Source organism: Rhizobium sp. 862_C5_N1_2 (genome assembly GCF_051811205.1).
Taxonomy (GTDB): Bacteria; Pseudomonadota; Alphaproteobacteria; order Rhizobiales; family Rhizobiaceae; genus Rhizobium; species Rhizobium leguminosarum.
This window is the reverse complement of record NZ_JBPWPT010000001.1, coordinates 3697838-3753005: the sequence shown is the minus strand read 5'-3', so window position 1 is coordinate 3753005 and position 55168 is coordinate 3697838. Positions and strand designations below refer to the sequence as shown.

Here is a 55168-nt window from a genome sequence, read left to right as displayed (position 1 = left end):
AAGCCTTGTGGTTAATCATTCGTTGCCGCCTAGGGGTGCTGTTCACAATTCGGAAAGACTGCGGGGTGGACTTGGAAAGTGAAAAGGTCTAACGCAACTTCATGATCAGAAGAGCGATAAACCTCGTTGAAAACAGCGTGCTCGAGTCGGCAAAACGCACGGTAGAGACCGAAAGACGCGGTCTTGAAGCGCTCGAACAGGCCTTTGACGATGGCTTGGCTGGTCCTTTCACACGGGCCGTCGAGGTCATCGGCGACATCTCCGGACGCGTGATCGTCACCGGCGTCGGCAAGAGCGGGCATATCGGCGCCAAGCTGGCGGCGACATTCGCCTCAACGGGAACGCCCGCCTTTTTCGTGCATGCGGCGGAGGCCAATCACGGCGATCTCGGCATGATTGCGCGCGACGACGTCGTGTTGGCGATTTCCAAAGGTGGCGAGAGCGCCGAGCTCAAGAGTATCATTTCCTTCACGCGGCGCTTCTCCATTCCGCTGATCGCGATCACCTGCAGCGAAGGGTCCTCGCTGGCGACCGCCGCCGATATCGTCCTCCTGATGCCGAACGAGCAGGAGGCCTGCCCGAATGGGCTGGCGCCGACGACTTCGACGCTGATGCAGCTTGCAATCGGCGACGCGCTGGCGGTGGCGCTGTTGGAGGCGCGCGGCTTTACCGCTACGGATTTCCACGTCTTCCATCCCGGCGGCAAGCTGGGTGCGAGCCTGATGCATGTCGCCGATGTCATGCATACCGGCGAGCGGCTGCCGCTCGTTGCCAAGGGCACACCGATGCCGGAGGCGATCACGGTGCTGTCGCGCAAGCATTTCGGCTGCGTCGGGGTGCTTGATGAAGATGGGCGGCTCTGCGGCATCGTCACCGAAGGCGACATGGCGCGCAATCTCACACGCAATCTTTCAGAGCTTGCCGTCGACGATATCATGACGCGGACGCCGAAGACGGTGAAGCCGACGGTGCTGGCGACCGCGGCCCTGGCGCTGCTCAACCAGCATCATATCGGCGCGCTGATCGTCATCGACGACGACAGCCGGCCGGTCGGGCTGGTGCATTTCCACGACCTGCTGCGGATCGGCGTCGCCTGATCAGGCTCGTTTGTTCAGACGGGCTCGACTCTGAGGTCGCGGCCATTGCTCGAGACCACCTTCACCTGCGTTCCGACGGGCAGGTCGGGTCCCATCACCTGCCATAGTGTATCGTCGAGGCGGATTCGGCCGCGGCCCTCGCGGATCGGTTCGTGCAGGGTGGCGGTGCGGCCGACGAGGCTTGCGCCGCGCTGATTGAGGAAGGGCTCGTCGGTCGTGGCATTGCGCAGCGTCAGCCGGCGGCCGGCGAAGGTCGTGGCAACGGCGAGAAGCGCAAAAAGAATCGCCTGCAACTCCCAGACCCAGAAGGCGCTGTCCCAGACGAGTAGCGATAGCGCGCCGACGATCAAGGCGGCAAGGCCGATCCAGACCAGGAAGAAGCCGGGAACAATCATCTCGGCGGCAAGCAGCACGAGCCCTGCGACCCACCAACTCCATGGACCGAGTTCGGTGACGATCTTCGCCAGCATGGCTTATCGCTCCTGCTCGGGATTGAAAGGATTGGGGGTCGACGGATTGATCGGCGGCGTCGAGCGTGCCGGTGCGGGGCGCGGGCGCGGCGGCACGGGTAGTGGCGTCGACGGGCTGCTGCCGGCATCGCCGAAGACTTCGCGGGCAATGGCGCCAATGCCGCCGAGCGAGCTTAAGATGGAAGACGCTTCCATCGGCATCATCACGATCTTGGAATTGGGCGCCGAACCGATCGAGGTGAGCGCTTCGGTGTATTTCTGCGCGACGAAATAGTTGATCGCCTGGATGTCGCCGGCGGCGATCGCCTCGGAGACCATCTTCGTTGCCTTGGCTTCGGCCTCGGCCAACCGTTCGCGCGCTTCGGCGTTGCGGAAGGCGGCCTCGCGCTGGCCTTCGGCCTGGAGAATGGCGGATTGTTTGGCACCTTCGGCCCTGAGGATCTGCGCGTTGCGCGAGCCTTCGGCCTCCAGCACCTGCGCCCGCTTCTCGCGCTCGGCCTTCATCTGGCGGGCCATCGCATCAACGAGGTCGCGCGGCGGCTGGATGTCCTTGATCTCGACGCGGGTGACCTTGATGCCCCAGGGATGCACGGCCTCGTCGACGACACGCAACAGCCTGTCGTTGATCGCATCGCGGTTGGAGAGCAGTTCGTCGAGATCCATCGAACCCATGACCGAGCGGATGTTGGTCATGGTGAGATTGAGGATGGCGTTTTCGAGGTTGGAGACCTGATAGGCGGCCTGGGCGGCGTTCAGCACCTGATAGAAGGAGACGGCATCGGCCGAAACCGAGGCATTATCCTTGGTGATCACCTCCTGGGTCGGCACGTTCAGCACCTGTTCCATCACGTTCAACTTAGCGCCGACGCGCTCGATGAAGGGGGTGATGAGGTTGAGGCCTGGCTCCAGCGTGCGGGTATAACGCCCGAAGCGCTCGATCGTATAGCGGTAGCCCTGCGGCACGGTCTTGATCCCAGCAAAGAGCACCAGAATAACGAAGATGACCAGCACGATCACGACGATGTCGAAGCCGCCGAACAGCATGAAAATTCCTCCTATCGGCGCATCCGCGCCTGCCCAACTCATGTGGTGAGTTAGCACGTTATTTGCGAGGAAGAAATGAGGGCGCAACCGCCCGGGCTCCAAGTGAAAAGGAGGTTTCGTTTCGGCTAAGTCATTGGGCGGTTGCTAAAGCGCGTCGCGACCCTTCAGATTCGCTCTCGCGTTTTAAGTCTTTGTTTCTACGCATGTCGTTATCGCAAAACCGCTGCACAGTTTTGCGCGACATGCTTTAGCTCCTCGTCCGACGCCGCTTTCTGAGTGGGGCTCTCAGACCCAGCCCTGCAATTCGCGACGGACGACCTTTTCCAGCACCTTCATGCCGTCCTCGCCGTCGTTGAGGCAGGGAATATGCGCGAACTTATCGCCGCCGTTCTCATGGAAGGAATGGGCCGCCTGCTCGGCGATTTCCTCCAGCGTCTCCAGACAGTCGGAGACGAAGCCGGGATTGATGACGGCGATGCGCTTGACGCCGTCCTTGGCGAGCTTCTCCACCGTCTTGTCGGTATAGGGCTGCAGCCATTCCTCCGGCCCGAAGCGGGATTGGAAGGTGACCATGAAGTTTTCCTTGGTCAGCCCGAGCCGCTCGCGCAGCAGCCGGCCGGTCTTCTGGCATTGACAGTAGTAGGGGTCGCCCTGTTTGAAATAGGACATGGGAATGCCGTGGAAGGAGGCGAGCAGCATCTCCGGCTTCCAGTCGAGGGTCGAAAGATGCCTCTCGACCGACGTGGCGAGCGCCTCGATATAGGTCTCGTCGTCATGATAGGCGGGAACGGTGCGTAGCGCCGGCTGCCAGCGCATCGAGAGCAGCTTCTGGAAGGCCTTGTCGTTGACGGTGGCGGTCGTCGCCGCCGCATATTGCGGATAGAGCGGGAAGAGCACGATACGGTCGCAACCCTCTTCTTTCAGCGCGTCGATGCGCGAGGCAATCGATGGCGTGCCGTAGCGCATCGCCCAGTCGACCTTGACGTTATCAAGATCCTTCAGGCGCGCGGCCATCAGCTCCGACTGATTGCGGGTGTAGGTGCGCAGATAACTTTCGTTCTTCTCCTTATTCCAGATCAGCTCATAGGCCTTGCCGACCTTCTGCGGGCGGGTGTTGAGGACGATGCCGAACAGGATCGGATACCACTTCCAGGGCGACCATTCGATGACGCGGCGATCGGTGAGGAATTCCCTGAGATAGCGGCGCATCGAGGTATAGTCGGTGCCATCAGGCGTCCCGAGATTGACCAACAGGACACCGACCTTGCCTGACTTGACGGCCGGATGGTCCGCCGGGCGGAGTGAAATATCTGCTGTCATTCTGGCCCCAAAGCTCTTTCTGTCTCTTCGGCTCATACGCAGCCTGGAGATCGTGGTTCACCCTATAGAAACAAAAACCGGCCCGGGAAACCCCGGACCGGCCAGTGACATCGGGACAAATCGTCTTACTTGGCGGGGACCTCGATCTCCTTGCCGACCGTCAGGTGACGCGGGTTCGGCTTGCCGTTGGCATCCGAAAGCTTCCGCCACAACGTGCCGTCGCCATAGAAGGTCACGGCGAGATCCCAGAAGGTGTCGCCCGCGGCGATGACGTGGGTAGAAGGCGTCGTTGCGGCAGGTGCGGAGGCTGCCGGCGCAGGGGCCGGTGCTGCTGGTGCCGGGGCAGCAGGTACAGCGGGTGCGGGAGCCGGCTCTGTGGATGGAGCAGGAGCGGCCGGTGCAGGGGTGGGTTCGGTGGAGGGGGCCGGAGCAGCCGGTGCGGCAGGCGCAGGCTCGGAAGCGGAAGGAGCGGGCGCTGCCTGCGCCAATTCCGTGACGCGGCCATCCGTGTATGGCTTGTAAGGCGAATGCGCGGCGACGTATTCGGCGGTCACATCTGCAAGATCCGGGCCGAAATCATAAGCGTTCTGGCCTTCCTTAAAGATCGAATAACCGTCGCCGCCGGCCCGCATGAAGTTGTTGGTCGCGACCTTGTAGGTCTTGGCCGGATCGATCGGAGCGAAATTGTCGCCGTCCTTCACCTGCACATCGCTGACACGGCTGCCGACGGGCTTCGACTGGTCGAAGGAGAATTTCAGGCCGGCGACCTGGGGGAAACGGCCGGCGCCCTGGTCGATCTGGCTGACGCCGTTTTCGAGCGCCTTGACGACATTTGCGCCCGTCAGCTCAAACGTGGCGAGCGTGTTCTGGAACGGCAGGACGGTGATGACCTCGCCCTGGGTGACCTCGCCGCCATCGATTGAAGCACGCAGGCCGCCGCCGTTCTGAACGGCGATGGTGACGCCCTGATTCTTGGTGCGATCGAGCATGGCGTCGGCCACCAGATTGCCCATCGAGCATTCCTTGACGCGGCAGACCTTGCGGTCGCCTTCGATCGGGCTTTCGGAAGATCCGATCACCTTCTTGCGCAATTCCTCGATCGGCTTTGCCAGTTCGGCAATGCGGGTGATGACGGCCGGATCGGGCGTAAAGGTGGAATCGATCAGGATCGGATCGCCCTTGGCATCCTTGACGACGCCGCTATCGTCGAAATTGACGACGAGGTCGCCGAGATACTTGCTGTAGGAGGCGGCCTGGACGACCGGCACTTTATAGCCGCCGGGATTGTCGACCATCGTCGGATAGGGGCCTTCGGCCTTGGGGTCGGTGTTGGAGAGCAGGCTGTGGGAATGGCCGCCGACGACGACATCGACATCCGGGATCTTGGCGATCAGGGCGAGATCGCGGGGATAACCGACATGGGTCAGCGCGATGATCTTGTTGACGCCCTGGCCCTTCAGATCCTGAACGGCTGAAGTAATGGCCTGGACGTCATCGGCGATCGTCACGTTCGGGCCGGGGGAGGAAAGCTCTGCCGTATCATTGGTGACGGCGCCGACGATGCCGATCTTCTGGCCGCCAACATCGAGCACCAGCGAGGGCTTGATACGGTCGCCGAGCTTGGAGGCGGCTGTCGCCTTGACATTCGCCGTCACGACGGGGAACTGCACCTTGTCGAGGAAGGTCGCAAGCCCGTCCTCGCTGTCGTCGAATTCATGATTGCCGACGGTCATGGCGTCGAACTTCATCAGGTTCAGGAATTCGGCTTCGGCCGCTCCCTTGTAGGTCGTGTAGAAGAGCGAGCCCTGGAAATTGTCGCCGGCATTGAGGAGGAGGACATTCTTGCCCGATAGCGCCTGACGACGCTGGTCGATCGCGGTCTTCAGGCGGGCGGCGCCGCCGAAGCATTCCTTCTTGCCTTCCTCCTCTGCCGAGCAGGTGGAGTCGAACTTGTTGATCGATTCGATGCGTGAATGGAAATCGTTGATATGAAGAATATTGAGTTCGTAATCCGCAAAGGCGGCGCCCGCGCTCAGCGCCAGCATGGACGCGGTCAAAAGACCGAAGCTGAAAGACTTCGTCATCCCTGTTCTCCTGATTGAGGCGAAGGATCCCCCGTGATCCTCGCCGATCCCTTTCATCGTGCGCCGGGGCGGTTTCCCGGCGTGCGGATGTTCCATCAGACGATGCACAACCGCAAGAGAAAGCTGGGCCAGGCTGGGCGCTTTCCAAGGGGGCAGGGCAAAAAAGCCGGGTTGCTTATCCCCGGCATTCGCCGTCGGCGGCGTTTCGATAGAGTTCGTGCACGGCCTCTAAAATATTCGGAACTGCAGCGAGTGCTATGACCAAGCAGAGAAGGGAAACAAGGCGATCAAAGCGCCGGCCGGCCCGATAGGCAAGGAGCGCACCTGCGCCGTAGATCAGGACGGCAGGCACGGCGAAGATCAACACCTGCAGCGGCCCGTCGCAATCGGGAGCGGCGATGCCCTGGGCACGATAGACGTTGGCCGGCAAGACGACCGCAAGTGCCGCAAGCGGCATTGCGAGCAGCAGGATGAGATAAGAGGCGAAGGCCCGCATGATCTGCTTAGCCTATCGCCTCATTTTTCAGCCGCGGCGGGAAAGCGTGAACTGCGCGCCGGAATCGGAGGTGCAATTGAGCTGGCTCGGGTTGACGAGGGCGCAATTGACCTTGGACTGGGTCTTGCGCACCAACGAGGTCATGTTGATCTCCACCAGGGTCGGTGAGGTATTGATATAGGTACCCGAGGCAAGAAGCTGGTTGCTGTCGGTCGTGCGGGTGGTGAAAGTACCGCCCTGGAAGGTGGAAACGATGCCGTTCGGATCGCTCCAGTTGCCTTCGACGCCGGTGGCGGCGGGCGCGGTTGCAACCGGCAGACGGCGCGGCTCTGATGAAACGCAGGCGGCAAGAGCGGCTGCTGCACCGACAAGAACGAGACCAGTTCTGATTTTCATAAGGCTTCTCCCGGCGAATCGGCGCGGCGGACACCCGCCAAGTTCGGGCAAAACATGGCGCGCGCCCGGCATGAAGGCAAGCCTTGGAAGGGCAGCGGGCGGCATTTAGACAGCCGGCGTTACAAAAATGCCCGCCTTGCGGCGGGCATTGTCAAAGCCGTACAGGCGATCTCAGCGAACGAGAATGTTCCTGAACTGCCACGGATCCTTGGTGTCGATATCCTCGGGGAAGAGGCCCGGACGGCCGTCGAGCGGGGTCCAGTCGGTGTAGTGGCCCTCGACCGGGCCGAGATACGGCATCTGCACTTCGAGGCAGCGCTTGTAATCGATCTCGTCGGCTTCGACGATGCCGGCATTCGGGTTTTCCAGCGCCCAGACCATGCCGGCGAGGACGGCTGATGTCACCTGCAGGCCGGTGGCGTTCTGGTAGGGCGCGATGCGGCGGGTTTCTTCCAGCGACAGGCGCGAGCCATACCAGTAGGCATTCTTCTCATGGCCGTAGAGCAGGACGCCGAGTTCGTCGATGCCGTCCTCCAGCTCGTCCTCATCGAGAACGTGGTGGACCGGCTGCGGCGTGCCGCCATTGCCGAACATCTCATGCAGCGAGAGCACGGCGTCGTTGGCCGGATGGTAGGCATAGTGGCAGGTCGGGCGGAAGGTCACTTCGCCGTCCTTGTCGCGGACCGTGAAAAAGTCGGCGATCGAGATCGACTCATTGTGGGTGACGAGGAAGCCGTATTGCGGGCCGGGCGTCGGGCACCAGGTCCGCACGCGGGTGTTGGCGCCCGGCTGTTCCAGGTAGATCGCCGCCTTGTTGCCTTTCTTGTGCTTCTTGGCGTTCTTCGGCATCCATTCTTCATGCGTGCCCCAGCCGAGTTCGGCCGGCTGCAGGCCTTCAGAAATGAAGCCTTCGACCGACCAGGTGTTCCAGAAGACGTTGAGCGGCTTCGGATGCTTGGTACGCTGGGTATCGCGCTCGGCGATGTGGACGCCCTTGACGCCGAGCTTCTTCATTAGCTTTGCCCAGCCTTCGCGATCGTGCTGGTCCGGTTCCTCGAATTTGAGGCCGGTATCGTTGGCAAGGTTGACGAGCGCCTGCTTGACGAACCAGGAGACCATGCCCGGATTGGCGCCGCAGGTGGAGACGGCGGTGGCGCCGCCCGGGTTCTTCGCCTTTTCCTTGCGCATGGTTTCGCGCAGCGCATAGTTGGTGCGGTCGGCATTGCTCATGCCCTTGTCGAAATAGAAGCCGAGCCAGGGTTCGACGACGGTGTCGATATAGGGAACGTCGAGTTTGCGGCAGAGCTTGATGATGTCGAGCGAGGAGGTGTCGACCGAGAGGTTGACGCAGAAACCCTGGCCTTCGCCTTCCGTCAGCAGCGGAATCAGCAGTTCCTTATAGTTGTCCTTGGTGACATATTCCTTGATATGGCGAACGCCGTGCTTCTTCAGGATCTCCATGTCGGAAGGCTCTTCGCGCGGGTCAATGACGACCATCCGGCTCTTGTCGAATTTGAAATGGCGCTCGATCAGGGGCAATGTGCCGCGGCCGATGGAGCCAAAGCCGATCATCACGATCGGACCGGTAATTTCGGCATATACCGGATAATTCTGTTCCGTCATTCTTTTCTCCTGTGGAAGGGGACGAAGGCGTTCAGCCCGAGAATTGTTTTGAAATTGCCGCAGAGAGTGCGAGGTGACCGGCTCTAACCATAAAACGACGTCACAATAAAGAGCATTGAGGGGGAAAGGCCAAATATCGAGCGGCGGTAGAGGCCGGCGAAGCCGTCCTGGGATCGGCAGCCAGCATGGCTTGGCTTAACCGATGACGGTGCCCTGGTGGAAGAGCATGCGCCAGTGCCCATCCTCTTCCAGCCGCCAGATGGAACTGCGCAGCGTTTGCCTTTCGCTTTCGTCGACGTCCGTGTAAATGGCGCGATAGGTGACGAGCGCGATATGCTCGGCAAGTCTTTGAGTTTCGAAATGCTCGCCGCGTGACGTTCCCGTCCGATGCTCGGCCAAAAGAGCGGGCACGATCATATCGAAGGTATAGAGCCGTCCGGAACTGCCGATTTCCCGGAAATCGCGAGAGAGCAGCGCAGTCAGCATCTCCCGCGAAGCGCGAACCGATGGGTCGAAGAGTTTTTCCTCGAGTTCTTTCAGATGGGCGGCGAGATCATCCACGATCGGCTCCTGCAAATTCAGCGCTTCAGGATTTCCAGTCCTTCGACCGCCGTCGTCACGGCTAGCTCGGTGATTTCGTATTCGGCGACGCCGTGGATGGTGAAGGGATCGGTGGCGACATAGGCCTCGACCGCGGCGCGATCGCCGATTGCGAGGATGACACCGCCGGTGCGCGGCACCTTGCGGCCGGAGGCGAGAAACCAGCCCTTGGCATAACCCTCCTTCACCCAGGCCATGTGCGGCTCCATGTGCCTGTCGGCTTCATCGTTGGATTTTACATAGGTGAGCGCGAGAATGAACATGGTCAGCTCCTGACGAGGTTTGCGCGGATCAGGCCGCGCAGCGAGTTGCCGATATAAAGCGTGCCGGCATCGAGATCGGCAAGCGCGAGGCGGCCGACGCGGGCCTGGCGCCGACAGATGAGCTCGGTGCGCAGCACACCGGCGAGCAGGCCGCAGGAGATGGGCGGGGTGCGCAGGATGCCGGTTCCGTCGTCCAGGAAGATCGAGGTGATGGTACCCTCGCAGACTTCGCCGCGCTCGTTCAAAAGGATGACTTCATCGGCCTCATCAGGCCTATATTCGGCCCGCGCGGCCTCGTAGACGGCGCGGCGCGTGGTCTTGACGCGCAGCAGCCTGTCGGCGGAATTCAGACGGGTTTCGGCGAGGCGGGTGATCCAGGTCGTATCGGGCGCCAGCGGGAGGAAGGCGGCGCTCGTCACCTCGATGCGGCCTTGCGCATCGAAGGTCAGGCGGATGCGCAGCGGACCGGCAGCACCCGCAACGGCTTCGTCGAGCTTGGCCGCCGCCTCGATCGGCTGCGGGAAGCCAAGGCGACGGGCGGAGCGGGAAAGCCGGGCGAGATGCAGCCGCAGCCGAATGAAGCCCTCGCCTGGCTGCCAGCGCAGCGTCTCGATCAGCGAAAAATCGATCATCGCGCAATCCATTGGTCGCCGACGGCGAAGCGGGCCTTGAGCAGGCATTCCTCATATTCGGCCTCGGCGGTGGAATCGAAGACGATGCCGCCGCCGACATTGAAGACGGCCCTGCCGCCCTCAAAAATCGTGATGGTGCGGATGGCGACGGAAAAACGCATGGCGCCGGTGGGCGAGATCATGCCGATCGCGCCGCAATAGGCGTCGCGTGGGACATCCTCGAGCGCATGGAGAATTTCCATTGCCCGCATCTTCGGCGCGCCGGTGATCGAACCGCAGGGGAAGAGCGCGGAGAAGATGTCATGGATCGAAAGATCGGGGCGGAGCCTTGCCTGCACATGGCTCACCATCTGGTGGACGGTCGGATAGGTCTCGATGTCGAAGAGCTTCGGGACGTCAAGCGTGCCGACCTCGGTGATGCGGGAGATATCGTTGCGCAGGAGATCGACGATCATGCGGTTTTCCGCTTGCGTCTTGATATCGCGGCGCATGGCCTCGATGATTTCGGCATCCTCGGCGGCGGTCGCGCCGCGTTTCGCCGTGCCCTTCATCGGATGGGTCTCGATCCAGCCCTCTTCATCGGTGCGGAAAAAAAGCTCGGGCGACCGCGAAAGGATGACCGGACCGCCGAGATCGACCAGCGCGCCGTATTTGACCGGCTGGCGTTCGATCAGCGACCAGAAGGCGGCACGGGGATCACCGTTCCAGCGGGCCTCGACCGGCATGGTCAGGTTCGCCTGATAGGCGTCGCCGAGCCGCAGGTGCTTATGGAGGCGGTCGAAGCGCTCCTTATATACAGGGAAATCCCAGGCGGCTTTCGGAGCGGTGAGGAATTCCTCGTTTTCGGGGCGCTGTTTTGGTTGGGCAAGCGGATGTGTATCCGGCTGTGGAGCGTCGAACACACCGAAACAGAGCAGCGGGGTTTCGCGATGTTCACCGGTGAAGGGAGCGAGTTTCTCTTCGAAGAGGTATCCGGCCTCATAGGCCATGTAGCCGGCAAGCCATTTGCCTGCGGTCTTGGCCTGCTCCATCCTGATAAGGCCTGCAAAGAACTCGGCGCGCGTCCTGGCAAGGATGATCTCTGCCGGCTCGGCAAAAAGCATCACCTGTCCGGTCGCGTCGTCGCGGAACAGAATATAGGGTTGGGTTTCGGCCATCGGCGTCTTTTCTTGGAGTGCGATCTCCCTGGTCCGCCAGCCGGCGCCTCTCCCCGCTTGCGGGAAGAGGTTTGGCGTGGGGACAGGGCTGATCAGGCCGCTCGGTCCAACGCTTCCAACTCGTCGATCAGCCCTTCGATCATCGACAGGCCCTGGCTCCAAAACGACGGATCGGTGGCGTCGAGGCCGAAAGGCTTCAGCAGTTCCGAGTGATGTTTGGTGCCGCCGGCCCTCAGCAGTTCGAAATACTTCTCCTGGAAGCCCTTCTCGGCCTTCTGGTAGACGGCATAGAGCGAATTCACGAGGCAATCGCCGAAGGCATAGGCGTAGACATAGAAGGGCGAGTGGATGAAGTGGGGGATATAGGCCCAATAGGTCTCATATCCCTCGGAAATGCTGATCGCCGGCCCAAGGCTTTCCGATTGAACAGAGAGCCAGAGTTCACCGATGTCGTCAGCTGTGAGTTCACCTGATTTGCGGGCGGTGTGGAGCTTGCGCTCGAATTCGTAGAAGGCGATCTGGCGCACGACCGTGTTGATCATGTCCTCGACCTTCTGGGCAAGCATCGCCTTGCGCTCGCGCGTGTCGGTGGTCTTTTGCAGAAGCGCGCGGAAGGTCAGCATCTCGCCGAAGACGGACGCGGTTTCGGCAAGCGTCAGCGGCGTCTGGCACATCAGCGCCCCTTGCGCGCCGGCGAGAACCTGATGCACGCCGTGCCCGAGTTCGTGGGCGAGCGTCATCACGTCGCGCGGCTTGCCCATATAATTGACGAGCACATAAGGATGGGCCGAGGGAACCGTCGGATGGGCGAAGGCGCCGGGCGCCTTGCCGGGACGGACCGGGGCGTCGATCCACTGTTCGTCGAAGAAGCGCCTGGCGATATCAGCCATCTCCGGCGCGAAATTGCCGTAGGCCGACAGCACCGTGTCCTTTGCCTCCGGCCAGGAGATGATGGCGCTGGAGGTTTCCGGAAGGGGCGCGTTGCGGTCCCAGAAATTCATCTGCTCCATGCCGAGCCATTTCGCCTTCATCTTGTAATAGCGATGCGAAAGGCGGGGATAGGCTTCGCGGACGGCCGCGGCCAGCGCATCGACGACCTCGCGCTCGACGCGGTTTGCCAAGTGGCGGCTGTCGGCGATGTCCTCGAAGCCGCGCCAGCGGTCGGCGATCTCCTTGTCCTTGGCGAGCGTGTTGGTGATCAGCGTGAAGGTGCGGATATTCGCCTTGAAGGTTTCGGCGAGCGCCATGGCTGCCTTGCGTCGCGCCTCAGGATCCTTTTCCTGCAGCCTGTTCAGCGCCACTTCGAGCGGCACTTTCTCGCCATCGATGTCGTAGCGAAGTTCCGCCATGGTTTCGTCGAAGAGGCGGTTGAAGGCGGCGGCCGATGTCATCGACTTCTCGAGGAAGAGCTGTTCCAGCCTGTCGTCGAGCTGGTAGGGCTTGTCCTTCCTGAGGTCGAGCAGCCAAGGACGATAGTGCCCGGCGGCGGGATCATTCGCCATGCAGGCGTCGATCACCGCGTCGTCGATGCGGTTCAGTTCCAGCGCGAAAAACAGGAGATGGCCGGAAAATTCGGTGATCTTGGCCTGTACGTCGCCGTAAAGCTTGCCGTTTATCGGGTTGGTGGTGTCGGAGAAATAGGTGAGGCCGGCAAAGGAGCCGAGGCGGCCGATGATGTCGTCCAGCGCCTCATATTCCTTCAGGGCCGCGCCGATGCCCTCAGCGCCGGACTTCGTCGCCGCTTCAGTGAGTTTGCCCTTCCACTTTTCTTCAAAGGCGATTGCGGCCTTGCCGGCCTTTTCCATGTCGGCGACGAAGGCGGTGGAGGTAGCGGAGGGATAAAGATCCTGCAGCTTCCAGACCGGCAGATCGCCGAGCGCCGGGTCGGCGGCCCCAGCCGGTGCTGCTGCCGACAAATGAAGGCCGGCATGCGGGAGCGTGATTTTCATGGGCGCAATTCCTCTCCACTTTCATAACAGGTCTGATTGTCTAGCGCATCGGCCCGAAAATCGGAATCGATTTTCGGAAAGCATGATGCGTTGATTGAAAGTGTTACAGCGCCCTTTGCGCGTCTGAAAGACGCGCGGCGCTGTCAGCGTGCCAAGGCCCGGCATCGCGGGGCTTTCGGTGCATGAAAAGGCTCGCTTCGGCACGAAAACGACCCGTTGCAATTGTTAAAATGCAATTGTTTCTCAAAACTGGATGTTCAAGCCTTCCTGTCAGAGTGCGCTTTATGGTTTCGCATGAAGTGAGGCGACAATGACCGGTTACAATGAGCTCAAGGGAGCAGGGCAAATCCTCGTGGTCGAAGACGACCCCGTGCAGCGCCGCCTGCTCAAGAACGCAATCGAGCGTCACGGCCATGTCGTGCACCAGGCGGAAAACGGCCGCATCGGCCTGGAAATGGTCAAACGCGACAGCGGCCTTTTCAATGTCATCGTGCTCGACCTGATGATGCCGGAGATGACCGGCCTCGAATTCCTCGACGCGCTTCACGAATTCGGCACGCAGATCCCCGTCATCGTGCAGACGGGGCAGGGCGGCATCGAGACTGTGGTGCAGGCGATGCGCGCCGGCGCCTTCGATTTCGTCGTCAAGCCGGTCTCGCCCGAACGCATCGCCACGTCGATATCGAACGCGATGAAGCTCGACCAGCGCGAGGTGAAGGCGCGGGCCGGACGCCGGTCGCGCTCAGGCTCCGTCGGCTTCGACGATATTGTCTCGGCAAGCCCGGCGATGCTCAGGGTTATCGATCTTGCTCAGCGGGCGGCTCAGTCCAACATCCCCGTCGTGCTGGAAGGCGAATCCGGCGTCGGCAAGGAGTTGGTGGCGCGGGCCATCCAGTCCGGCGGCGACCGCTCGAACAAGCCCTTCGTCACCGTCAATTGCGGGGCGATCCCACATAATCTGGTCGAGAGCATTCTCTTCGGTCACGAGAAGGGCGCGTTTACCGGCGCGACCGAGCGCCACATCGGCAAATTCATGGAAGCCGACGGCGGCACCATCTTCCTCGACGAGATCGGCGACCTGCCGCTCGAGGTGCAGGTGAAGCTCTTGCGTGCCGTGCAGCAGGGCGAGATCGAGACCGTCGGTGCCCGCACCGCACACAAGGTCAATGTCCGACTGATCTCGGCGACCAACAAGGATCTGATCGAGGAGGTCAAGAACGGCCATTTCCGCGAGGATCTCTATTATCGCCTCAACGTCTTCCCGATCACCATTCCGGCGCTGCGCAAACGCAAGGAAGACATTCCGCATCTCGTGCGCGTCTTTGCCGACCGCTTCTCCAGCGAGCAGAAGAGTGGCCGCCGCATGACGGTGAATGCTGGCACGCTGGCTTTGCTGACCGCCTATGACTGGCCGGGCAATATCCGACAGCTCGAAAACGCGATCTTCCGCGCGGTCGTTCTGGCCGAAGGGCCGGAGCTGACCGAGGCTGATTTCCCGCAGATCGCTGCCCAGCTTCCGGAATATGACGTGGTGGATCATCTGGCGCTCGTTGCCGACAATACCGGCCTCGATCCCGACAATGGCTATGGCGAGGACTTCAGGGCGTCGATGTCGGGAGAGGTGCACCACCGCCTGTCCGAAGTATCGGAAAACGCGATCGCCAGCGTCAATCCTGCCGGAGACGTGCGTAGGCTGGCCGATGTCGAGGAGGAACTTATCCGATTCGCACTCAAATTCTATCGCGGACAGATGAGTCAAGTAGCGCGCAAGCTTGGTATCGGCCGATCCACACTTTATCGCAAGCTCAAGGATTACGGCATAGACCCTGACAATCCCCAGAAAGATGCGGCTTAAGCGCTTTTCGTTAAGATTAAGGCAACCACGTTTTGTTACTAGTCATAAACCACTTGTTAGTGGTGCGTTCACTATGTAAAGAAAAGGTTGATCATGTGTGGCATTTTTGCCATCGTGTGACCGCATTTGACAGTCATCTGAGACAGTACGGGACATTGTCTGTCTGACGGGGATCGAGTTGCCGAATCTGAATGGGAATTCCAAGCCTTCGCGCTTGAGCTGGCGTTTGTTGTGCGCCGACATTTGCGGAAAGGCAATAAGGACGGTAGCGGCCGCCCTTCTTGCGCTCGCGGTTTCCTCACCGGTATTCGTTGGTACGCCTTCGCAGGCAGCGGGCGACACCCGCAGTCTCAAGCTCTATTTCATTCATACCGGCGAAAAAGCCGTCATCACCTACAAGCGTAATGGCAAGTTCGACCCCAAGGGTCTGGAGCAGCTGAACCGCTTCCTGCGCGACTGGCGCAAGAACCAGCCGACGAAGATGGATCCGCGCCTGTTCGACCTGATCTGGGAAGTCTATCGCCAGAGCGGTTCGAGGGACTACATCAATGTCGTCTGCGGTTTCCGTTCGCCGGGAACCAACGAGATGCTACGCGGCCGCTCACGCAATTCCGGTGTCGCCGAAAAGAGCCAGCATATGCTTGGCAAGGCGATGGACTTCTTCATTCCCGACGTCAAGCTGGCGACGTTGCGCGGCATCGGTATGAAGATGCAGGTCGGGGGCGTTGGCTTCTATCCGAAGTCGGGCTCGCCCTTCGTGCATATGGATGTCGGCGGCGTTCGCGCCTGGCCACGCATGAGCCGCGACGAGCTGGTTCGGCTTTTCCCCAACGGCAACACCATTCATATTCCGGCTGACGGCAAGCCGTTGCCGGGCTACCAGCAGGCGATGGCCGATTATAAGCGCCGCGCCAGCGGCACGCAGATCCAGATCGCCAGCGCTTCCGAATCGGAATCGCCGAAGCACAAGACGCTGTTTGAAGCGCTCTTTGGCGGCGGAGCGGACGAGCAGGAAGACGAGTCGGACGATTCCACGCCTGTTGCAGTTGCCAAGGCGACGCCGCCGAAGGCCGAGCCCGCCCCGGCCGAGCCGCAGCCGACCGAGGTCGCCGATCTGAATGCGCCGGTGCCGCAGGTTCGCCCGGCATTCAGCAACCAGCCGGCAGGCAGCGAAGTGGCGAGTGCGCTCGTCGCGCCGCCTTCGGGTAATGCTGCCCAGCAGGCTCTTGCGGCGGCCCTTCCGGCCGATCAGGCTCAGCCGCAGCAGTTCGCCGATCTTAGCGCCTACAGCATTCCGGTTCCCTCGCTTCTCGGCCCGCGCCGCGCGCCTGGCGACGCCGAGGTCGCGTCGACCGATCCCGTGCTGACGGGCGCGAATGGACTGCCGGTTCCGACGCCGATCGAGCGTCCCTCCGTTGCCGAGAACCTTCTTGCTGCGGCCGATGCCGATCCGGAGGCAGAGGCCGACGAAGCCGATCAGGACGCACTGTCTCCTGCCGTGGCCGACGCGCTCGACCAGCAGCGGAACGAAAGGGAAAGCCAGATCGCATCGAAGGCGCCACCGGTCACGGTGGAGCAGGCGATCAACGCTGCGATGACGCAAAAGACGCCTGCCGCAAAGCCGCCGCTCGAGCTCGCAGCATTGGCACCGATGACCAAATCGGCAAGCTTTGGCGACAGCTTCGACGAGCCGGCTGCCGAAAGCGCCGTGGCGCAGGGGCTTCCCGCCAAGGGTGGTCGCCCGACGCAGAAGGAAGCCGCGGCAGCGGATGCCAGCCGCACGACGGTACGCACCGAGCCGAAGCTGACGGAAAAGATGATCTCGCAGTGGGCGCTCACCAATGCCCGCCTGGAAATGGCCTCGAAGCAGGTCAAGGCGCCGCGGTTCGTCAGCCAGACGATGCGGGCCCAGCCGACCGCCGTCTATGCCGAGGGCTTCAACATCAAGACCGCTTCGGTCGATCCGGCCCGCTTCAGCGGCACGGCTGTAAACTTCATGGAAGTGCGCAAGTTCAACACGAACTGAGCCTGCCGATTACGGAATATCGAAAACAGCCGGAGCGATCCGGCGGTTTTTCTTTTTGCTGTTTCGGTGGAGCGAGATGGCCGTTCTGCCTTGTGCGCAAAAGAAAAGCCGCCGAAGAGCCCGGCGGCTTGTCGATATCGGCGATGTCGACGGATCAGCCTTCCGGCGGCGCCTCGATCATGCCGAGCGCGTGCAGATAGGTGTCGAGGATTGCTTCCTCTTCCATACGCTCCTGCTCGTCCTTCTTGCGCAGCGCCACGACCTTCTTCAGGATCTTGGTATCGAAGCCCATTCCCTTGGCTTCGCCATAGACGTCCTTGATGTCGTCGGCGATGGTCTTCTTTTCTTCTTCCAGCCGTTCAATGCGCTCGATGAAAGCGCGAAGCTGATCGCGGGCGACGCCATGAGCATCAGACATCGTGTTCTCCTGATTTTTCGGTGATCAATTTTGGATGCCAGTGACTGCCGCGAAGCGGCGTCGTGGTCAAGCCTGTTCGCGGCCAGCCAAGCTATTTGTGTGGATTGTTCAGTTCAAAAGCAGCCTTTTGCACGGGCGAGGCCTCGTTCTGGTGAAGATTCTTCCAGTCCTCATAGGGCATGCCATAAACCATCTCGCGCGATTCGTCCCTGGTCACCGGGACACCTTCGGCCTCGGCGGCTTCGCGATACCAGTTCGACAGGCAGTTGCGGCAGAAGCCGGCCAGATTCATCAAATCGATGTTCTGAACGTCGCTGCGTTCGCGAAGATGTGCGACGAGGCGGCGGAAGGCGGCAGCTTCGAATTCGGTCTGTTGTTCCTTGCTGAGCGCGGTCATCTCGCTTCCTTTCGTTTAATAGGGGCCGGTGCGCGACAGGTGAACGTCGTATCCGTGCAAGGCGGGATCGGCATTCATCGCCGCAAAGATCGGCGCCAAGCGTTCGGCCCATGCCGATATGCCGGTCTCGTCTGCGATCAGATCCTGGCGCACCTCGAGCAGCGCATGCGGAATGCCGGTGATCATGCAATGGCGGTACATGGTATCGCCCTTCAGCGCGCCGTCATAGGGTTCGTTGTCGCCGACGGCGAGATCGGGATCGGCGCGCAGCATGTCGAGCAGCGGGCCGACGGCGCGATGGTCGCTGTCCCAGAGGACGGCAGCGTGCCAAGGGCGGGGAATGCCTTTCCAGGCCGGTGTGAAGGAGTGCAGCGACAGCACCAGCGGCGCCCTGCCGGTGGCATTCGCCACTTTGTCGATCGTTGCGGCCACGGCGTCGTGATAGGGGCGATGGAAGGTTTCGATGCGGTAGTCCCATTCCTGCGGCGTGATCGGATGATTGCCTGATATGACGGCGCCGTCTGATATTTTCATGATCAGCGTCGGATCGTCTTCGCCGCGGTTCGGGTCGATCAGCAGGCGTGAAAAACCGCCGAGCACGGCGGGAACGCCGAGTTTTGCCGAAAGCTGCCGCGTCAGGCCCTCGATACCGATGTCATAGGCAATGTGGCGGGCGAAGGCCGCGTCGGGCAGTCCGAGCCTGCCATATCGCGCGGGAAGGCGGTTCATCGCGTGATCTGCGAGGATCACCATGCCTTTGTCATGTTTACCGGATAGGATTTCGAAAGATTGGAAGTCGTCCATCAGGGAATTGCCGTTCGTCATTGCGCCGCCGGGCGCAGTGATCGCATGCGCCTGCGGCAGGTTCAAGCGCGGCAGGTGGGGAGAGGTTGAGCCCGACCCTCGACGGGTGGTTATGAAAGGAAATATAATCGATTAGCATTGCGTTGACTTTCGCTTGACGGCGGCGCAAGAAGACACGGATACGAATAACCGTGGAGCTATTTGGGAGCCGTGTTGATCCAAGCCGCGCCAAGTTTCCTCACGCGGTCCGGACCGCTGGTCCGTCTCGCTCTGTTCGCTCTTGCAGCCGCCATGCCGTTTTTCATCGCAGACGCCGCACGCGCCGATTTTCGCGTCTGCAACGGAACACAGAATCTCGTCGGCGTCGCGATCGGATACCGGGCCAAGGATGGCTGGGTGACGGAGGGCTGGTGGCAGGTGCCGGCAACGACCTGCGCCACGCTGATCGAGGGAGAATTGCAGTCGCGCTATTACTACCTCTACGCAGAGGACGCCGCCCGGGGAGGGCGATGGACGGGTGACGTGCAGATGTGCGTGGCGGAAAACGAATTCAAAATCACGGGTGTGCAGGATTGTTATGCCCGCGGTTACCAGAAGATGGGATTCAAGGAATATGATACGGGCCGCCAGGGTAGCTGGATGGTTCAGCTCTCCGACACCCCAGGGACGCAAGAAAGCCAGAATTGATGAAGCGTAATCGCAAAGTTAAAATCCTCGCCACCCTCGGGCCAGCCTCCTCCGAGGAATCGATGATCGAGAAGCTGCACCAGGCCGGTGCCGATGTCTTCCGCATCAATATGAGCCATGCGAGCCACGACCTGATGCGTACGCTTATCCAGCGCATTCGCTCGGTCGAGGCGCGCTCCGGCCGGCCGATCGGCATTCTCGCCGACCTGCAGGGACCGAAACTGCGTGTCGGCAAGTTCGTCGACAGCAAGGTGGACCTGAAGCCCGGCCAGACCTTCACGCTCGACAACAACGAAGCGCTCGGCGACCAGAACCGCGTCTATCTGCCGCACCCCGAGATCCTCGAGTCGGTCCAGCCCGGCCACCGTCTGCTGATCGATGACGGCAAGCTCGCCCTGCGCGCAGAAAAATGCGACGGCAAGAGCATCGTCACCACTGTTATTTCAGGCACGCGCATCTCCGACCGCAAGGGCGTCAGCCTTCCCGACACGTTGCTCGGCGTCGGCGCATTGACGGATAAGGACCGCGCCGACCTCGATGCGGTGCTCGCCACCGACGATGTCGACTGGGTGGCGCTTTCCTTCGTCCAGCGTCCCGACGACCTTGCCGAAGTGCGCAAGATCGCCCGTGGCCGTGTCGGCCTGATGTCGAAGATCGAAAAGCCGCAGGCTCTCGAGCGCATCGAGGAAATCATCGAGCTTTCCGACGCATTGATGGTCGCCCGCGGCGATCTCGGCGTCGAAATGCCGCTGGAATCGGTTCCCGGCATCCAGAAGCAGCTGATCCGTGCCTGCCGCCGTTCGGGCAAGCCGGTGGTCGTCGCCACGCAGATGCTGGAATCGATGATCTCAGCGCCGGTGCCGACACGCGCCGAAGTTTCCGACGTCGCGACCGCCGTCTTCGAAGGTGCGGATGCCGTCATGCTCTCGGCCGAGTCGGCCTCGGGCGACTATCCCGTCGAAGCTGTCGCGACGATGGCGTCGATTGCCACCGCCATCGAGCGCGAGCCGCATTATCCCGGCATCATCTATGCCCAGCGTGCCCAGCCGGAAGCGACCGGTGCCGATGCAATCTCGCTTGCTGCCCGTCAGATCGCCGAGACGCTGAAGCTGTCGGCGATCGTCTGTTACACTTCGTCGGGTACGACAGGCCTTCGCGCCTCGCGTGAGCGTCCGCAGGTGCCGATCCTGGCGCTGTCGCCGATCATCAAGACGGCACGCCGCCTTGCCGTCGTCTGGGGCCTGCATTGCGTGGTCACCCATGACGCGACCGATCTCGACGACATGGTCAACCGCGCTTGCCGCATCGTCGCGGACGAAGGCTTCGGCAAGCCGGGCGATCGCATCATCATCTCGGCCGGCGTGCCGCTCGGCACGCCCGGTGCCACCAACATGATCCGCATTGCCTATATCGGCTCCGACGGCCAGAGCGGCGTCTGATCCAATCGTATGCCTTGGAGAGCCCGCTGCCTGAAGAGGCGGCGGGCTTTTTCGTTGACGGGTCGGCATTGCCAAGCTTGGCGGCGCATGCAAGTTTCGGTCCCTGGAGCAGGACATGCTCTGGGTTCGGAGGAGCATCATGGATATCGTCACGCTTCTGGCTTTTGCAGCCGTTTCCTTTGTCGGCATCGCGACGCCGGGGCCAACGGTGCTGCTTGCGCTGACCAATGGTTCTCGGCATGGCCTGCGCCGCGCAGTTGCCGGCATGATCGGCGCGGTGCTGTCCGATTTCGTGCTGATCGGCGCCGTCGCGATCGGACTCGGTGCGCTGCTCGCTGCGTCGGAATTCTGGTTCTCGATGCTGAAATGGGCAGGTGCTGCCTATCTCGCCTTTCTCGGCATCATGCTGCTGCGTTCGAAGGGCACGATCGATGCGGCGTTGAAGTCCGGAGCGCCTGCGGGTGCGACTTCGCCCTTCTCGATCGGGCTGAAGAGTTTCATGGTCGCGGCGACCAATCCGAAGGGCTACTTGTTCTTTTCGGCCTTCCTGCCGCAGTTCATCGACCCGAGCCTGCCGCAGGCAACGCAATATGCGCTGCTTGCGCTGGTCTTTGCCGTGCTCGATTTCCTCATCATGTTCGGCTACGCCTTCTTCGGTTCGCAGGCGGTACGGTTCCTCAAGACCTCAGGCGCCATGTGGCTGGAGCGGGCCTGCGGTGGCGCGCTACTGGCGCTTGCCGGCTCGCTGGCATTGTATCGCCGGGCAACCGTCTGAGTTCAGGGTCGAGCCAGGGATAGGTGGCCGACGCGATAGGCCTGCGTGTGCTCGCCGATCTCGGGAATTTCTCGCCACAGTCTGAAGCACACCCGCGTCCAGGTGGTCGGTTCGAAGCCGGAGACGGAGGCGAGCGCGTCGCCTGTCGCAACGTCGGCACCAGCCTGCGCGCTTTCGGCGCGGCGGATATCGGCGAGCGGCGCATAAGGCTCTGTCTGCAGGACATCGCGTGTGGCGAACTTGGCTGAGGCGATATCAGCTGAGATTTCTGCCTGCCAGACGATCCAAGTCCTCACCTGTGGCCAGCCGAAGGCGCTGGTGAGAGCCTCGAAACCTGGGCCGCAGAGGAAGTCGCTTGCTCCTTCCGGCCTCTGCCAGAGATAGAAGGGCGCATAGAGATTGTCGTGGCTGCCGAACTCTCCCTTGCGGGCGCTGAGATAGGCTTTGAAACCGAGATTGGGAAAGCCGTCGAGCAACGGACCCTTGTCGCGGATGCGGCGGTCGATGATCGACATGTCGTAGTCGGCGGGCAGGGTGAAGCTGTACTGCATGGTGATCATGACTGTCCCTCCACCGGTTGCAGCCATTCGACGATGCTGCCGTTTTCCGTCGGCTGGACGCTGATATAGCTGAAGGGGCTGTCGTCGGCTGCGCCATGCCAGTGACGCTCGCCGGGGGCAAACCAGACGGCATCGCCGGCACGCAATGCTTCGATCGGACCGCCGTCGTTCTGCGCCAACCCATGGCCCGAAAGCGCATAGAGCAACTGGCCTCTGGGATGCGTGTGCCAGCGGGTAATGGTGCCGGGATCGAGCGCGGCGCGCATTGCGGTGTTCTCGCCATCGGCGCTGCCTTCGAGCAGCATCTCGACCCAGAAGGGCGCAGTCGCGACGCCCTCCGGCGAGCGGATTGCCTTGCCGGGGCGCCTGATGGTCATGGTCTTCGGGTTCGAAGGGCTCATTGCCGGCCTCCAGCCACACGAAGCCGCCAGTCTGGGTCGGTCATCTGGGCAATGCCGTCGCCGAAGGACCAGTCTTCCGGCACGCTGGTGCTGATGACGATCATCACATCCTCAGGCCGGAGGCCCGGCGATTGCGCCAGGAGATCGGCGAGCCGCCGATAGAGCGCCGCCTTCATCTCGCCGGTGCGAGGCCTGCCGATCGTGATCGAGATATAGACGAAGTCGTCCGAGCGCGGGCCGGCGAGATAGCTGCGGTCGAAGATCAGCTCGTTCTCGTCATGCTGATGAATGGCCTGGAAGTGGTCGTTTTCGGGCACGTCGAAGGTCTCGACCAGAGCGCGCTGGATGTTGTCGGCCAGCGCCATGAGGTAGTCCGGCGACTTGCCTCTGCGAAGGGAAATGCGAACGAAGGGCATCGGGATCTCCATGGTTCAGGCCGTCCGTCGGCCTTGACAGCTGAACCATTGCACGGCACGATGATGCCGAAAATCAGAATTTTATGAACTAATGATCCTGAAAAATGGGATTATGTAATGCGACGGACGATCTTCGATCTCGATGTGCTTCGAACCTTTTCAACCGGCATGGAACTCGGCAATTTCGCCAAGGCGGCCGAGCGGCTCGGGCGTTCGACCTCGGCAGTGAGTGCGCAGCTGAAGAAGCTGGAGGAACAGGCGGGCACGCCGATCTTCCGCAAGGTGGGGCGCGGGCTGGCGCTGACGGATGCCGGCGAGACGATGCTTGGTTATGCCAGGCGGCTGCTGGAACTCAACGACGAGGCGGCTGCGGCCGTCAACAGCGTCGAGCTGGAAGGCTGGGTGCGGCTCGGCCTACAGGAGGATTTCGGTGAGACCCTGCTGCCTGATGTGCTCGGCCGCTTTGCGCGTGCGCATCCGAAGGTCCGGATCGAAGCGCGGGTGGTGCGCAATGCCGAACTGCTCGAGCGCGTCACGTCGGGCAAGCTCGATCTGGCGCTTGCCTGGAGCGATGGCACGCTGACGGCGCATTGCGAGCGGATCGGCGAAGTGCCGATGCGCTGGATCGGGCCTTCGGAGGGCCAGCCGGGCTGGCAAGCCGCAAGCGGCGAGCCGATGCCGCTTGCCTCGCTGGAGGCACCGTGCCTGTTGCGCAGTGCAGCGACCAAGGCGCTTGATGAGGCGGGCATTTCCTGGCGGCTCGCCTTTGTCAGTCCCAGTCTCGGCGGTCTCTGGGCCGCGACCGCGGCAGGCCTCGGTCTCACCATCCGCACGCCGATCGGCCTGCCGGCGAAGGTCCGGCCGCTCGCGCCGGAGACGATCGGCCTGCCGGATTTGCCGAAGCTCGGTCTGGTCCTGCATCGGGCGGAAGCCGAACCGCAACCGGCTGTGGCCCGGCTTGCCGAGCTCGTGCTTCTGTCGGTGCATGGCGCGCTGCGCGAGGTGTTGGCCTGACATCTCCGCATTGACCCCTCGGGCGCAAGCCTATAGCCTCGAACCGCTATGAAGACGTTCACCCTCAATATCGCTTCGGTCTTCTTCTTGAGCCTCTAAGGCTCTGCCTTCGGGCATCAGAAGATGCGGCCGCTGACCAGCCTTCGTGGCTGGTGCGTTGCCGTGGATGTAACCACCCTGCGTCTGGCCAAGGAAAGAGCCGGCAGGTTTGGCGATAGAGAGATATTTCATGACAGCAGATGTTTACCCGCCGGCACTGAGTGCTGCGCAGATCGAGCGATTCATCGAGGACGGTTTCGTCAGGATCGACGACGCTTTTCCCCCCGCATTGGCCGAGGAAGCCCGTGCCATCATGTGGCGTGACATTCCCTTCGCTGCTGATGATCCAAGCACGTGGACGCAGCCCGTCGTGCGACTTGCCGGCTATGGCGGCGGGCCGTTTGAGAAAGCCGTCAACACGCCGGTATTGCATTCGGCCTTCGACCAGCTCGTCGGCACCGGTCGCTGGGAGCCGCGCAATGGACTTGGCAGTTTTCCGGTGCGCTTCCCCCATTCCGATGATCCCGGTGATGCCGGCTGGCATGTCGACCTCAGCTTTCCCGGCGAGGGTTCCGATCCAAACGAGCAGCGGGATTTTTCTGCCTGGCGGGTGAACATCACCTCGCGCGGGCGGGCGTTGCTGATGCTTTTCCTGTTCTCGGATGTCGGAGAGGAGGACGCGCCGACCCGCATCCGCGTCGGTTCGCACAAGGATATCGCACGCCTCCTGGCACCAGCGGGCGAGGCGGGAATGGCGTACCTCTGGCTGGAGCATGTGGGGGAGGACCGGCCGCTGGCGTTAGCGACGGGCCCGGCTGGCACGGTCTATCTGTGCCATCCGTTCGTCATCCATGCAGCGCAGATGCATCGCGGCAGGCAGCCGCGCTTCATGGCGCAGCCCGGCCTTGCGCCTTCTGAACCTCTCCGGCTCGAACGGGAGGACGGCGCCTATTCGCCGGTCGAGATCGCGATCCGCCGGGCGCTTCAGCAACAGTAGCGAGGACAGAAAGCACCCAGCCGTCGCAGGCTGGGTGCTCACATCTGCAGTTCCTGCTGGGCGTTGCGGCGTATTGCCTGCGGCGGCTGGCCAAAGGCGCGCAGGAAAGCGCGGCGCATACGCTCGCGGTCGGCAAAGCCGGTCTCGTCGGCGACGACGTCAATCGGATGGCGGCTCTGCTCCATCATCAGCCGGGCGGCTTCGAGCCTGAGATTTTCCACGGCCTTGGCCGGTGACTGCCCGGTTTCGGCGCGGAAAGCTCGGCTGAATTGACGGGGGCTGAGATGGGCGGCTTCCGCCAGTTCTTCGACCGAAAGCTGCGATTTCAGATTGCCGCGGGCAAAGTCGAGCGCCTTCTGGATGCGGTCGGATTTCGGTTCCAGCTCCAGCAGCGCGGAAAATTGCGACTGGCCGCCGGAACGGCGGTGATAGACGACAAGCATTCGGGCCACGGCGCGGGCGACTTCAATGCCGTGGTCCTTCTCGACCATGGCGAGTGCCAGATCGATCCCGGCCGTCATGCCGGCCGATGTCCAGACCGAACCGTCGATGATGAAGATGCGATCCTCTTCCACCTTGATCTTTGGGTAACGCGCCTTCATTTGGCGGGCGAGATACCAATGCGTCGTCGCGCGCCGGCCGTCGAGAATGCCGGCTTCGGCGAGGAAGAAGGTGCCGGTGCAAATCGAAGCGATGCGGCGAGAGGCGCCAAGAGCCGCGCGAATGAAGCCGCTTTCGCCGGGGCTTGGCAACGCAATGCCGGGTGCGCCGGTGACAATCAGCGTATCGAATCCGGGATCGCCGAAGGGCTCGGTCTCGATCGTCATGCCGAGCGAGGTGCGCAGCGACCCCCCGGCTTCCGAGAGGTAGCGGATGTCGTAGACCTTCTCGCGGAAATGCAGATTGGTGAATTCGAAGGCCGACACGGCCGCCAGGCCCATGATCTGGAAGCCGGGATAGAGCAGGAAAGCGATGGTCTGCATGGCTAAGCTCCTATGTCCTAAAAGGTGGTATATATGACATTCAGGACGCTGACAATCCGGAGTATGACTCTCCTCAAGTGCAGGGCAGACGCCGGCGCAATTGAAGGAGATGGATCATGACACAGGAATACAAGGGTACTGCGCTGGTAACCGGCGCATCCTCGGGCATCGGCGCAGTCTATGCGCACAGGCTGGCAAAGCAGGGTTACGACCTGATCATCGTTGCCCGTAACGGCGAGCGGCTGAAGGCCTTGGCAAGCGGGCTGACTGAGGAGACGGGCAGGGCGGTCGAGACCGTTGTGGCTGACCTCGGCAACACGGCCGACCTCGCCCGTGTCGAAGGCGTGCTGAAGCAAGACCGGAGCATCACGCTTCTGGTCAACAATGCCGGCGTCGGCGGAACGGCGCCGCTGCTCGCCGCCGATGTCGACAAGATGCAGAAGATGATCGAACTCAACGTCACGGCGCTGATGCGGCTGACGTATGCCGCCGTTCCCGGTTTCGTTGCCCGTGGCGGTGGCACGATCATTAACATTGCTTCCATCGTGGCGATTGCGCCAGAGCGCCTGAACGGCGTCTATGGCGCCACGAAAGCGTTCGTGCTCGCCTTCAGCCAGTCGCTGAAGCATGAGCTTGCGGAGAAGAACATCCGTATCCAGGCCGTGCTACCGGGGGCCACGGCGACGGAATTCTGGGGCATTGCCGGCACGCCGATAGAGCATCTGCCGAACGAGATCGTAATGTCGGCCGAAGACATGGTCGATGCATCGCTCGCCGGCCTTAAGCAAGGTGAGTTCGCAACGATTCCGGCGCTTGAGGATGCAGGCTTGCTGTCGGCCTACGAGCAGGCGCGCCAGGCATTGATGCCCAACCTGTCCCGCAGCATGCCGGCCAAGCGTTACAAGCTGGCATGATGGTGTGCTGACGAAAACCATCCGCGGCATATGCTGCGGATGGCCCAAGAGCGTTGACGGCATTTGCGGCCGATTGCGCGCTGTCTAGCCGAACCGTTCGAGCGCCATGGCGAAGATATCGGCATCGACATTTCCACCCGAGGTGACGGCGACGATCGTGTCGCTTTCCAGCGCCTCGCCGTGGAAAAGGGCGGCGGCGAGCGCCACGGCGCCGCCAGGCTCGACGACGATCTTCAACCGCGTGAAGGCGAGCGCCATGGCGCGTAGCGCCTCCTCGTCGGTGACAACGATGCCAGGGCCCGCGAGGCGCTTGAGGATCGGGAAGGTGATGTTGCCCGGCTGCGGGGTAACGATCGCATCGCAGATCGAGCCTGACACCGTCGCGTTGCGTTCGATCTTGCCGGAGGCGAGCGAGCGGGTGGTGTCGTCGAAATCCTTGGGCTCGCAGGGGCGGACACGAAAGCCGGGGGAACTGGCTTCAAGGGCGAGCGCGATGCCGGAGGTCAATCCGCCGCCGCCGCAGGGAACGAGGACTTCGGCGGATGTAACGCCTTCCTCCCCAGCCTGCTCAGAGATTTCGAGGCCGGTCGTGCCCTGGCCGGCGATGACAAGCGGTTCGTCGAAGGGCTTGATCAGTGTCAGGCCGCGCTCGGCCGAAAGCCTCGCGCCGATCTCGTCGCGATCCTCGTTGACGCGGTCGTAGAGCACCACTTCAGCACCGAAGGCACGGGTGTTGGCGATCTTCAGCTTCGGCGCATCGCTCGGCATGATGATGACGGAGGGGATATTGTGCAGCTTGGCAGCAAGCGCAACGCCCTGGGCGTGGTTGCCGGAGGAGAAGGCGATGACGCCCTTCGAGCGTACCGCAGCATCAAGGCCGGAGACGGCCGACCAGCCGCCGCGAAACTTGAATGAGCCGGAATGCTGCAGACATTCGGCTTTCACGAACAGACGCCGGCCGGCGATCTCATCGAGGAAAGGGGAGGAGAGAAGCGGCGTGCGCCTTGCATGACCGCGCAGACGGGCGCGAGCTGCGACAATCATTTCAATGCTGGCCATTCGGGAATCTTTCTGCTTGCGGGTTCGCCCATGCATAGGGCGCGGCAAGCCAATTGTGAACGGCGACTTTGTCACGGTGACATGAATGGTGCCACCGCTGCTTCTCGAACCGCGTTGCGCTTCCGCTGACTGTTTGATCGGGCGATCCCCGAAGCGTCAGTAGCCGCTTGCCGACCCTTCCGCTGCGCGGCTATCCATGGCGCCGTTGTAGCGGGCGCCGCCGCCTTTCGCGATGGCGGCAAGGCTTTTGCCGCCGACGAGGATGCCGGCGGCCTGGCCCCATTGCGGCGCGTCATTGCCGCCATCGAAGCTGTAGCCCATGGCGGCGAGCGTCTTTTCGGTATCGGGCGAAAGCGCATAGGGTTCGAGAAAGACCTTGTCGGGCTGCCATTGGTGGTGGAGACGCGGGGCGTTGACCGCCTGGCTGATATCCATGCCGAAATCGACGACATTGAGGATCGCTTCCAACGTGATGGTGATGATGCGCGAGCCGCCGGGGCTGCCGATCACCATGAAGGGCTTGCCGTCCCGGGTGACGATCGTCGGGCTCATCGAGGAGAGCGGCGTCTTCTTCGGCGCGATGGCATTGGCTTCGCCCTGCACCAGTCCGTAGAGGTTCGGCACGCCGGGCTTGGAGGTGAAATCGTCCATCTCGTTGTTGAGCAGGATGCCCGTGCCGGGTGCCACGACGCCGGCGCCGAAGGAGCCGTTCAGCGTATAGGTGACGGCAACCGCATTGCCCTCGTCGTCGATGATCGAATAATGCGTCGTCTCGGTGCTTTCCTTGCCGCCGAGCGGTTTGAGGTTCGCCGAGGTGCCAGACCTGTAGGGGTCGATCTTGGCGGCAGTCTCCAGGGCATATTTCTTGTCGAGAAGCTTGGCGACCGGGTTCTCGACAAAATCGGGATCGCCGAGTGCTGCGTTGCGGTCGACATAGGCATAGCGCATCGCCTCGACCATGAGGTGCACGGTTTCGGCCGAGTTATAGCCGAGATAGGAGAGCGGATAGCCTTCCAGAACGTTGAGGATCTCGCAGATGATGACGCCGCCGGAGGAAGGTGGCGGCGAGGAGATGATGTCGTAGCCGCGGTAATTGCACTCGATCGGTTTCAATTCGCGCACGGCATATTGCTCGAAATCCTCCTTGGCAAGGATGCCGCCTTTGGCCTGGCTCGCCTTGACGATCGCCTCAGCGGGCGCGGCCTTGTAGAAGGCATCGGAGCCTTTTTCGGAGATGCCTGCCAGGACCGAAGCAAGGTCCGGCTGCTGGAGTTTTTCGCCGGATGCATAGGGTTTGCCGTCCGGTTTCAGAAATATCTTTGCCGCCGCCTCATCCTTGGCGAGGCGCTTGGCGTTGCCGGCGAAACTTGCGGCGTCGCCCTGTTCCAGGGTGAAACCCTCTTTGGCGAAGCGAAGTGCCGGCGCGATCAGATCCTGGCGCGATTTGGTGCCGTATTTCTCGCGCGCGGTCTCAAAGCCCATGACGGAGCCCGGCACGCCGACCGAGAGATAACCGTCGAGGCTGGCGCGTGGCACGATATCGCCCTTGGCATCGAGATACATGGTCTTCGTTGCGGCAAGCGGTGCGCGTTCGCGAAAATCGAGGAAAGTCTTCGTGCCGTCCTTCAGGCGGATGGTCATGAAGCCGCCGCCGCCGAGATTGCCGGCCGCGGGATAGACGACTGCCAATGCATAGCCGACGGCAACCGCCGCATCGACGGCGTTGCCGCCGCTTTTCAGCACCTCGACACCGACATCGGTCGCCAGATGCTGGGCGGTGACGACCATGCCGTGCTCGGCTTCTACGGGCGCAGGCGACGCGGCGAAAGCCGAGGTAAGGCTCAGCGACAATGCTGATATGACGGAGATCGTCCCGATATGCAGGCGGCCCATGATTTCTCCTCCTATGGACAATGATGAAAAAACATATGGGGCTGCGACAGTCTGAGGCAATGCAAGGGGTTGGCTTTAAAGCATGTCGCGCAAAAGTGTGCAGCGGCTTTGCGACGACGATATGCGAAAACAAAACTTAAAGCGTGAGGAGTTCGGCGAGTTTCCGGTTGGTGTCGTCGTGATCGAGCGGCGTATAGACGATGAGCTTCATCTCCGGCCGGCTCGTCAGTGTCAGGCCGGTATGCTCGAAGGACATGCGGCCCTTGAGGGGATGGTTGATGCGCTTTATGCCGGACAGCGGATTGACGACCTCGTGGCGCTGCCACCAATCACGAAATTCAGCGCTTGCCTGTTTCAGCAGCGCGATCAGCCGTTCGAAATCCGGATCGCCGGCATAACACGCGCAGTCGGCGCGAAACATCGCCAGCGAGACGCGGGCAACCGCCTCCCAGTCGACGAGCAGCTTGCGATGCGCGGGGTCGGCAAAGAGGCGATGCATGGTATTGCGCTCGTCGCGGTCGAGCGTGTCGTAACCGCCGAACAGCACCTCGGCGGCACGGTTCCACGCGAGCACGTCCCACCGGCGGCCAAGTACATAAGCCGGTTGGTGGGTCAGGTTGGCGAGCATGCGCTGCAGCGGCTCGTCGACGCATTCGGGTGCGGATGAGACTGCCTGCGGCGCTTGGCGATTGTTGAGGGTGAAGAGATGTCGGCGCTCGGCCTCGTCGAGGCGCAGCGCATCGGCAAGGGCGTTGAGCACCTGCATGGAGGGCCTGATGTCGCGGCCCTGTTCCAGCCAGGTGTACCAGGTGGTGCCGACGCCGGCGAGCATGGCGAGCTCCTCACGCCGGAGACCCGGCGTGCGCCGGCGAAACCCCTCCGGCAAACCGACCTCGGAGGGCGTCAGCCGTTCGCGACGGGAGCGCAGGAAGGCTGCGAATTCACGGCGGCGGGCTTCGAATGTGTCGGATCTCTGGTCCATGGCAGGAATCATATCAGTATTGATACCAGGATAAAACCGGAACTGTTTGCCGTTTCCGGGCCGCGCATGATGCCGGTGTCGCAGGTGGTTGAAGCGTCTGCGGCTCGATCAATTCAAGGAGCAGCATCATGTCTTTGCAGCATGTGGTCGTCATCGGCGGTTCTTCCGGCATCGGCCTTGCCACGGCGAAATTACTTTTGAAACAGGGTTACACGGTCACCATTGCGGGCCGCGACGGCGAAAAGCTTGCCGCGGCGACGGCATCGCTCGAGGGCGAGCGGCGCAGCCTCGTGCTCGATGCGGCGGAGCTTTCCGGCCTTGGGGAGGCTTTTGCCGGGATCGGCGCATTCGGTCATCTCGTGCTGGCGATGGGCAGCGGTCACGGCGCCGGACCCTTCGCGACGCTCGACATGGCGGATCTGCTTGCCGGGTTTCAGACCAAGCTCATTCCGCATGCCGCGACAGCCCAGGCAGCACTGCCGCTGCTGCAGCCGGGCGGCAGCATCACCTTCGTTTCGGCAGTCAGCGCGCAGGCAGCGATGCCTGGCACGGCTGGACTTGCGGCCGTCAATGCCGGCATCGAGGCGATGGTGCCGGTGCTTGCCGCCGAGTTGAAGCCGCTGCGTGTCAACGGCGTTTCACCTGGGGTCGTCGATACGCCGTGGTGGAGTTTCCTGCCGCCGGAGCAGCGCGGCAGCGTTTTTGCGGATTTCGCCGGCCGCACGCCGGTCGGTCGTGTCGGCAGGCCGGAGGATATTGCAGAGGCGATCGCCTTCCTGATCGGAAATGGCTTCATGAGCGGCCATGTCATCACCTGCGACGGCGGTGTGCGTCTCAGCGCTTGAAGCAGCATTCAGGCGGACCGCCGACGGTCTCGCGGGCCGGAAATCCAAGCCGGAGAGGTCATGCGCCATGCAGGGCGCCTGGCCCCAACGACGGCACGGTTACGACCGTCCGATTGTGTGATGCGGCGGCAAGTCTCTCCTCGGCCCTGCGGGCAACCGCCTGCAGGTCGAGCGGCTTGCCGGCGATTTTTTCCATGGCGGCGATGGCGACATCGGTCGCGAGATAATCCGGCTTGTGGCCGACGCCGCTGACGGTGATGAGTTCGGAGCCTGATATATCGCGGGCAAGGCCGCGCGAGTGCAAGTGTTCCCAGACGATCTCGTCGCTGTCGCCGGTTATGATGACGGTCGGCGCGGTGATCTGCGAATAGAGCAGCGACTGCTCCTTCACATAGGCGAGCAGCCTTTTGAAATCGGCGGCGTTGTTTTGGAAGGCGCCGGGGCGCAATACGAGCGACGGACCGGTTTTTTCGATGTAGTCGGCCGGGCGCGGATTAGGGCGGAAGACGTTCCGCGTGCCGCGCTCCAGCCGGCTCAGCCCGAGTGGCACGACGATCGCATGGTTGAAGAGCCAGCCGACAATCGGCACCGTCGCCACGTGATAGTACCAGTCGATGCCGCCCGGCCAGGGATGGGTGGCGGGCGCGAGGAAGAGCAGGCCTGATGTCTTGTCAGGATGGCGCAGGCCGAAGGCGGCGGTGATCGCGCCGCCGAAGGAATGGCCGACAATGATCGCCTTTTCGATGCCGCGCTTTTCCATCAGCCTGGCGATCGCATCGGCCTGGCCGGAGGGGACGGCATTCTCGGGGCCGCCGCGCTCGGAATAACCATGGCCGGGACGATCGACGAACAGCATTTCTGCCCGGCCTTCGAGTGCGGCGCGGAAGGCGACGACCTGATCGAGCAGATTGCCGCTGGCGCCGTGAATGAAGACCAGTGCCGGCAGATCCGCATTTTGGGGACGCTCGATGTGGACGGCATTCATGCGGTAGCCGCCGACATCCGTCAGTTCGCCGATATTCGGATAAGCCTGTTCGAATTGCCGCGCCTTATAAGTGGAGTAACCGATGGCGGCGGCGAGTGGGGCGAGAAGAGCGGAAACTTCTGCAAGCATGATCTCAACGAGCGATAATTGCGGGATGACCTGCAGGCGGACAAACCGCTACATCGTTCCCTCTAGATTCTAAAGCGCGTCGCGCTCAGGTCTTTGTTTTACGCATGTCGTTATCGCAAACCGCTGCACACTTTTGCACGACATGATTTAAATTGCGCGGCGCGATCCAACGTCAAGATATCAGCCTGGGAATCAGGTGCGATTGCCGGCGAGTTTTTCCGCCAGCGTGTTGACCTGTTCCTGCGCGGTGCGTTCGGCGGGGTAGACATCGAGAAAACGCTCCCAAGCCTTCAAGGTCAGCTGGTCGTTGCCGGAATTGCTGAGAATCGCTGCCATGCCGGAGAGCGCGCCGAAATGGCGCGGCTCAAGATCGAGCACACGTTCGATGTCGGACATCGACTTGCGGTAATTGCCCATGACGAAATTCAGCGTGGCGCGGCGGTTCCAGCTTTCGGCATAATCGGGTTTCAGCGCGATCGCCTCATCGAGGAAATCGAGGGCAGCGGGATTGCGCTTTTCCTCGATCGCCTTGTCGGCCCACTGCATCAGCAGATTGACGGTGGCACTGCCGGAATCGTTCCATTCCATGCGGATTTCATTGGCGATGCCGCTGGCCTTGTCGGGGTCGCGTTCACGCTTCAACTGGCTGAAGAGTTGGTCGAGGTGCTGCTTGGGTGAACCGTTGACATCCGTCTGTTCGACGATGACATCCTTTTTCGTCGCGGCAGCCGACTGTTCCGCGGCGGCGGCGGGAAAGGGGGAGGTGAGCAGGATGAGGGCGAGCGGCAGTGCCGCTGACGTCAAAGCAAAAAAGCGCATGGCGGACATATTAGCCCGCCAACGCCGAAGATCAAACAAATTTGACGTGATCGCCGCAGCGACCCACCGGATATATCTACCGGCGCAACCTGCGCGGCGAGGCGATCCGGACGCGCGAAATCAGCCCTGACGAGCCTTGAAGCGCGGGTTCAGCTTGTTGATGATGTAGATGCGGCCCTTGCGGCGAACCAGACGGTTGTCACGGTGACGAGCCTTGAGCGACTTGAGCGAATTCTTGATCTTCATTTTTCTGATCCGCGATCTCTATGGGGGAATTCACATTCGCCCGTATCTTTAACAATCAAAAGCGCGCCATCGGGCGCGCTGTTTAGGTGGGGGAGCAGATACCTCGTCACCTTTTCCGTGTCAACCACATGAAGGTGTTTTTCCCAAGGCACAAGGGTGTTTTCTCAGGCCAAAACCAGCGATTTCGGCGTCAAGGTGGTGACATGACCCATCTTGCGGCCGGGGCGCCACTCGGTCTTGCCATAGAGATGAACCAGCGTGTCGGGGCGCCGCAACCAGTCGGGAACGGCAAGGATATCGTCGCCGATCAGGTTCTGCAGGATGCAGTCGGAATGCCGTTCGGCACTGCCAAGCGGCAGGCCGGCGACGGCCCGGATATGCTGCTCGAACTGGCTGACGACGCAGGCGGCCTCCGTCCAGTGACCGGAGTTGTGCACACGCGGCGCCATCTCGTTGGCGATCAGGCCGCCATCGGCAAGCACGAAGAATTCGATGCCGATGACGCCGACATAGTTCAACGCGGCAAGGATCTTTTCGGCCGATCGGCGCGCCGAGTCCGCCGTCGCTGCAGAGATCGCGGCGGGAACCGTCGAGGTATGGAGGATGCCGTTGCGGTGCACGTTCTCGGCGGGATCGAAGCAGACGACCGTCCCGTCGGTGGCGCGCGCGGCGATGATCGAGACCTCGCGCTCGAAAGCGACGAAACTTTCGAGGATGAGCGGCACGCCGCCGAGTGCGGCATAGGCGCCCTCCGGGCTGTCGGCGGCCGAGCGGAAAACCTTCTGGCCCTTGCCGTCATAACCGAGACGCCGGGTCTTCAGCACGCCCTGGCCGCCGAAATCCTTCAGTGCCGTCTCGAGATCGGCCTGGCTGTCGATCGCGTGGAAGCGGGCGGTTGATATGCCGCAGTCATTGAGAAAGCGCTTTTCGACGAGGCGGTCCTGGGCGGCTTCCAGCGCCTTCGGCGGCGGATAAACCGACACGGTCGCCGAGAGCCTTTCGGCGGCCGCGACGGGCACGTTTTCGAATTCGTAGGTGACGACATCGCAGATATCGGCGAGTTCGGCCAGTGCCGCGGGATCGTCGTAGGCGGCGGTAATCTGCCGGTTGGCGAGCTGGGCGGCCGGGCAGTCCGGCTGCGGCTCGAGGATGACCGTGCGAAAATTCAACCGGGCGGCGGCAATCGCCAGCATGCGGCCGAGCTGGCCGCCGCCGATAATGCCGATCGTTCTTGCCGTCATAGGTCGTCCATCGGGTATTCCGCGACGGCAGCACTCTGGCGCTCGCGCCATTCGTCGAGCCGGTCGGCGATTTCTTCGTCGGAAAGGGCAAGCACGGCGGCGGCGAGAAGGGCGGCGTTGACCGCGCCGGCCTTGCCGATGGCAAGCGTGCCCACAGGAATACCGGCCGGCATCTGCACGATGGAAAGGAGGCTGTCCTGGCCGGACAGGGCTTTCGACTGGACCGGCACGCCGAAAACCGGCAGCGGTGTCATCGCGGCGGTCATGCCCGGCAGGTGGGCAGCGCCGCCGGCGCCGGCGATGATGACCTTGAAGCCCTCCGCACGTGCGCCCTTGGCGAAATTGACCAATCGGTCCACTGTGCGGTGCGCCGAAATGATGCGCGCATCATAAGGGATCTCAAGCGCCTCCAGCGTGTCGGCGGCGTTTTTCATGGTCTCCCAGTCGGACTGGCTGCCCATGATGATGGCGACGGGTGGTCTGTCTGTCATCGTTGCTGCTATTCCCTTTCAGGCGATGATGTCAGGGATGATCTGATCTTCCAGCTTGGAGAGCCTGTCCTTGATGACGAGCTTTTTCTTTTTCATACGCTGGATCCGCAGAGCATCGCATCCGGTCTGGATCATGGCGTTGATCGCGGCATCGAAATCCTCGTGCTCCTGACGCAGACGCGCCACCGTGAGCCTGATTTCCGCCTGTTCCTGATCGGCCATATGCATTCCCCGTTACCGTCCCTGGACCTTGTCCGATCTGCCGATGATTTCCGCAAGCTCCTATCACCAAATACAGGTAACGGCTAGTTAGTCTTGATCATGAAATTGCCATCCAGTCTCCATCTTTTGGCCTTCGACAAGCCTTCAAAAATATGTCACAGTCCGGCCGTTGACACCTTGATCCCCGACGATGATGGCCGGGGAGGGTAAAGAGGAAGGAAGGGTCATATGACTGTTCAAGCTCATCTTGAGTCACTCCAGAAAAAGCATGTTGCTCTCGAGGAGGAGTTGCACGCGCTCAGAACATCTCCCTCTATTTCCGATACGGAACTTGCCGAATGCAAGCGCCGCAAGCTGCGCATCAAGGACGAGATTCAGCGTCTTAAGTCATCCGTCCACTAATCTTCCCAAGGGTCGCCGGGCGATCATCTTGCGCAACAAGGTAAATCCATCCATTCCGCCAAAAATTAGCAAGAACCGGTGATTTGACACCAGATTTGCGCCAGTCCGATGCATCCGGCATCGTGGCTGGCGCTTTTGGGTCCGCCACGTCTCACATCGCGTTCTTATGATTCGCATCGTATCCCCAGATCTTATGGGGACCTGCCTCAGGCCCAAAACTGATCCAGCCACAAATTGAGCTTGTCGAAGCCGCGGTTGTTGACCGTATAGATACGTTTGGTGCCTTCCGAGGTCACGGAGACGAGATTGCTGTCGAGTAGCGCCTTCAGATGCTGCGAAACAGCAGGGCGGCTGATCGGCAGGCCCTCGGCGAGCTCATTGACCGTCCGTGGCGCGCGACGCAATTCCTCCAGCAGAAACCGCCGGTTCGGATCGGCAATCGCAGAGAAAGGGTCCGTGTTCGACATGGCAGGAACGCTACGTCAAACCGGCCGCGCCAGCAAGGAAATTGTGCATTGCAGCGTGCCGTGGTTTCCAAAGCGCGTCGCGATCTTTCAGAGTCGCGCCTTGCGCTTTCGGTCTTTGTTTTTACGCCAGTCGTTATCGCAAAACCGCTGCACAGTTTTGCGCGACATGCTTTAGTTGTTTCTACCAGCCAAGGCCCTCGCGCACGATCAGGAAGGCGGCGATCAGCGCCATTGCATACATGAAGGGATAGAAGATCTGTGGCCTCATGCGGCGCACGCACCACGCGCCGGCAATGGTGGCGAGCGGGGCAAAGGGCAGAAGCGTCGCGGAGGTCGCAAGGTTCTGGGTATCGAGCTGGCCGAGTGCAAAATAGGGGATCAGCTTGATGGCGTTGAGGATCGCGAAGAAGCGCACGCTGGTGCCGGTATATTCGCGCGGCTGCAATTTGAGCGGCAGGGCATAGATCTGGAAGGGCGCACCGCCGGCATGGGCGACGAAGCTGCCGTAACCGGAAAATGTCCCCCAGAGGCTGGCAGCCACCGGCCGCTGGCCGCGCGGCGGGATCACCTTGCCGGCGCCGGGGCCGAAATTGTTCCAGAAATAGCGCAGGCAGAAGAGGATGGTCAACGCGCCGATGACGATGCGCAGCATGTTGCCCGGAACCAGGGCCGAGGTCGCCCAGCCCAGCGCGATACCAAAGACGGCGCCCGGCAGCATGATCTTCAGCGTTGCCCAGTCGCCATGTTTGCGCCAGATGACGAGCGAGATCATGTCCATGAAGACCAGGATCGGCAGCAGGATGGCGGCCGCCTCGACTGGCGAGACGACGAGGGCGAGGAAGGGCAGGCCGATCAGCGACAAAGCGTCGCCCATGCCACCCTTTGCGAGGCCCACCAGCAGAACGGCGGGCACGGCGGCGTAGTAGAATGACAAATCCTGCGGCATGCTTTCGACGTCCTCCTCTTGCAAGCCTCGTCTAACGGAACTACTCACACAAAACGAGTGCGGATCCCTCATTTCGAAGGGGAATTCGCCGGAAACGGAAAGACCTCATGACCGAACCGGAAAATCGCTGCCGCCTTGTGCTCATCGTGCCTGATATCGCCGATGCCGATGAACAGGCAAAGATCGTCGCCGATGCGCTGAAGGGCGGCGATGTCGCCTCGGTGATCGTGCCGCAATACGGGCTCGACGACGGCACCTTCCAGAAACATGCCGAAAAGCTGGTGCCATTGATCCAGAATGCTGGAGCAGCCGCGCTGATTGCAGGTGACAGCCGTGTCGCAGGCCGGGCAAAGGCCGATGGCCTGCACCTTTCCAGCAATGCCGAGGCGCTTTCGGAAGCGATCGACAAACATGCGCCGAAGCTGATCGTCGGCGGTGGCAACGCGGCCGACCGGCACCATGCGCTGGAGATCGGCGAAGTCAGGCCGGACTATATCTTCTTCGGCAAGCTCGATGGCGACATCAAGCCGGAGGCGCATCCGAAGAACCTTGCGCTCGGCGAATGGTGGGCCTCGATGATCGAGATTCCCTGCATCGTCATGGGCGGCACTGATCCGGCCTCGGCGCTCGCCGTCGCCGAGACTGGTGCGGAGTTCGTGGCGCTGCGGCTGGCGGTCTTTGGTGAGCCCGGCCGGGCGCCGTCGGTCGTTGCCGAAATCAACGCGTTGCTTGACGAAAAAGCGCCACGGTTTGAGGATTGAAATCGCGCTCATGCCGATCCTGCCCGCCCGCCCTTTGAAATATATCCTTGCCAGCGTGACCGCCCTCGTTGCGGCCGGGCCGAATGTCGCCCTGGCGCAGGCGCCGGACAGCGTCATCAGCCAGCCGGGTACAGCGCCGGCTTCGACCTTCCGCACGGACCGGCCCTCCGCCTCGGACGTCGGGCCCTCCGATGGCGTCGGCGTGTTCGACCGCATGGGTGCGAAGTTGCCGGATCTGCCGCCGGAGAAGGATTACAAGGGGCCGATCGATGAAGCTTACGGCGCCTTCCAACGCGGTTATTACCTGACGGCAATGGACAAGGCGCTGCCGCGCGCCCAGCTCGGCGATCCGGCGGCGCAGACGCTGATCGGCGAAATCCTCTCGCAGGGTCTCGGCGTCAAGAAGGACGTGAAGAATGCTGCCTTCTGGTACGGCAAGGCGGCCGAAGGCGGCGATGCGGCGGCAATGTTCAAATATGCGCTGATCCTGATGGAAGGCGAGGGCGTGCCGCGTGACAAGGTCAAGGCCGACGAGTACATGCACAAGGCGGCCGAGGGCGGCAATCCTTCGGCGGAATTCAACTGGGCGCAGCTTCTCGTCGCCGACAATCCCGGCGAGAAGGGACTGAAGCTCGCCCTGCCGTTCTACGAGAAATCAGCCGAGCAGGGCATTGCCGATTCGCAATATGCCGTAGCGCAGATCTATGCGACGCTGAAGGACCTGCCGGAGGAAAAGAAAAAGCTTGCCCGCGAGTGGATGGCACGTGCAGCGCGCGCCGGTTTCGACACGGCCCAGCTCGATCTCGGCATCTGGCTGGTCAACGGCGTCGGTGGGCCGAAGGATTACGTCAAGGGTTTCGAATGGCTGAAACTTGCCGCCAATGGCGGCAACGTCGTCGCGCAGAACAAGCTCGCCCATCTCTATATCAATGCGATCGGCACGCCGCCCAATCCGGTCGAGGCGGCGAAGTGGTACGTGCTGTCGCGCCGGGCCGGGCTTGCCGATCCGTCGCTCGAGGATTTCTATCTCGGCATTGAGGACGATCAGCAGAAGGCGGCGATCGAGGCCGCCAACAAGTTCCGGCGGCGATAGCGACCGTATCCCAACTTAGAAAAGCGCATCGGCGAAGAGGTCTTCATCGTTTTCGGCTTTGGCGGTCTCGGCCGGGGCGGGGGTGGTGTCCTCGCTTGCCGGGATGATGTCGCGATGAATGTTGCGCTCCTGGACCATCGTGTAGTGCTTGAAGATCTTGCGGTCGAGCGGCGCGATCGTTTCTGCGAGATCGGAGATATCGGCGACCTCAGTGCCGGCGACGCCTTCGAGCAGATCGGCGCAGCCGGCAAGGACTTCACCGAGATCATGCTGGAAATCGAGTTTGCCGATCAGCAGGCTGATCTTGGTGGCGACCTCGCGACCGTTCTCGGCGAGCACCTTCAATTCGTTTTCCATCACGTTGGCTGCAGAGCGGATGTTGCCGACGGCCGACGTCAGGCTTTCTCCCAGGCTGCCGGCTCCGGCATCCGTGGCGGGGGCGACGCGCCCGGCTGCGGCTTCGAGCGCCGGCAGGCCGTTGACGATGGCGTCGGCGGAATCATCGAGCTTGCCGGCGAAGATGCGCAGTTCGGCGGTGACGACGTTGATCGACTTGCCTTCCTCGCCGAGGCGGCTGCAGCGCAGGTTGGTATTCAAAGCCATATAGTGAATGTCGGTCTTGACGGCGCGGATGTTGCCGATCGCTTCGGAGAGCTTGGCGGCCGTGCCGATCGTCGACTGGCTCACCTGATCGGCCTGGCGGCTTGCCGTGTCGACCTGCTTGACGATTTCGTGGGCGGCCGAAACGCTGGATTCCAGCGCGCGCATGAAGTTGCCGCCGGCCTCGCCGCTCTGACCGCTCATCTGATCGCGCAGCTTGAGGATCTCTCGCATGTCGTGGTCGAAACTCGCGATCGTCTTGACGACGTTCTCAGAATCCCGCTGGAAATTTGCGCACATGTCGCTCATCTGCGCTGCGGTCAGGTGGTGAATGACGTTCTGGAGGCGCTGGCGCGCGCCGGCGTCGAGGCTGGCGCCATCCTCGCCGGCAAAGAAATCCTCAAGCAGCGAAAAGGTGGCCTGCACATGCTCGATACGCTGGCGGGTGATATCGCCGATCTGCAGGGCAGACAGCGTCGAGGCGACCTTGCTCTGGACGGCGCGCGCAATCGCGCCGACCTCGCGGGCGATGACGCCGAGATCCTTGCGATGTTCGGCGATCTTGGCGGCATCATCGCGCAGGGCTCCGGCGACGGCCGGAACGGTATCGGCATAACCCTTGGAAACGCTGGCGCCAAAGGAGGTGGCGAGCTTGACCTCCTTATCGAGACTGTCGAGATGCGTGGCGAAACGGTTGACCTCATCGGTGCCGGAATAGATGCGCTCCAGGATCTCCTGGGCGAAGCCGGCGAATTCGGCAAGGCCGGCACCGGTGATCTTCACAGTCACGGCGAAGGTTCTGAGATAACGCATCGTCTCCTGCATGTCGGAGACGTGCTTGCGCAGCTCCCTGCCGGTATGCGCCAGCGAGACGAGCGCCTGCTGGCGGTTTTCCTCGGTGACCGGCAGCGCCGTCAAGCTCTCGACCGTGGCGCGAAGATCGGCGCTGGTGTCGCTCGCATCCTTGTTGTCGAGCGTCGTGGTGACACTCTCGAGCGAGTTCAACAGACGGTTGAGGACATCCATCACCGACAACAGCACGGTGCCGCCTTCGAGGAACCGTTCCTCGACTTGGCCGCGGGCGGATTCCAGGGTCTGGCTGATGTCCCGTCCTGATGTGTAGGCTGCAGCGTTCGGTGATACCAGAGCGTGTGCCACTTTTATACCTTTTCTTAAAATCCAGGCAATTCAACTCTATTTTTACGGGAAGGATGGAAACGTCCGGTAAACGCGCCGGACTCGCCAGCGTTGTGATTAACGAAAGATGTCGATGGCGTGTCGCTGAAAGCCTAACGCTCGACTTGATGATTCAACATATTGTTTTTATTTTATTTATTTCTAAATTTTGAGAAAAAAATACAACTTATCCCGGATGAGAATTGGGAGTCGCGGAACGCGCTAGACGGCAGTTTCCTACAACCGCTGTTTACCCTGCATTAACGCTGCCGTGAGAGTCCTTTTAGGGTCGTCAAGTATTTTCTGGCCCAGGAGGCTGCATTGGATACTCAGAAACAATATTACGAATCTATAAATTTGCCGGACGTGCTCAGCATTCGTAACGTGAGCGAACTATATTCCAAGTTTAATGATGCATTTCATAGTCGCGATACAATCATCGTCAGCATTCCAGAAGGTGCGGAAGCGGATCTGAGTTTCGTTCAACTTATCGAATCCTCGCGCCACCAAGCAAAATCCAAGGGAAAGACGTTCAAGCTTTCTTCGCCGGCCAATGGATCGGTCTTGAAGGTACTTGAGCGCGCAGGTTTCATCGAATCCTTCGATCAAGAAGACGCAAATTTCTGGTTGCATAAAGAGGTGACGTTATGAGTGCAAATATCCTGACCGTCGACGATTCCGCCAGCATTCGTTTGACCACCAAGGTCACGCTGACCAATGCCGGCTATAGCGTCACCGAGGCGGTCAATGGGGCAGAGGGCCTCGCGACCGCCAAGGGCAGCAGCTTCGATCTGATCGTGACCGATCTCAACATGCCTGTCATGGACGGGCTGACGATGATCGAGGAACTGCGCAAGCTGCCGGCGCAGGCCGGCGTTCCGATCATCTTCCTGACGACGGAATCGGACGCCGATCTCAAGGCGCGCGCCAAGGCCGCCGGCGCGACGGGCTGGCTGACCAAGCCGTTCGACCCGGAAAGTCTGGTGAAGATCGTGAAGAAGGTTCTCGGACGATGAGTACACTCGATCCGGTCGCCGTATTCCGTACGGAAGCTGCCGAATGCCTCGAAGCGATCGAGGCCGGTCTTCTCGACCTGACCCACCAGCTCGACAACAAGGATCTGGTCGACGCCGTGTTCCGCGGGCTCCACACGCTCAAGGGCTCCGGCGCGATGTTCGGTTTCGAGGCGCTCGCCGCCTTCACCCATCATTGCGAAACAGCCTTCGACCGCGTCCGCAAGGGCGAGGTCGCGGCGACCAGTGAACTCGTCGCCGCCGTTCTCGCCGCCCAGGACCATATGCGTGCCCTCGTCGACCAGCCGGATGCCGATCACGGCGATACCGGGAATAAGCTTCTGGCGCAGCTGCAGGCTGCCGTCGGTGGCAAGCAAGCGGCGGCTGCAGCAGCGCCCGCCGCTGTTCCCCCGCCCGCGGCCGTGCTCGACGCACCGGCGAAGATGAAGAACAGCTGGCGCATCCGCTTCAGCCTGCCCGCCAATTCGATGGCCAACGGCACCAACCCGCTCGGCCTGCTGGACGAGCTGCGCGATCTCGGCGAATGCAGCGTGCGCGCCAACACCTCGGCCATTCCGGCCCTCGACGATCTGGTTCCGACGGAGCTCCATATTTCCTGGGACGTGACGCTGACCAGCGAGCAGGATCGTTCAGCGATCGACGACGTTTTCATCTTTGTGCTCGATGACATGGAACTCAGCGTCGAGGAGATCAGTGATACGGCAGCGGCAACCGCCGCTCCGGTCGAGGAAAGGGCTGCCCCTGTCCCCGTCGCCGCAACATCGACCGCCGTCCCGGAATTCCGTCCAGTCGAGGCGGTTCCCGCCAAGCGCGAGGCGCCCGCCGTCGTCAGCCAGGCAAAGGCGGCCGAGAATGTCCGCGTTCCGGCCGAACGTCTCGATGAGCTGATGGACCGCGTCGGCGAGCTCGTCATCGCGCAGTCGCGCCTCAGCCAGCTCGCCAGCGCCAGCACCGATATCGCGCTGCGTTCCGTTTCGGAAGAAATCGAACGCCTGTCCGGCGAATTGCGCGACACGATGATGGTGCTGCGCATGGTGCCGGTCGCCACCCTCTTCTCCCGCTTCCGCCGCCTCGTCCACGATCTCGCCCGCGAGACCGGCAAGGTGATCGAGCTGGTGACGGAGGGCGAGAGCACCGAAGTCGACAAGACGGTTATCGAGCGTCTGGCCGATCCGCTGGTGCATCTGGTGCGCAACTCGATTGATCATGGCCTCGAAACGCCCGCCGAACGGCTTGCCTCCGGCAAGACCGAAGCCGGGACGGTGACGCTTTCGGCCCGCCAGGCCGGCGGCGAGGTGATCATCTCGATCAAGGACGACGGCCGCGGCATCAATCGTGAACGGGTTCGCGCCAAGGCCGAATCCTCCGGCCTTATCCAGCCCGGCCAGCCGCTTTCCGACTCAGAGCTGCTGCAGCTGATCTTCGCCCCCGGCTTCTCGACGGCAGCAGCTATCACCAATCTGTCCGGCCGCGGCGTCGGCATGGACGTGGTCAAGAAGACGGTCGAAGCCCTCCGCGGCGCAATCGACATCGTCAGCATGCCGGGACAGGGTTCGGAAGTGTCGCTGCGCATCCCGCTGACGCTCGCCATCATCGACGGCCTGCTGGTGCGCGTCGGTTCCGGCCGCTACGTCATCCCACTTTCGGCGGTCGAGGAATGCCTCGAACTGTCGCTCGAGGAAGATCTCCGCTCGCGCGGCCGCAGCTTCATCTCGCTGCGCGACAGCCTGGTGCCGTTCCTGCGCCTGCGCGACCTCTTCCGCACCGGCACCAAGCCCGATGTGCATCAGAAGGTCGTCGTCATCTCGACCGGCACGGAGCGCGTCGGCCTCGTCGTTGACCAGATCATCGGCGACCACCAGACGGTCATCAAGTCGATGTCGAAGCTGCACAATAACGTCGCGACCTTCTCGGGCGCCACCATTCTCGGCGACGGCAGCGTCGCTCTCATTCTCGACGTCGGGCACCTGGTTGCCGCGGGTCAACAACAGGAGGCGCAATTGCGTGTAGCAGGATGAGCGCAACAGCAGCAACGGCCGAACGATTCGACAATCACTGGAGCTATGCCGAGGAAGTCGAGGTCCTGACCTTTGATCTCAATGGCGAAACCTTCGCACTTGAAGCGGTCATCGTCCAGGAGATCCTGGACCTGCTTCCTGAGACCGCGGTGCCGGGCAGCCAGCCCTTCGTCGCCAGCGTCATCAACTTTCGCGGCAAGGTCATTCCGCTCGCCGATCTGCGTCTCGCCTTCGGGATGGAAGCAGCAGAGGCGACGATCGACAGCCGCATCATCGTCATCGAGATCGATCTGCAGGGCGAGCAGACGCTCGTCGGCCTCAGAACCGACAAGGTGAACGAGGTGACGACGCTTGCAAAGTCCGCGAGCGAGGCACCGCCGAGCATCGGCATGCGCTGGCGCGCCGACTACATCAACTGCCTGGTGAAGAGGGGCGGAGAATTCATCATTCTCCCTAATCTGCAGGCGATTTTTTCATCGAGGCACGACGCGGCGGGAGCCGCTAATTGACGCTGGATGAATTCAACGAGGGGTTTGGGGACCATGCGACTGACAATCAAGACGAAACTGGTGACCGCGTTCACCTTCATCATTGTAATGCTCGTGGGCACTGCCGCCTACGGTGTCTTCAGCCTTGGATCGCTGAACGACACGATCGATAAGCTTCTCGCCGGCCCGGCAGCCCGCCTGGATTTCGCGCAGCAGATCAACATCGCTCAGCTCGAGGCGATCCGCCAGCAGAAGAACCTGCTCACCGCCCGCAGCGCAGACGAGACGGCCGGGGCAATCGCCAAGGGCAATCAGGCTCGCAAGGAATTCGCCGACGCCTTCAGCCAGGTGTTGGCGCTGGCAACGGAAGAAGGCAAGGCGCGTTGGGCCCGCATCGCCGAACTTTCCAAGACCTTCAATGGAGCCGACGATCAGATCCGCGAATATGTGAAGGCCGGCAATGCCGAAGGCGCAAATGCCATCTCCGTCACGACGGCGCGCGCCGCTGCCAACGACATCGACTCGACGCTCAGCGAGATCCTGGCACTTGAAAAGCAGCGCATGAAGGCTGCTGACGACGGCGCCGAAGCGCAATACACGACGACGCGCACAATGATGGTTGCGGTCGCCGCGGTCGCCCTGCTGATTGCTGCCTTTACCGCCTTCTGGATCGCCAGCACGATCAGCAAGGGCCTCAGCCGTGCCAACACCGTGGTTCGCGAAGTGTCGGAAGGCGATCTGACAAAGATGGCCGATATCACCAGCCATGACGAAATCGGCGAACTTCTAGGCAACGTCAACACGATGATCGAACGCCTGCGTGGCGTCGTCGCCGACGCACTGTCGGCCGCCGAAAACGTCTCTTCCGGCAGCCAGCAGCTTTCGGCAAGCTCGGAACAGGTCTCGCAGGGTGCTACCGAACAGGCGGCTTCGGCCGAAGAGGCTTCCGCCTCGATGGAAGAGATGGCCGCCAACATCAAGCAGAACGCCGACAATGCGGCGCAGACCGAAAAAATCGCCCGCCAGTCGGCCAAGGATGCGGAAGCCAGCGGTGAAGCGGTGACGCGCGCCGTCGACGCTATGCGCACGATCGCCCAGAAGATCGGCATCGTCCAGGAAATCGCCCGCCAGACCGATCTACTCGCCCTCAACGCCGCCGTCGAAGCGGCACGCGCCGGCGAGCACGGCAAGGGTTTTGCGGTCGTCGCTTCGGAGGTGCGCAAACTTGCCGAACGCAGCCAATCGGCTGCCGCCGAAATCAGCTCGATGTCGAGCGACACGGTCAAGGCTGCCGCCGATGCCGGCGACATGCTCGGCCGGCTGGTGCCCGACATCCGCAAGACTGCCGAACTGGTCTCCGAGATCAGCGCCGCCTGCCGCGAACAGGATATCGGCGCCTCGCAGATCAATGAAGCGATCCAGCAGCTCGACAAGGTGACGCAGCAGAACGCCGGCGCCTCCGAGCAGATGTCGGCGACCTCCGAGGAACTCGCCTCCCAGGCCGAAGAGCTGCAGACGTCGATCGCCTTCTTCAAGGTCGATACGGCAGGCAGCGCGCGGTCCGGCGCCAACAAAGCGCAGCCAAAAGCTTCCGCCAAGGTGAAGGCCCCGGCCGCTGTCCGCAAGGCTGCCCCGCAGGCCCATAGCCAAGGCCGCGCCCAGACGATTTCGGCTCAGCAGCAGCGTCTCAAAGGCTTTGCTCTCGATATGTCGATGGGTGGTCCGGATGCCAGCGATGACGATTTCAGGGAGAGCGCATAAGCGCTCCCCGGGGGAAGCGCTTATGCGCCTTCGCCTCAAACTGATCCCTCGGGCTGCTCCGGCGGCCCGAGACGGGAATATCCCCCAACGCATGTAGGCGTTGGCGCTGCGATCGATAGATGTCCGGCTGCCGGGAAGTGAATGTAGTCGCTTTCCCCCTTTTCAGACACATCACTTTCAAGTTCGACGTCCCGCCGATGGGACGCGTTTCTATCCATTCGTTTTGACCGCATAGAGGGGGTACCACATGCGTTTCACCATCAAGCTCAAGCTGGGGCTTGCCTTCGGCATCATGACATTGCTGTTGATTGGCATCGCCATCTACGGAAGCATGAGCCTCGGCACCTTGAATGACGCCAGCGGCAAGATGATCGACGGGCCGATGCGCCGCCTGGAACTGGCACTGACCGCCAATGTCGCCGAAGTCAACGCCATACGCGCTCAGAAGAACGCACTGCTTTCCACGGATCCCGACAGCGCTGCCGGTTTCTACAAGGAGGCCGACCAGAACTTGCAGGCCATGTTTGAGGCCGTCGATGCCGGCCACGCCATCGCTTCGCCGGAAGGAAAACCCTATTGGGAAAAGCTGCAGACGATCGGCGCGAAATTCCGCGACAGATCCGCCGAGCTGCAGCAGCTTGACGCCAGGGGCGATCAAGCCGGCGCACTGGCGCTGTCGCTCGGCGACCTGCGCACGATGACCAACGACATGGGTGACGCGATTGCCGCACTCATCGAGATCCAGCGCAAGGGCATGAAGACGACCGATCAGTCGAACACCGATCTTTATAACTCGACCAAGCTGATCCTCAGCACTGCTTCCGGCATCGCCGTGCTTGTGGCGCTCGGTGCAGCATTGTGGATCATGCTCGGAATCAACAACGGCCTGAGGAAAATCACGACCGTCGCAAATGCCGTCGCAATCGGTGACCTTAACCACACGGTCGATGTCAAGACCAATGACGAGATCAAGGACCTCATCAACACGGTCAACAGCATGACTGCCAATCTGCGCACCACGGCAGCTCTTGCCGATCAGATTGCCATGGGCGACCTCAGCACAGATGCCAAGCCGCTCTCGGATAAGGATACGCTCGGCATCGCGATGCAGAGCATGATCTCCAACCTGCGGACCACTGCCGGCATCGCCGATCAGATCGCAAACGGCGACCTGACGGTGTCTCCAAAGCCGCTCTCCGACAAGGATGCGCTGGGCCTCGCGCTCGAACAGATGGTCGAGCGCCTGCGCGGCGTCGTGGCCGATGCGATCTCGGCCGCCGAGAACGTCTCCTCCGGCAGCCAGGAACTTTCGGCAAGCTCGGAGCAGGTGTCGCAGGGCGCCACCGAACAGGCGGCTTCGGCCGAAGAGGCTTCCGCCTCGATGGAAGAGATGGCCGCCAACATCAAGCAGAACGCCGACAACGCTGCCCAGACCGAAAAGATCGCCCGCCAGTCGGCCAAGGATGCGGAAGCCAGCGGCGAGGCGGTTTCCCGCGCTGTCGACGCCATGCGCACGATCGCCCAGAAGATCGGCATCGTCCAGGAAATCGCCCGCCAGACCGATCTGTTGGCGCTCAATGCTGCCGTCGAAGCGGCACGCGCCGGCGAGCACGGCAAGGGATTTGCGGTCGTCGCATCTGAAGTGCGCAAACTTGCCGAACGCAGCCAGTCGGCTGCTGCCGAGATTAGTGCCATGTCGAGCGATACCGTGACGGCGGCCCAGGATGCAGGCGACATGCTCGGCCGGCTGGTGCCCGACATTCGCAAAACGGCGGAACTGGTCTCCGAGATCAGTGCCGCCTGCCGCGAACAGGATATCGGTGCTGCCCAGATCAACGAGGCGATCCAGCAGCTCGACAAGGTGACGCAGCAGAATGCCGGCGCCTCCGAGCAGATGTCGGCGACCTCCGAGGAACTCGCCTCCCAGGCCGAAGAGCTGCAGACGTCGATCGCCTTCTTCAAGGTCGATATGGCGGGTGGGCGCCGCGAGCGCGCGCCGGCTGTAAAACTCACCGCCCGCAGCCGGGCCTCGGCCGCACCGCGCAAACCGGTCAGTAAGGCGCCGGCCAATACGATCGCTGGTCAGCAGGCCCGCGTGAAGGGGTTTGCCCTCGACATGTCGATGGGCGGTCCCGATACGGCCGATGACGAGTTTAGGGAGAGCGCGTAGCGCTCCCCTGGGGAAAGCGCTTGACCGCTCCCCGTTCGCAATTGTCGTGGGCCAATCAGGATGGCCCGCGACGCACGCTTCGCATACCGGAATGTCTTTGCTGCATGATGCCGCGCCCCCTGGTCCACATTTATTGCTTCGCTCTCGGAGAGGTATATTGAGATGCGTATTACGATTAAACTTAAGCTCGCAGCCGCATTTGGCTTTGTCATATTGTTGCTGGTGGGCAGCGCGGTCTATGGAATCATCAGCCTCAGTTCCCTGAACGATGCTGTCGGCAACCTTATTTCGGGTCCGGCAAAGAGGCTGGAACTGGCTCTAGAGGCAAAGACTGCGGAGCTTAATGCTGTTCGCTGGCAGAAGAATGCCCTTCTGGAAATGGATCCGGAAGTAGCCAGGAAAGACTACCAGAATTCGGCGAAGAGCCTGGATGAAATGGTAGTTTTCGCCACGGGCGGCCAACAGCTCGCAACTGCCGAGGGCAAGCCCACCTGGGACAGGCTGGTCGAGTTGGCCAAACGCTTCAGTGAGGGCTCCAACAAAGTCGCCTCTATCCAGGAAAGTGGCGACAGGGCAGCGGCAGCGGCGCTTTCGTCCGGAGAGGTTCGCGCTCTCGTCATGGAACTCGAAGATGTTTTCGAGACGCTCGTCACGCTTCAGCAGAAGTCGATGACGCAAGCCGATAACGATACAGACATTCTTTATAGTTCGACGAAAAACATGCTGATCGGCATCGCTATCGGGGCTTCCGTCATCGCGTTCGCTGCTGCGCTGTGGATCGCGCTCGGTGTCAACAGCGGCCTGCGCAAGATCATGAACGTTGCCAGCGCCGTCGCCATCGGTGACCTGAACCAGAAGATCGAGATCAAGAGCAACGACGAGATCAAGGATCTGGTCAACACGATCAACGTCATGACGGACAATCTTCGCAGCACTGCTGAGATCGCCAACCAGATCGCGAACGGCGACCTGACGGTGTCTCCGAAGCCGCTTTCGGAGAAGGACACGCTCGGCATTGCCCTCGAACAGATGGTTGAGCGCCTGCGTGGCGTCGTCTCCGATGCGGCTGCTGCCGCAGAAAATGTCTCGGCGGGCAGCCAGGAACTGTCCTCGAGCTCCGAGCAGGTCTCGCAGGGCGCCACAGAACAGGCGGCTTCGGCCGAAGAGGCTTCCGCCTCGATGGAAGAGATGGCCGCCAACATCAAGCAGAATGCCGATAACGCCGCCCAGACTGAGAAGATTGCCCGTCAGTCGGCCAAGGACGCGGAAGCCAGTGGTGACGCGGTGACGCGCGCCGTACAGGCGATGCGGACCATTGCCGAGAAGATCGGCATCGTCCAGGAAATCGCCCGCCAGACCGATCTGTTGGCGCTCAATGCTGCCGTCGAAGCGGCGCGCGCCGGAGAGCACGGCAAGGGGTTTGCGGTCGTCGCCTCGGAAGTGCGCAAGCTTGCCGAACGCAGCCAGTCGGCTGCTGCCGAAATCAGCTCTATGTCGGGCGATACGGTCAAGGCCGCTCAGGAAGCCGGCGACATGCTCGGCCGGCTGGTGCCCGACATCCGCAAGACGGCGGAACTGGTCTCCGAGATCAGCGCCGCATGCCGCGAACAAGATGTCGGCGCCTCGCAGATCAACGAGGCGATCCAGCAGCTCGACAAGGTGACGCAGCAGAATGCCGGTGCTTCCGAGCAGATGTCGGCGACCTCGGAAGAGCTCGCGACCCAAGCGGAAGAGCTGCAGGCTTCGATTGCCTTCTTCAAGGTCGATACAGCAAGCAATCGCCAGTCCCGCACGCCGGCCGCCAAGGTCACGGTCCGCAGTCCGGCACAGGCCGCCGGTCGCAAGCCCAGCACCAGGAAGCCGGCTGCCAACAGCGTTGCCGGCCAGCAGGCGCGGGTAAAAGGCTTCGCTCTCGATCTCTCCATGGGCGGTCCCGACGATGGGGACGCCGAATTCAAGGAAAGCGCATGATCATGGCCACGACATCCCTGGAAGCGCAATTCGTGACCTTCAGCCTCGGCGAGGAGATTTTCGCCGTGCCGGTTGAGGTCGTACGGGAAATCCTTGACTATGCGGAAGCTTTCAAGATTCCGAATGGTCCAGACTATCTGCTCGGCCTGCGCGACGTGCGCGGGCAGGGTGTGCCGACGATCGATCTTCGATTGAAGCTCGGCATGACGAAGACCGTGCCGACGCCGCATACGCGCGTGCTCGTCCTCGACGTGCCGATGGAAAGCCGGCTCCTGACCCTCGGCCTCGTCGCCGACCGCGTCTTCGAGGTCACGCCGTTCCGGCGCGAGCAGATCGAGGCGGCGCCTGACATCGGCGTGCGCTGGCGCTCGGACTATATCGCCGGCGTCGTTCGCCGTGAAAACGGCTTCGTCGTCATCATCGATCTTGCACGGTTGCTGTCGCGCGAGGACGCCTCGGCACTGCAATCGGCGGCCTGACCCGCGCATCGACTCGGAGTACTGCGTTCTATGAGTATGGCAGCAGCGGTGGAAACCCAATTGCCGGGCGACCGGATCAGCAAGCGCAATTTCGACAAGCTTGCCCGGTTCATCTACGATTACAGCGGCATCAAGATGCCGCCGACCAAGCTGACGATGCTCGAAGGGCGGCTGAGGCGCCGCCTTCGCGCAACCAACCATGCCACCTTCGACGATTATTGCGACTTCCTGTTCAATCACGACGGGCTCGACCAGGAAACCGTCTACCTGATCGACGTGGTGACGACGAATAAGACCGACTTCTTCCGCGAAGCCAAGCATTTCGACTATCTGCAGACGGTAGCGCTGCCAACGATCGCCAATAGCGGCGTTCGGACCATCCGCACCTGGAGCTCTGCCTGCTCGACGGGAGCCGAGCCCTACACGATGGCGATGGTGCTGGCGGAATTCACCGAAGGCCGCAACGACGTCTCCTACAGCGTTCTGGCCACCGACCTTTCCACCGACGTGCTGCAGACGGCGCGCCGCGGCATCTACCCGGAAGACCTCGTCGCGCCCGTGCCGCGCGATCTACAGCGCAAATACGTGCTGACGGCCAAGCAACCGGATCGGCGGGAGGTGCGCATCACGCCGAAACTGCGCAGCAAGATTGGTTTTGCCCGCATGAACCTGATGGACGAGAAATACCAGATCGGCGAGGCGATGAACGTCATCTTCTGCCGCAACGTGCTAATCTACTTCGACAAGCAGACTCAGGCCGGCGTGCTCAACCGCCTCTGTGATTGCCTGGCGAAGGGCGGCTACATGTTCATCGGCCATTCTGAATCGATCACCGGCTTCGATCTGCCGTTGAAGCAGGTCTCGAATACGGTATTTCAGCGTATCTAAGCGCATGGCGTCATCCCAAAACCGCTGCGCACTTCTGGACGGCATGCATTAGGGGCATTCATGGCTAAGAAAATCCGCGTTCTCATCATCGACGATTCCGCCAGCGTCCGCCAGACGCTGACCCACGTGCTGGAGCAGGATCCCGATATCGAGATCATGGCGGTCGCATCCGACCCCTTCATGGCGGCGCGGAAGCTGCAGGAGGAGATCCCCGATGTCATCACGCTCGATGTGGAGATGCCGCGCATGGATGGCATTACCTTCCTGCGCAAGCTGATGGCGCAGCGGCCGATCCCTGTCGTGATGTGTTCGTCGCTGACGGAGGCGGGTTCGGAGACGCTGATCCAGGCGCTGGAGGCCGGTGCGGTCGACGTCATTCTGAAATCGAAGATCGGGGCCGCCGACAGCCTTGCCGATGATGCGATGCGTATTCGCGAAGTCGTCAAAAGCGCCTCGCATGCACGACTTTCCAATGTCCGCCGCGCCGCCGGAACCATCCGTTCCGCTTCAGCGGAGGGGCCGGCCAAGAAACTGACGGCGGATGTGATGCTGCCGCCACCGACTGGGCGGGCCATGGCGAAGACGACGGAGATGGTCGTCTGCGTCGGCGCTTCCACCGGCGGCACAGAAGCACTGCGCGAGTTCCTGGAAGAACTGCCGGCCAATGCGCCTGGTACGGTGATCGTCCAGCACATGCCGGAGAAATTCACCGCCGCCTTCGCCAATCGGCTGAACGGGCTCTGCGAGGTCGAGGTCAAGGAAGCCGTCGATGGCGATCCGGTGCTGCGCGGCCATGTGCTGATCGCGCCTGGTGACAAGCACATGCTGCTCGAGCGCCAGGGTGCGCGCTATTATGTGAGCGTGAAGACCGGGCCGCTGGTGTCGCGACACCGGCCTTCCGTCGACGTGCTCTTCCGCTCGGCGGCGCGCTCGGCCGGCTCGAACGCCATGGGCATCATCATGACCGGCATGGGCGACGACGGTGCGCGCGGCATGCTGGAAATGCACCAGGCCGGCGCCTACACGGTGGCGCAAGACGAGGCGAGTTCCGTCGTTTTCGGCATGCCGAAGGAGGCGATCGCCAAAGGCGGCGTCGACCGGGTCCTGCCGCTCGATCAGATCGCTCGCGAAGTGCTGATGACACAACAGAAGTTCTAGGACCTGTTTGAACAGCCAGACCGAAGCCGGCGGTATCGCAGGATGCCGCCGGTTTTTGGTTATCACCCTGCAGGCTCTCTATTCAGGCGAGGTAACCGCCGTCGATCGTCAGGCTGGCGCCGGTGACGAAGGCAGCCTCGGCACTGGCGAGATAGGCGGCGAGGCCGGCGATCTCGCGGTCCTCACCCAGGCGGCCAAGCGCCATCAGCGGCTTGAGGCGCTCATGATCGTCCTCATTGGGGTTCATGTCGGTCGCCGTCGGGCCGGGCTGGATGTTGTTGACGGTGATGCCGCGTGGGCCGAGATCGCGGGCGAGGCCGCGGGTCATCGAGGCGATCGCGCCTTTCGTCATGCTATAGACCGAGGAGGTCGGAAAGCCGCTGCGATCGGCGGTGACGCTGCCGATGGTGATGACGCGGCCGCCTTCCTTCATGTGTCTTGCCGCTGCCTGGATGCCGACGAAGGCAGCGCGGACGTTGACGGCGAACATCCGGTCGAAATCTTCGAGCGAATAGTCGTCGAGCGGGTTGAGGATGAGAATGCCGGCATTGCTGACGAGAATGTCGAGACCGCCGAAATGCCCGGCTGTCAGCGCGACGGCATCCTGTACGGCCTTCGCATCGGCACTGTCGGCCCGGATCGCCAGCGCCCTGCCGCCAGCAGCCTCCAGCTCGGCGACGATCGCCTTCGCCTCGTGCTCGGAGCTGGAATAGGTGAAGGCGACGGCGGCGCCGTCAGCGGCGAGTCTTCGAACGATGGCGGCACCGATGCCGCGCGAGCCGCCGGTGACGAGAGCGATCTTGGTGGAAAGGGGTTGAGACATGCAGGTTTCCTTTGTTTTTGGATTGATCAGTCTAGAATTGGTCATGGAAAGGCCGGTTCGGAGGTGCCCCGTCGTCAGCGGAGGCTTCTGATTGCCATGTGTGCGATACCGCGGAGCGTCTCGGGTGGGACGCCGTTTCGGGCGCTGACTTTCATGCCCGACAGGGCAGCGCCGAGAAACGGAATGGCGTCGGCGATATCGATCTCTGTTGCGAGATCTCCGGTCCTGCGAGCCTCAGCGAGAAGGCTTTCGATCGCCGCGTGAAGCGCGTGGCCGGCGCTGTCGGTAAGAGCTGCGATCTCGGCATCGGTACGGCCGAATTCACAGATGGCGCTGACGCCGAGGCAGCCGCGCCGCGCCTCGGCAGCGGGACGCGAGGCGAAGGCGACGAGAGCGCCTTCCAGCGCCTCGATCGGCCGGTTTTCGCGGCGAAGATCGGCGATGATCTTGTCGATGCTCTCCACATTGTAGCGCTTTAGCGCTTCCAGATAGAGACCGCGCTTGTCGCCGAAGGTGTCGTACATGCTTTGCCGGCTGATCTTCATCGCCGTCAGCAATTCCTCGGTCGAGGTGCCTTCATAGCCGTGCTCGGAAAATACGCCGATGGCGGCATGAAGGGCGGTGTCGCGATCGAATTCCTTGTGTCGTGCCATGAACAGGCTTCTACTCTTATTGGACTGATCTGTCCAGAATAAAATGAATGGTTTCCGGCGCCGCAGGGCAGCCATGCGCGCCTCCCCTTGAAATTTCCCTGATTTTGTGGTCTTGAGGCCGCCAATCTTCGCAGCGCTGCCTGTCATGCATGTTCAGGGACACTTCCCGCCCCTGGCAGCGCGCGCGCCCCGTATCAGTCCCAAGGAAAAATGCGCCGATGGCCCGTTCAGCTCTTCTCAATGTCATGGTTCAGGCTGCCCTCAAGGCAGGAAAATCGCTGGGACGTGATTTCGGCGAAGTGCAGAACCTGCAGGTGTCCGTGAAAGGACCGGGTGACTTCGTTTCCACCGCCGACCGCAAGGCCGAAAAGATCGTCAGGGAAGAGCTGCTCAAGGCGCGTCCGACCTATGGCTTCCTCGGCGAGGAAAGCGAGGAAATCAAGGGCACCGACGGCGCGCATCGCTGGATCGTCGACCCGCTCGACGGCACGACGAACTTCCTGCACGGCATC

The 55168-nt window shown here is 61.9% G+C and carries 57 protein-coding genes (1 of these 57 only partly in view); 24 read left to right on the top strand and 33 right to left on the bottom strand.

Annotation, left to right across the window (positions count from 1 at the left end; translation table 11 throughout):
* The first annotated feature begins 101 nt into the window (after nucleotides 1-101).
* Nucleotides 102-1097: a KpsF/GutQ family sugar-phosphate isomerase gene (locus ACD590_RS18735; protein WP_112905115.1), complete on the top strand. Its 996-nt coding sequence runs from the start codon at nucleotides 102-104 to the stop codon at nucleotides 1095-1097.
* 14 nt (nucleotides 1098-1111) lie between these two features.
* Here the strand turns inward: ACD590_RS18735 and ACD590_RS18730 are convergent, their stop codons facing one another.
* From ACD590_RS18730 to ACD590_RS18675, 12 genes are all read right to left on the bottom strand, one after another.
* Entirely contained in the window at nucleotides 1112-1567 is a 456-nt protein-coding gene (locus tag ACD590_RS18730) for an NfeD family protein (protein ID WP_168331815.1), read from the bottom strand.
* Nucleotides 1568-1570: 3 nt separating this feature from the next.
* The gene (locus tag ACD590_RS18725) at nucleotides 1571-2611 is read right to left on the bottom strand and encodes an SPFH domain-containing protein (protein ID WP_003542866.1); all 1041 of its coding nucleotides are present in this window, start codon (nucleotides 2609-2611) and stop codon (nucleotides 1571-1573) included.
* Between the two features lie 285 nt (nucleotides 2612-2896).
* Nucleotides 2897-3931 (bottom strand): ferrochelatase, encoded by a 1035-nt coding sequence (hemH, locus tag ACD590_RS18720; RefSeq protein ID WP_018243529.1) that lies wholly within the window; start codon nucleotides 3929-3931, stop codon nucleotides 2897-2899.
* A gap of 125 nt (nucleotides 3932-4056) precedes the next feature.
* Nucleotides 4057-6015, bottom strand: a complete 1959-nt coding sequence (locus ACD590_RS18715; protein ID WP_182565042.1) for a bifunctional metallophosphatase/5'-nucleotidase — start codon at nucleotides 6013-6015, stop codon at nucleotides 4057-4059.
* 175 nt (nucleotides 6016-6190) lie between these two features.
* Nucleotides 6191-6511 carry a hypothetical protein gene (locus tag ACD590_RS18710; protein ID WP_439003151.1) on the bottom strand — a complete coding sequence of 107 codons (321 nt, stop codon included), beginning with the start codon at nucleotides 6509-6511 and terminating at the stop codon, nucleotides 6191-6193.
* Between the two features lie 27 nt (nucleotides 6512-6538).
* A complete protein-coding gene (omp10, locus tag ACD590_RS18705; protein WP_018243526.1) occupies nucleotides 6539-6907 on the bottom strand; it encodes an outer membrane lipoprotein Omp10 in 369 nt (122 codons plus the stop codon).
* A 171-nt stretch (nucleotides 6908-7078) separates the two neighbouring features.
* Nucleotides 7079-8530, bottom strand: coding sequence for a homospermidine synthase (locus ACD590_RS18700; protein WP_439003150.1), 1452 nt, complete (start codon nucleotides 8528-8530; stop codon nucleotides 7079-7081).
* A 195-nt stretch (nucleotides 8531-8725) separates the two neighbouring features.
* Complete coding sequence (locus tag ACD590_RS18695) at nucleotides 8726-9091, bottom strand: nuclear transport factor 2 family protein (RefSeq protein WP_026188523.1); 366 nt, start codon at nucleotides 9089-9091, stop codon at nucleotides 8726-8728.
* Between the two features lie 17 nt (nucleotides 9092-9108).
* Entirely contained in the window at nucleotides 9109-9393 is a 285-nt protein-coding gene (locus ACD590_RS18690) for a YciI family protein (RefSeq protein WP_028734969.1), read from the bottom strand.
* A 2-nt stretch (nucleotides 9394-9395) separates the two neighbouring features.
* Complete coding sequence (locus tag ACD590_RS18685; protein ID WP_028734968.1) at nucleotides 9396-10025, bottom strand: aminotransferase class IV family protein; 630 nt, start codon at nucleotides 10023-10025, stop codon at nucleotides 9396-9398.
* Nucleotides 10022-11182 (bottom strand): aminodeoxychorismate synthase component I, encoded by a 1161-nt coding sequence (locus ACD590_RS18680; protein WP_130759007.1) that lies wholly within the window; start codon nucleotides 11180-11182, stop codon nucleotides 10022-10024. Before ACD590_RS18680 ends, ACD590_RS18685 begins: the two co-directional genes overlap by 4 nt.
* Nucleotides 11183-11274: 92 nt before the next feature.
* Nucleotides 11275-13131 carry a M3 family oligoendopeptidase gene (locus ACD590_RS18675; RefSeq protein WP_182565045.1) on the bottom strand — a complete coding sequence of 619 codons (1857 nt, stop codon included), beginning with the start codon at nucleotides 13129-13131 and terminating at the stop codon, nucleotides 11275-11277.
* Nucleotides 13132-13441: 310 nt separating this feature from the next.
* Between ACD590_RS18675 and ACD590_RS18670 the strand changes: the two genes are divergently transcribed.
* Nucleotides 13442-14986, top strand: a complete 1545-nt coding sequence (locus ACD590_RS18670) for a sigma-54-dependent transcriptional regulator (protein ID WP_018243519.1) — start codon at nucleotides 13442-13444, stop codon at nucleotides 14984-14986.
* A 178-nt stretch (nucleotides 14987-15164) separates the two neighbouring features.
* On the top strand, nucleotides 15165-17012 hold the full coding sequence (locus ACD590_RS18665; protein WP_247266216.1) for a DUF882 domain-containing protein: 1848 nt from the start codon (nucleotides 15165-15167) through the stop codon (nucleotides 17010-17012).
* Nucleotides 17013-17166: 154 nt separating this feature from the next.
* Here ACD590_RS18665 and ACD590_RS18660 read toward each other — a convergent pair whose 3' ends face one another.
* The 3 genes from ACD590_RS18660 to ACD590_RS18650 all read right to left on the bottom strand — a co-directional run bounded on the left by ACD590_RS18660 (nucleotide 17167) and on the right by ACD590_RS18650 (nucleotide 18631).
* On the bottom strand, nucleotides 17167-17430 hold the full coding sequence (locus ACD590_RS18660; RefSeq protein ID WP_008533181.1) for a DUF2312 domain-containing protein: 264 nt from the start codon (nucleotides 17428-17430) through the stop codon (nucleotides 17167-17169).
* Between the two features lie 91 nt (nucleotides 17431-17521).
* On the bottom strand, nucleotides 17522-17827 hold the full coding sequence (locus tag ACD590_RS18655) for a DUF1244 domain-containing protein (RefSeq protein WP_003582233.1): 306 nt from the start codon (nucleotides 17825-17827) through the stop codon (nucleotides 17522-17524).
* Nucleotides 17828-17842: 15 nt separating this feature from the next.
* A complete protein-coding gene (locus tag ACD590_RS18650) occupies nucleotides 17843-18631 on the bottom strand; it encodes an N-formylglutamate amidohydrolase (RefSeq protein WP_439003559.1) in 789 nt (262 codons plus the stop codon).
* A gap of 201 nt (nucleotides 18632-18832) precedes the next feature.
* Here ACD590_RS18650 and ACD590_RS18645 point away from each other — a divergent pair, with 201 nt between their 5' ends.
* The 3 genes from ACD590_RS18645 to ACD590_RS18635 all read left to right on the top strand — a co-directional run bounded on the left by ACD590_RS18645 (nucleotide 18833) and on the right by ACD590_RS18635 (nucleotide 21532).
* Nucleotides 18833-19318 (top strand): DUF1036 domain-containing protein, encoded by a 486-nt coding sequence (locus ACD590_RS18645; protein ID WP_017967841.1) that lies wholly within the window; start codon nucleotides 18833-18835, stop codon nucleotides 19316-19318.
* On the top strand, nucleotides 19318-20757 hold the full coding sequence (gene pyk, locus ACD590_RS18640; RefSeq protein WP_018243516.1) for a pyruvate kinase: 1440 nt from the start codon (nucleotides 19318-19320) through the stop codon (nucleotides 20755-20757). Before ACD590_RS18645 ends, pyk begins: the two co-directional genes overlap by 1 nt.
* Before the next feature lie 139 nt (nucleotides 20758-20896).
* The gene (locus tag ACD590_RS18635) at nucleotides 20897-21532 is read left to right on the top strand and encodes a LysE family translocator (protein ID WP_018243515.1); all 636 of its coding nucleotides are present in this window, start codon (nucleotides 20897-20899) and stop codon (nucleotides 21530-21532) included.
* A gap of 2 nt (nucleotides 21533-21534) precedes the next feature.
* On the opposite strand, the gene ACD590_RS18630 is transcribed toward ACD590_RS18635, so the two are convergent.
* The 3 genes from ACD590_RS18630 to ACD590_RS18620 are packed head-to-tail and all read right to left on the bottom strand — an operon-like array spanning nucleotide 21535 to nucleotide 22909.
* Entirely contained in the window at nucleotides 21535-22092 is a 558-nt protein-coding gene (locus ACD590_RS18630) for a DUF4865 family protein (protein ID WP_439003149.1), read from the bottom strand.
* Entirely contained in the window at nucleotides 22089-22493 is a 405-nt protein-coding gene (locus ACD590_RS18625) for a cupin domain-containing protein (protein ID WP_317277949.1), read from the bottom strand. The genes ACD590_RS18630 and ACD590_RS18625 overlap by 4 nt, the downstream gene beginning before the upstream one ends.
* Nucleotides 22490-22909: a tautomerase family protein gene (locus ACD590_RS18620; protein ID WP_439003148.1), complete on the bottom strand. Its 420-nt coding sequence runs from the start codon at nucleotides 22907-22909 to the stop codon at nucleotides 22490-22492. Before ACD590_RS18620 ends, ACD590_RS18625 begins: the two co-directional genes overlap by 4 nt.
* A gap of 117 nt (nucleotides 22910-23026) precedes the next feature.
* Between ACD590_RS18620 and ACD590_RS18615 the strand changes: the two genes are divergently transcribed.
* Both ACD590_RS18615 and ACD590_RS18610 read left to right on the top strand, forming a co-directional pair.
* Complete coding sequence (locus tag ACD590_RS18615; protein ID WP_439003147.1) at nucleotides 23027-23923, top strand: LysR substrate-binding domain-containing protein; 897 nt, start codon at nucleotides 23027-23029, stop codon at nucleotides 23921-23923.
* A 229-nt stretch (nucleotides 23924-24152) separates the two neighbouring features.
* Entirely contained in the window at nucleotides 24153-24959 is an 807-nt protein-coding gene (locus ACD590_RS18610) for a phytanoyl-CoA dioxygenase family protein (RefSeq protein ID WP_130717810.1), read from the top strand.
* A 38-nt stretch (nucleotides 24960-24997) separates the two neighbouring features.
* Here ACD590_RS18610 and ACD590_RS18605 read toward each other — a convergent pair whose 3' ends face one another.
* Nucleotides 24998-25942 (bottom strand): GlxA family transcriptional regulator, encoded by a 945-nt coding sequence (locus tag ACD590_RS18605; protein ID WP_130759001.1) that lies wholly within the window; start codon nucleotides 25940-25942, stop codon nucleotides 24998-25000.
* Between the two features lie 116 nt (nucleotides 25943-26058).
* Between ACD590_RS18605 and ACD590_RS18600 the strand changes: the two genes are divergently transcribed.
* On the top strand, nucleotides 26059-26856 hold the full coding sequence (locus tag ACD590_RS18600; protein ID WP_018445963.1) for an SDR family NAD(P)-dependent oxidoreductase: 798 nt from the start codon (nucleotides 26059-26061) through the stop codon (nucleotides 26854-26856).
* 84 nt (nucleotides 26857-26940) lie between these two features.
* On the opposite strand, the gene ACD590_RS18595 is transcribed toward ACD590_RS18600, so the two are convergent.
* The 3 genes from ACD590_RS18595 to ACD590_RS18585 form a co-directional block, all read right to left on the bottom strand.
* Entirely contained in the window at nucleotides 26941-27915 is a 975-nt protein-coding gene (locus ACD590_RS18595) for a threonine ammonia-lyase (RefSeq protein WP_018243507.1), read from the bottom strand.
* Between the two features lie 156 nt (nucleotides 27916-28071).
* Nucleotides 28072-29808, bottom strand: a complete 1737-nt coding sequence (gene ggt, locus ACD590_RS18590; protein ID WP_018445961.1) for a gamma-glutamyltransferase — start codon at nucleotides 29806-29808, stop codon at nucleotides 28072-28074.
* Nucleotides 29809-29944: 136 nt separating this feature from the next.
* A complete protein-coding gene (locus ACD590_RS18585; RefSeq protein WP_439003146.1) occupies nucleotides 29945-30802 on the bottom strand; it encodes a helix-turn-helix transcriptional regulator in 858 nt (285 codons plus the stop codon).
* Between the two features lie 116 nt (nucleotides 30803-30918).
* Between ACD590_RS18585 and ACD590_RS18580 the strand changes: the two genes are divergently transcribed.
* Nucleotides 30919-31635 (top strand): SDR family oxidoreductase, encoded by a 717-nt coding sequence (locus ACD590_RS18580; RefSeq protein WP_018445959.1) that lies wholly within the window; start codon nucleotides 30919-30921, stop codon nucleotides 31633-31635.
* A 58-nt stretch (nucleotides 31636-31693) separates the two neighbouring features.
* Here ACD590_RS18580 and ACD590_RS18575 read toward each other — a convergent pair whose 3' ends face one another.
* The 6 genes from ACD590_RS18575 to ACD590_RS18550 all read right to left on the bottom strand — a co-directional run bounded on the left by ACD590_RS18575 (nucleotide 31694) and on the right by ACD590_RS18550 (nucleotide 35768).
* Entirely contained in the window at nucleotides 31694-32749 is a 1056-nt protein-coding gene (locus ACD590_RS18575) for an alpha/beta fold hydrolase (protein WP_247266011.1), read from the bottom strand.
* A gap of 192 nt (nucleotides 32750-32941) precedes the next feature.
* Nucleotides 32942-33577, bottom strand: coding sequence for a tetratricopeptide repeat protein (locus ACD590_RS18570; RefSeq protein WP_018243502.1), 636 nt, complete (start codon nucleotides 33575-33577; stop codon nucleotides 32942-32944).
* A gap of 111 nt (nucleotides 33578-33688) precedes the next feature.
* Nucleotides 33689-33814: a type B 50S ribosomal protein L36 gene (ykgO, locus tag ACD590_RS18565; protein ID WP_003566454.1), complete on the bottom strand. Its 126-nt coding sequence runs from the start codon at nucleotides 33812-33814 to the stop codon at nucleotides 33689-33691.
* 164 nt (nucleotides 33815-33978) lie between these two features.
* Nucleotides 33979-35055 (bottom strand): 5-(carboxyamino)imidazole ribonucleotide synthase, encoded by a 1077-nt coding sequence (locus tag ACD590_RS18560; RefSeq protein ID WP_193444278.1) that lies wholly within the window; start codon nucleotides 35053-35055, stop codon nucleotides 33979-33981.
* Entirely contained in the window at nucleotides 35052-35546 is a 495-nt protein-coding gene (gene purE, locus ACD590_RS18555) for a 5-(carboxyamino)imidazole ribonucleotide mutase (RefSeq protein WP_011653459.1), read from the bottom strand. Before purE ends, ACD590_RS18560 begins: the two co-directional genes overlap by 4 nt.
* 18 nt (nucleotides 35547-35564) lie before the next feature.
* Nucleotides 35565-35768 (bottom strand): YdcH family protein, encoded by a 204-nt coding sequence (locus tag ACD590_RS18550; protein WP_017968168.1) that lies wholly within the window; start codon nucleotides 35766-35768, stop codon nucleotides 35565-35567.
* A gap of 228 nt (nucleotides 35769-35996) precedes the next feature.
* Between ACD590_RS18550 and ACD590_RS18545 the strand changes: the two genes are divergently transcribed.
* Nucleotides 35997-36170 carry a YdcH family protein gene (locus tag ACD590_RS18545; protein WP_003542831.1) on the top strand — a complete coding sequence of 58 codons (174 nt, stop codon included), beginning with the start codon at nucleotides 35997-35999 and terminating at the stop codon, nucleotides 36168-36170.
* 206 nt (nucleotides 36171-36376) lie between these two features.
* Here the strand turns inward: ACD590_RS18545 and ACD590_RS18540 are convergent, their stop codons facing one another.
* Both ACD590_RS18540 and ACD590_RS18535 read right to left on the bottom strand, forming a co-directional pair.
* Nucleotides 36377-36637, bottom strand: a complete 261-nt coding sequence (locus ACD590_RS18540; RefSeq protein ID WP_003542830.1) for an ArsR/SmtB family transcription factor — start codon at nucleotides 36635-36637, stop codon at nucleotides 36377-36379.
* Nucleotides 36638-36818: 181 nt separating this feature from the next.
* Nucleotides 36819-37583, bottom strand: a complete 765-nt coding sequence (locus ACD590_RS18535) for a sulfite exporter TauE/SafE family protein (RefSeq protein ID WP_439003145.1) — start codon at nucleotides 37581-37583, stop codon at nucleotides 36819-36821.
* A 107-nt stretch (nucleotides 37584-37690) separates the two neighbouring features.
* On the opposite strand from ACD590_RS18535, the gene ACD590_RS18530 reads away from it, so the two are divergent.
* On the top strand, nucleotides 37691-38344 hold the full coding sequence (locus ACD590_RS18530) for a thiamine phosphate synthase (RefSeq protein WP_018243499.1): 654 nt from the start codon (nucleotides 37691-37693) through the stop codon (nucleotides 38342-38344).
* Between the two features lie 10 nt (nucleotides 38345-38354).
* The gene (locus ACD590_RS18525; protein ID WP_018243498.1) at nucleotides 38355-39437 is read left to right on the top strand and encodes a tetratricopeptide repeat protein; all 1083 of its coding nucleotides are present in this window, start codon (nucleotides 38355-38357) and stop codon (nucleotides 39435-39437) included.
* A gap of 15 nt (nucleotides 39438-39452) precedes the next feature.
* On the opposite strand, the gene ACD590_RS18520 is transcribed toward ACD590_RS18525, so the two are convergent.
* Complete coding sequence (locus ACD590_RS18520; protein WP_130717798.1) at nucleotides 39453-41195, bottom strand: chemotaxis protein; 1743 nt, start codon at nucleotides 41193-41195, stop codon at nucleotides 39453-39455.
* 339 nt (nucleotides 41196-41534) lie between these two features.
* On the opposite strand from ACD590_RS18520, the gene ACD590_RS18515 reads away from it, so the two are divergent.
* The 10 genes from ACD590_RS18515 (at nucleotide 41535) to ACD590_RS18470 (ending at nucleotide 53180) form a co-directional block, all read left to right on the top strand.
* Complete coding sequence (locus ACD590_RS18515) at nucleotides 41535-41864, top strand: STAS domain-containing protein (RefSeq protein WP_018243496.1); 330 nt, start codon at nucleotides 41535-41537, stop codon at nucleotides 41862-41864.
* Nucleotides 41861-42229, top strand: coding sequence for a response regulator (locus ACD590_RS18510; RefSeq protein WP_003552634.1), 369 nt, complete (start codon nucleotides 41861-41863; stop codon nucleotides 42227-42229). Before ACD590_RS18515 ends, ACD590_RS18510 begins: the two co-directional genes overlap by 4 nt.
* Nucleotides 42226-44265: a chemotaxis protein CheA gene (locus ACD590_RS18505; RefSeq protein WP_018243495.1), complete on the top strand. Its 2040-nt coding sequence runs from the start codon at nucleotides 42226-42228 to the stop codon at nucleotides 44263-44265. The genes ACD590_RS18510 and ACD590_RS18505 overlap by 4 nt, the downstream gene beginning before the upstream one ends.
* Complete coding sequence (locus ACD590_RS18500; protein WP_018243494.1) at nucleotides 44262-44774, top strand: chemotaxis protein CheW; 513 nt, start codon at nucleotides 44262-44264, stop codon at nucleotides 44772-44774. Before ACD590_RS18505 ends, ACD590_RS18500 begins: the two co-directional genes overlap by 4 nt.
* Before the next feature lie 33 nt (nucleotides 44775-44807).
* Nucleotides 44808-46514, top strand: a complete 1707-nt coding sequence (locus ACD590_RS18495; protein ID WP_018243493.1) for a methyl-accepting chemotaxis protein — start codon at nucleotides 44808-44810, stop codon at nucleotides 46512-46514.
* 247 nt (nucleotides 46515-46761) lie between these two features.
* Complete coding sequence (locus ACD590_RS18490; RefSeq protein WP_439003144.1) at nucleotides 46762-48684, top strand: HAMP domain-containing methyl-accepting chemotaxis protein; 1923 nt, start codon at nucleotides 46762-46764, stop codon at nucleotides 48682-48684.
* A gap of 162 nt (nucleotides 48685-48846) precedes the next feature.
* Nucleotides 48847-50655 carry a methyl-accepting chemotaxis protein gene (locus ACD590_RS18485; RefSeq protein WP_047622709.1) on the top strand — a complete coding sequence of 603 codons (1809 nt, stop codon included), beginning with the start codon at nucleotides 48847-48849 and terminating at the stop codon, nucleotides 50653-50655.
* Entirely contained in the window at nucleotides 50652-51134 is a 483-nt protein-coding gene (locus tag ACD590_RS18480; protein ID WP_018072866.1) for a chemotaxis protein CheW, read from the top strand. The genes ACD590_RS18485 and ACD590_RS18480 overlap by 4 nt, the downstream gene beginning before the upstream one ends.
* A 30-nt stretch (nucleotides 51135-51164) precedes the next feature.
* Nucleotides 51165-52022 (top strand): CheR family methyltransferase, encoded by an 858-nt coding sequence (locus tag ACD590_RS18475; protein ID WP_247265965.1) that lies wholly within the window; start codon nucleotides 51165-51167, stop codon nucleotides 52020-52022.
* Nucleotides 52023-52082: 60 nt separating this feature from the next.
* Nucleotides 52083-53180 carry a protein-glutamate methylesterase/protein-glutamine glutaminase gene (locus ACD590_RS18470; RefSeq protein WP_439003143.1) on the top strand — a complete coding sequence of 366 codons (1098 nt, stop codon included), beginning with the start codon at nucleotides 52083-52085 and terminating at the stop codon, nucleotides 53178-53180.
* A gap of 82 nt (nucleotides 53181-53262) precedes the next feature.
* On the opposite strand, the gene ACD590_RS18465 is transcribed toward ACD590_RS18470, so the two are convergent.
* Nucleotides 53263-54003, bottom strand: a complete 741-nt coding sequence (locus ACD590_RS18465) for a 3-oxoacyl-ACP reductase family protein (RefSeq protein WP_222284756.1) — start codon at nucleotides 54001-54003, stop codon at nucleotides 53263-53265.
* A gap of 74 nt (nucleotides 54004-54077) precedes the next feature.
* Complete coding sequence (locus ACD590_RS18460) at nucleotides 54078-54656, bottom strand: TetR/AcrR family transcriptional regulator (protein WP_222284758.1); 579 nt, start codon at nucleotides 54654-54656, stop codon at nucleotides 54078-54080.
* 218 nt (nucleotides 54657-54874) lie between these two features.
* Here ACD590_RS18460 and ACD590_RS18455 point away from each other — a divergent pair, with 218 nt between their 5' ends.
* Nucleotides 54875-55168, top strand: the 5' end (the start) of a protein-coding gene (locus tag ACD590_RS18455; RefSeq protein WP_439003142.1) for an inositol monophosphatase family protein. 507 nt of this gene lie beyond the right edge of the window; 294 of the gene's 801 nt are visible here — the first part of the coding sequence; the start codon lies at nucleotides 54875-54877; its stop codon lies off the right edge, out of view.

Coding starts and splice junctions, on each gene's coding strand:
- ACD590_RS18735 (WP_112905115.1), top strand. CDS start 102: ATGATCAGAAGAGCGATAAACCTCGTTGAAAACAGCGTGCTCGAGTCG.
- ACD590_RS18730 (WP_168331815.1), bottom strand. CDS start 1,567: ATGCTGGCGAAGATCGTCACCGAACTCGGTCCATGGAGTTGGTGGGTC.
- ACD590_RS18725 (WP_003542866.1), bottom strand. CDS start 2,611: ATGCTGTTCGGCGGCTTCGACATCGTCGTGATCGTGCTGGTCATCTTC.
- hemH (WP_018243529.1), bottom strand. CDS start 3,931: ATGACAGCAGATATTTCACTCCGCCCGGCGGACCATCCGGCCGTCAAG.
- ACD590_RS18715 (WP_182565042.1), bottom strand. CDS start 6,015: ATGACGAAGTCTTTCAGCTTCGGTCTTTTGACCGCGTCCATGCTGGCG.
- ACD590_RS18710 (WP_439003151.1), bottom strand. CDS start 6,511: ATGCGGGCCTTCGCCTCTTATCTCATCCTGCTGCTCGCAATGCCGCTT.
- omp10 (WP_018243526.1), bottom strand. CDS start 6,907: ATGAAAATCAGAACTGGTCTCGTTCTTGTCGGTGCAGCAGCCGCTCTT.
- ACD590_RS18700 (WP_439003150.1), bottom strand. CDS start 8,530: ATGACGGAACAGAATTATCCGGTATATGCCGAAATTACCGGTCCGATC.
- ACD590_RS18690 (WP_028734969.1), bottom strand. CDS start 9,393: ATGTTCATTCTCGCGCTCACCTATGTAAAATCCAACGATGAAGCCGAC.
- ACD590_RS18685 (WP_028734968.1), bottom strand. CDS start 10,025: ATGATCGATTTTTCGCTGATCGAGACGCTGCGCTGGCAGCCAGGCGAG.
- ACD590_RS18680 (WP_130759007.1), bottom strand. CDS start 11,182: ATGGCCGAAACCCAACCCTATATTCTGTTCCGCGACGACGCGACCGGA.
- ACD590_RS18675 (WP_182565045.1), bottom strand. CDS start 13,131: ATGAAAATCACGCTCCCGCATGCCGGCCTTCATTTGTCGGCAGCAGCA.
- ACD590_RS18670 (WP_018243519.1), top strand. CDS start 13,442: ATGACCGGTTACAATGAGCTCAAGGGAGCAGGGCAAATCCTCGTGGTC.
- ACD590_RS18660 (WP_008533181.1), bottom strand. CDS start 17,430: ATGTCTGATGCTCATGGCGTCGCCCGCGATCAGCTTCGCGCTTTCATC.
- ACD590_RS18655 (WP_003582233.1), bottom strand. CDS start 17,827: ATGACCGCGCTCAGCAAGGAACAACAGACCGAATTCGAAGCTGCCGCC.
- ACD590_RS18650 (WP_439003559.1), bottom strand. CDS start 18,631: ATGGACGACTTCCAATCTTTCGAAATCCTATCCGGTAAACATGACAAA.
- pyk (WP_018243516.1), top strand. CDS start 19,318: ATGAAGCGTAATCGCAAAGTTAAAATCCTCGCCACCCTCGGGCCAGCC.
- ACD590_RS18635 (WP_018243515.1), top strand. CDS start 20,897: ATGGATATCGTCACGCTTCTGGCTTTTGCAGCCGTTTCCTTTGTCGGC.
- ACD590_RS18630 (WP_439003149.1), bottom strand. CDS start 22,092: ATGATCACCATGCAGTACAGCTTCACCCTGCCCGCCGACTACGACATG.
- ACD590_RS18625 (WP_317277949.1), bottom strand. CDS start 22,493: ATGAGCCCTTCGAACCCGAAGACCATGACCATCAGGCGCCCCGGCAAG.
- ACD590_RS18620 (WP_439003148.1), bottom strand. CDS start 22,909: ATGCCCTTCGTTCGCATTTCCCTTCGCAGAGGCAAGTCGCCGGACTAC.
- ACD590_RS18615 (WP_439003147.1), top strand. CDS start 23,027: ATGCGACGGACGATCTTCGATCTCGATGTGCTTCGAACCTTTTCAACC.
- ACD590_RS18610 (WP_130717810.1), top strand. CDS start 24,153: ATGACAGCAGATGTTTACCCGCCGGCACTGAGTGCTGCGCAGATCGAG.
- ACD590_RS18605 (WP_130759001.1), bottom strand. CDS start 25,942: ATGCAGACCATCGCTTTCCTGCTCTATCCCGGCTTCCAGATCATGGGC.
- ACD590_RS18600 (WP_018445963.1), top strand. CDS start 26,059: ATGACACAGGAATACAAGGGTACTGCGCTGGTAACCGGCGCATCCTCG.
- ACD590_RS18595 (WP_018243507.1), bottom strand. CDS start 27,915: ATGGCCAGCATTGAAATGATTGTCGCAGCTCGCGCCCGTCTGCGCGGT.
- ggt (WP_018445961.1), bottom strand. CDS start 29,808: ATGGGCCGCCTGCATATCGGGACGATCTCCGTCATATCAGCATTGTCG.
- ACD590_RS18585 (WP_439003146.1), bottom strand. CDS start 30,802: ATGATTCCTGCCATGGACCAGAGATCCGACACATTCGAAGCCCGCCGC.
- ACD590_RS18580 (WP_018445959.1), top strand. CDS start 30,919: ATGTCTTTGCAGCATGTGGTCGTCATCGGCGGTTCTTCCGGCATCGGC.
- ACD590_RS18575 (WP_247266011.1), bottom strand. CDS start 32,749: ATGCTTGCAGAAGTTTCCGCTCTTCTCGCCCCACTCGCCGCCGCCATC.
- ACD590_RS18570 (WP_018243502.1), bottom strand. CDS start 33,577: ATGTCCGCCATGCGCTTTTTTGCTTTGACGTCAGCGGCACTGCCGCTC.
- ykgO (WP_003566454.1), bottom strand. CDS start 33,814: ATGAAGATCAAGAATTCGCTCAAGTCGCTCAAGGCTCGTCACCGTGAC.
- ACD590_RS18560 (WP_193444278.1), bottom strand. CDS start 35,055: ATGACGGCAAGAACGATCGGCATTATCGGCGGCGGCCAGCTCGGCCGC.
- purE (WP_011653459.1), bottom strand. CDS start 35,546: ATGACAGACAGACCACCCGTCGCCATCATCATGGGCAGCCAGTCCGAC.
- ACD590_RS18550 (WP_017968168.1), bottom strand. CDS start 35,768: ATGGCCGATCAGGAACAGGCGGAAATCAGGCTCACGGTGGCGCGTCTG.
- ACD590_RS18545 (WP_003542831.1), top strand. CDS start 35,997: ATGACTGTTCAAGCTCATCTTGAGTCACTCCAGAAAAAGCATGTTGCT.
- ACD590_RS18540 (WP_003542830.1), bottom strand. CDS start 36,637: ATGTCGAACACGGACCCTTTCTCTGCGATTGCCGATCCGAACCGGCGG.
- ACD590_RS18535 (WP_439003145.1), bottom strand. CDS start 37,583: ATGCCGCAGGATTTGTCATTCTACTACGCCGCCGTGCCCGCCGTTCTG.
- ACD590_RS18530 (WP_018243499.1), top strand. CDS start 37,691: ATGACCGAACCGGAAAATCGCTGCCGCCTTGTGCTCATCGTGCCTGAT.
- ACD590_RS18525 (WP_018243498.1), top strand. CDS start 38,355: ATGCCGATCCTGCCCGCCCGCCCTTTGAAATATATCCTTGCCAGCGTG.
- ACD590_RS18510 (WP_003552634.1), top strand. CDS start 41,861: ATGAGTGCAAATATCCTGACCGTCGACGATTCCGCCAGCATTCGTTTG.
- ACD590_RS18505 (WP_018243495.1), top strand. CDS start 42,226: ATGAGTACACTCGATCCGGTCGCCGTATTCCGTACGGAAGCTGCCGAA.
- ACD590_RS18500 (WP_018243494.1), top strand. CDS start 44,262: ATGAGCGCAACAGCAGCAACGGCCGAACGATTCGACAATCACTGGAGC.
- ACD590_RS18495 (WP_018243493.1), top strand. CDS start 44,808: ATGCGACTGACAATCAAGACGAAACTGGTGACCGCGTTCACCTTCATC.
- ACD590_RS18490 (WP_439003144.1), top strand. CDS start 46,762: ATGCGTTTCACCATCAAGCTCAAGCTGGGGCTTGCCTTCGGCATCATG.
- ACD590_RS18485 (WP_047622709.1), top strand. CDS start 48,847: ATGCGTATTACGATTAAACTTAAGCTCGCAGCCGCATTTGGCTTTGTC.
- ACD590_RS18480 (WP_018072866.1), top strand. CDS start 50,652: ATGATCATGGCCACGACATCCCTGGAAGCGCAATTCGTGACCTTCAGC.
- ACD590_RS18475 (WP_247265965.1), top strand. CDS start 51,165: ATGAGTATGGCAGCAGCGGTGGAAACCCAATTGCCGGGCGACCGGATC.
- ACD590_RS18470 (WP_439003143.1), top strand. CDS start 52,083: ATGGCTAAGAAAATCCGCGTTCTCATCATCGACGATTCCGCCAGCGTC.
- ACD590_RS18465 (WP_222284756.1), bottom strand. CDS start 54,003: ATGTCTCAACCCCTTTCCACCAAGATCGCTCTCGTCACCGGCGGCTCG.
- ACD590_RS18460 (WP_222284758.1), bottom strand. CDS start 54,656: ATGGCACGACACAAGGAATTCGATCGCGACACCGCCCTTCATGCCGCC.